Genomic DNA, 57,671 nt, shown 5'->3' with positions numbered 1-57,671 from the left:
ATTTTTGCCGAGGCTGGTCACGCTCCGCGTATGGCGCTTCGACTTGATGCCAGATTATTCGGTCTGGTACCGAACCAGGTCAAGAGTGCCATTTTGTCTCTGCCGACCATCAAGCAAATCACAGACGTGACGCTGAGAGATTTAGGGATCCCTTCGGATGTACTCAAATTCTTCACGTACCCGACTGAGTTCGATTGCCGTGAAACGCAGAAGGCGCTAAAAGGCTCTGGTATCGAGTGCCCTCGCCTGCCAACATATGCGCCCGCTATCTGGGACTACTGGGAACGTCATCTTGATCCTGAGATCTCGGGAGATCGCAGCCTAAGCGCACGCGTCAGCAACAAGATCATTATGATCACCGGTGCCAGCTCAGGGATCGGACAGGCAACAGCATTCAAACTGGCTGAAAATGGCGCTGAAATGATTCTGGTGGCCCGTGATGAAGAAAAGCTGGCCAATACCAAGCTTGAAGTCGAGAAACGTGGTGGCGTTGCGCACACCTTCCAGTGCGATCTTTCTGCTATCGATCAGGTTGAGCAGTTGGTAGCAGATGTACTCGAAGCACATGGCCGCGTCGATATCCTCATCAATAACGCCGGACGCTCTATTCGTCGCTCTATTGCTAACTCAATCGATCGCTTCCACGATTTCGAGCGAACCATGCAGCTGAACTACTTCGGTTCACTGAAACTGACCCTTGGTCTGCTACCAAGCATGGAAGCCCAGGGTGGCGGCCATGTTATCAATATCTCGTCTATCGGGGTGTTGACCAATGCGCCGCGCTTTTCTGCCTATGTGGCTTCAAAGGCAGCGCTGGACGCATTCACCCGCTGTGCGGCATCTGAGTACTCAGACCTGAACGTGAACTTCACCACCATCAACATGCCGCTGGTTGCAACACCTATGATTGCACCAACCAAAATCTATAAGTCCGTACCGACACTGACACCAGATGAAGCGGCCGATCTACTGGCTACTGCGATTATCGACAAGCCAAAACGTATTGCGACCAACCTCGGTATTTTTGGTTCGTTGCTTCACGCACTATTCCCGAAACTGGCTGAAATCATCATGAACAGCAGTTTCCGAATGTTCCCTGACTCCAAAGAAAGTGATCAAGGGAAAGAACAAAGAAGCGAAAAAGCCTCTTCGGCAGAGCTCATTGCATTCTCTGCCCTGCTGAAAGGCATTCATCTTTAATCAACCAAACACTCGTCTCAAGGGTGTGGCTAGGTAACAACTATTTAAGGACAAAATCATGGCTGATCTAAAAGAAAACTTTGAACAAGCACAACTAGACGTAAAAAAACTGACCAAGCGCCCATCTAATGAAGAGTTGCTCGCACTGTATTCTCTGTACAAGCAGGCAACGGATGGTGATGTACACGGTAAACGTCCTGGCATGTTTGATTTCAAAGGCGCTGCCAAGTACGAGGCGTGGGAAGGCCTGAAAGGCATGGATGCTGAAACAGCAATGCAGCAATATGTTGATAAGGTCACTGAGCTGACTGCAGCTTACGCATAATTCCTTCGGATAATGACAGTATAAAGGCCGCTTTTGCGGCCTTTTTTGATAAACGCAATTATTACTGCTTCACTGCAGGCTTGCGATACCAATGCTCGTAATCCCATTTTTGAGTCTTACGATCACGATTGATTATCCCTTTGTTATCCCGCCATACCGTCTCATCGATAAAATCCTTAACCAAGTAAGGAACTACATTGGACCTCTTTCAATTCAACCACAAAACCGCATCATTCTCTCGAACATTAAAAAAGCCATACAACATAGCGTTATATGGCCTTTATTTACGTGACTGCTTTCTATTCTAGTGAAGACTTGCTGCTTTCTTCTCTGAGTCTTCAAGGCTATCCTGATTTTTCGCTGTCGCCTGAGGATCAACCTCGACAGTAGCCGACAGCATCTCCGTCAGCTTCGCCAGTTGCTTCTCAAGCTCTTCGACTTTTTTCTGTTTCTCGGCAAAAAGGATCTCGAACTCTTCATCTTCAGGCGTTAATGAATAATTCGCCGCTTCTACTGCCGTCTCAACCGCAAGCGTTTCATCCTCGCGAAATTCAAGCTGCTCTGAAACTGCTGATACCGCAGTATTCATCACTTCTGCCTCAATATCTTCCAACGCTTCAACCATATAATCAGCTATCACCTCAAAACCAGGCAGTGACTGGTTACAAGCCACCAGCGAGAAGTACATGGTATCGGCATTACTAAAGAAAGTGATGTTAAGCGTCTGACCTGGCATCAAAAGCGATACCGGGTACTGCTCCTGTACTTTGGCGCCCATGAAATAGAGCTTCTCTTTCGCACCGGGAACGTTAGAGATAAGCAGGTTGCTCGCAGGTGGAATAAAATTATTCAAGCCAAACTTACCACTAAACAGCGAAACACCATTGACCAGCAAGGAATAGTTTACATAAGCATCCGGTGAGATATTCAAAGCTTCTTTCTTCAGATCTAGTGTCGCGTGCTGGATCGCTTCTAGCCTTTCCAAAGCACTCAGGTGGGGCTTGCCAAGCTCCACATGTCCAACCGACATTTTATTGCCCTTGACTTCGACACCACCGCTACCTTTACCACGCAGGTTTATAGGCATCATCGCTACCAACGGTTTTCTCAGCGGTATGGCACGATCAATAAGATAGCGGTTCAACGCGATATCACTCACGGTAAACAAGATGTCATTCATCGATGCACCGGTGATCCGGCTGATATGCTTTAGCTGGCCGATAGAAAAGTTGCCTAGGCTCACTGCCCGGCTTCGCTTCGGACTCAGGTTGAACGGGGTCTTGGGGGCGGTAAACGGCACTTTCAAATCACAGTCAGCAAGTTTCACCGCTTTTAACGCCAGTTTGCTACCCAGCCGGAACATAGACGGGATCAGTGATATCTGCTTCGATGCAGCCATTGCCGTCTTCATCACCATGTCAGTCAGATGCGTTTCTTCACGGCGCTGAGACCTGCTCTTGCGCAAGTCACATTGCCAAAACGGTTTATTCTCGAACGAATTATCAACATCGGCCGAACAACTATCGGTAAAGATACGGCTTGCACGCACACCATCAGCCATTGAGTGGTGGATCTTCATCACAAGGGCGACACGATTGTTTTCAAGTCCACCGACTACCCACAGTTCCCACATAGGGCGGCTGCGATCCAATACCTGACTGTGAAGACGGCCGACAACCTGCTGGAGCTGATGCTCCGTTCCCGGCGACGGCAGCATGGTGATCCGCAAATGATCGTCTAAATTAACATTGCGCATGACATCCCAACGAGGTTTTCCTGTCAGCGACCAATTTAACTTCCAGTTGAACGGAGGAACTGTCTCTGTCTGCTGCAAAAAGTGACTGTATAAGTCCTGAGCATATGTCGCCGCATGTTCTTCCGGCGGCTCTAGAATGACCAATCCGGTAACGTGCATTGGTGTTTTTGCCGTTTCAAAGGCAATGAAGCTGAAGTCAAGAAGAGACAAACTTGGCATATGATGTTCCTTATCTAACTTGCTTGGCGGCCAATTTGCCTCAAACAATAATCGGTGAATCAAAACACTCGCAGGTTGTTGCTATTTAACTTCTTTCGCTAGCTTTTCCACTGCAAGCTGCAGTCGATCAACTTTATCTTCAAAATCAGACAGTCGGTTGCGATCCAGGCCACAAGTTTTATTTAAGGCGGTATTAAAGTGTGATTCCGAGCGTTTCATAATGGCAGATTGCGTCACTTTAACGCGTTCAAGGGTTTCCGTTTCCACCTCCTGACCTTTTTCAACCAAGTCATTAAAACGCTTGGTCGCTAAGTGCTGAGCCATGCCGGCCTGCTCGATACCTTTACTGTATGCACCCAAACCTGCCAGTACGACATTTTTCAGGGACTTCTCACCCATATTGGCCACAGATTTAATATTCCCCATCATATTCATCGGATTAATCATAACTCTTTCCCTATTGATATCTCGTTGGGTATTTCAAGCGAATTTATAACCAAGCCAAATCGTAACAATCAGAATTAGATCATTCTTTCTAATCTGGAGGATGAACTGATAGCAAGATCACAGATTACTGCAAGCCAACAATTAACGCTTATATTTCAATGGGTTACAAAAACACAAACCGTTCACCTCAAAAATTAGAATCCTCCACCAAATTGTATTTTTTTTATCCTAAATATGCTCACTGTGACTAGGTTCAATTTATTGAAATAGAACAATCATCAAATTATAAAACTAGAGTGACGACTCTAGTTTTAACACGAACAATACAATTCGATAATAATAAGAAAATGCCTGTCTCCAATAAAAAAATCGAACAAGGAATGCAAAATGTCAGTATTAGAGTTAGTTGATACCCATGTTACCCATGTTACCCATGTTGCCACCAATGCGGCTTCACAGGCCAAACCAGCAGCACCGGAATTCGCCGATGCCGAAAAGCTTGTCGATCACATCATTGAGGTCGTCGGTAAGGAAATTGTTCTTGGCGCACCGTTGGCAATAGGTAAACCCATCGCCTTTATCAACGCGTTGTACCAACGTGCCAAGGCAGATCCAAGTATTACTCTGCGTATCGAAACCGGAATCACACTGGAAAAGCCTGTCGGTAAAAGTCAACTGGAGAAAAACTTTCTGGAACCCTTTGTCGAGCGCGAGTTCGAAGGTGTCCCTGATATCGACTACATCATGGATCTGAGAAAAGGAGCGGTTCCGTCCAATATCACCGTCAGTGAGTTTTTCTTTAAGGCCGGAAGCTTCCTCAATAGTCCGCAACAGCAAAACTATACCAGTACCAACTACACGCATGCCGTACGTGACTTGCTGGATAAAGGGGTCAATGTCGTTGGCCAGCTTGTCGCCAAACGCACGATAGATGGCGTTACCACCTATAGCTTGTGCAGTAACTCTGACTTGGCTCTCGACTTTGCTCCAGTTCTCAAAGAGATGCAAGACAGTGGTAAACCTGTTGCGATGATAGCGGAAGTCAATTCCAACATGCCTTTCATGCAAAACCATGCTGAAGTGGCCGATAATGTTTTTGATTTTGTCCTCGACCAGAACCTGAAGCCAGACAACAAGGACTACGCCTTATTCGCTGCGCCTCATGCCAGTATCTCTCCGGAAGACCACATGATTGGCTTCTACGCCAGTACGCTGGTTAAGGATGGCGGAACACTGCAGGTTGGGATCGGCTCACTCAGTAGTGCACTGATTTACAGTACCTTGCTTCGACACCAGAACAATGCTGTCTACAACCAAATCGTGGACGAGCTGCACGTTGCCGAGAAGTTCCCGGTCACCCGTCTCGTTGGCGATCGCGGTATTTTCGAAGAAGGTCTCTATGGCTGTAGTGAGCTGATGGTCGATGGTTTCATGAACCTCTACAAGGCAGGGATCCTTAAGCGAGAAGTGTTTGAAGATCTCACCGTTCAGACTTTGCTCAACAAGAAGAAAATCACGACAGACGTTAGCGTCTCTACCTTGCTGACTTTGCTTGAGCATGGCGCGATTCATCAGCAGTTGACGGCAAAAGATGTGGGCTACCTGAAACGCATCGGTGTCTTCCGCGGCTCCGTCGAGTTCTTCAATGGCCAGCTTCAGGCCCAGCACCAGACCATGAAGGCCAACCTGGGTGACGCCGAAGCACTGCAGTGGATCACCAAGTTCTGCTTAGGGGACAAACTCAGCGGTGGTGCCGTTATGCACGGTGCATTCTTTATCGGGCCGAAAGACTTTTATGAAGCACTCAATAACCTGAGTGATGAAGACCATAAGAAGTTCTGCATGACCAGCGTCAACTATGTCAATGATCTCTATGACCACTTCATTGGCAGCCAGCAACTGAAACAAGCACAACGCAAACATGCACGTTTCATTAACTCCGCAATGATGGTTACCCTGAACGGTTCGGCAATCTCCGATGCACTGGAAAACGGTCAGGTTGTCAGTGGTGTCGGTGGTCAGTACAACTTTGTAGCCCAATCCCACCAGCTACCTGATTCACGTTCTATAATGAAGCTTCGGAGCTGTAGCGTTCGAAATGGCAAGTTGAAGTCGAATATCATGTTTAACTATGGCCATACTACTATTCCACGTCAGTTGAGGGATATTGTCATTACTGAATATGGTATTGCAGACTTACGCGGTAAGCCGGATCACGTTGTATACACGGAGCTGATCAAAATCGCCGACTCTCGTTTCCAGCAACAATTGCTAGACCAGGCAAAAGCAGCTGGAAAAGTCGCCAAAGACTATACAATCCCCGTAGAGTTTGGCAACAACACGCCTGAGGCCATTCAAGGCATTTACCAAAAGTTTACCCAGCAAAATATATTTGGCCCATTCCCGTTTGGCTGTAGCTTTACGGCCGAAGAGCTTCAGTTGGGTAAAGCGTTAAAAGCCCTGAAAGCTAAAACGGCGACACCGAAAGGCAAAATCAAGTGCATACTGAACGCGATCACAACACCGAAGCCAGATAAGACCATACAGCCATTGTTGAAACGAATTGGTTTGGAAAACCCAACCAGTATCCAAGATAAGTTGACTCAGCGGTTGCTTATCGCGGAACTCAGAGGCCGGTAAACGGCCCGTCAATGTGAGCAAGCTGATAGAGGTAAACATGGCAAAAAAAAATAAGGAAATAGCACTGTGTCCCTACGCCGCTATTTGGGGTTGCCCCAAATGCCCGGTTAAGAGAGTTTGTCCGGGCAAAACCACAATAGGAGATCAGCCTCTTAGGGTTAAGCGCGATAACACCGAAAGCAAGTAGCACTGATGTATGCTCCTTAGTACCAACAAGAAAGAAAGCCCTTGTGCTTTCTTTCTTGCTTTTACCCAAACCACCTCACTGTTCACTATTCTGATAAATGCTTCGCACGTTTGTATACAAAACTAGAGATAAATGGTGGTAATAATTTCTCAATCTCATACTCTATGTAACTAATAATAGAATCGCTCTCTCAGCCGGTAACAATTATTGTTCTAACTGAATGAGCCATTAGGAGACATATAGTTAGCATGCCCGAGAAAAAACAATCAGAGCTGAAAAAAACAGCCGCGACTCAAACAGGTCAAACCCAGGATGATGTTGTTTACGGGCATATCTTTGATGCCATTCTTGAGCAACGCCTTCCACCCAATACCAAACTCAATGAAGAAGCCCTCGGCGAAATCTTTGGTGTCAGCCGCACCATTATCCGTCGCGCCTTACTCCGTTTATCGGTCGAGCAGATTGTCAATATTCGACCCAACCGCGGTGCTATCGTCGCGGCCCCCAGCGTCGAGGAAGCCAAACAGGTACTGAAAGCCCGAGAAGTACTGGAACTGGCAATCACAGAGCTGGCGGTTGATAATGCGACCAACGAACAAATTGCCTCTTTGCGCCAGCTTGTCGAAGAAGAGCACCAGGCTTTTGAACAAGGCGATATTGGTCGCGGGATCCGCCTGTCTGGTGAGTTCCATATCCAGCTTGGTGATATGGCGAACAACTCTCCTCTACTCTCTTTCCAGCGCAGCATTGTCTCTCAGACGTCACTGATTATTTCACTGTATGAAGTTGGCACACGCAGCCAATGCTCGTTTGACGAACACAATGACTTGCTAGATGCAATTGAGGCAGGCGACAAAGCCAAGGCAATAAGCCTGATGAAAACCCACCTTGAACATATCAAGTCAAAGCTAGCCCTCGACGAGGAAGCGATAACAAAAGATCTTCACGCGGTTTTCTCGGATGTGATCAAGAAAAAGTAAGCAAAAAAAGGAATAGTACGCTGACCGTACTATTCCAAAGGGCTCAGACACCGTGGATCCGCGCCTACCGTTTTGGTCGACAAGCTGATAACGGCTGACACTCGGACCTATCAGGCAAATAAAAAAACCGAAGCAAAACAAGTGTAAACACCACCAACAGAAAAACCGTGACTTAGTTGTGTCTCGACGTATTCGACCAATGACCCATAACACTCATCAAACTCCGGGAACACATAACAAAGGAGACTAAAGTTATGTGCCAGTAACCAGTGTTATTCATTGCCGAATGTCATGATCGGCCAGCTTCTCGATAGCCCGGATCATCGCGGAATGGTCCCACCCCTCTCCTCCGAGTTTCACGCACTCATCAAACAGCTTTTGCGCCATCACCGTACTTGGCAGACTCACCCCCAATGCCTCTGCTCCGGTAATCGCCAGATTGAGATCCTTTTGGTGAAGTCCAATCTTAAAGCCAGGATCAAACGTTCCTTTGATCATCCGCTCACCGTGCACTTCAAGAATCTTCGAGTTGGCAAACCCACCCATCAGGGCTTCCCTTACACGAGCCGGATCGGCTCCTGCCTTGGAAGCGAAAACCAGAGCTTCCGATACCGCTTCGATATTTAGGGCAACAATGATCTGGTTGGCGACCTTGCAAATTTGGCCGGCCCCATTGTCACCGACCAGGGTGATATTCTGCCCCATAATTTCAAACAAGGGTTTTGCTGCGTCAAAGGCCGATTCATCACCACCCACCATAATGGTCAAGACGCCATTTATCGCACCGACCTCGCCCCCCGACACCGGTGCATCAAGGTACTGAGCTCCCGTTTCTTTCACTCTGGCCGCAAACGACTTGGTTTCAATAGGCGAGATCGAGCTCATATCAATCACGGTCTTGCCTGCTTCAAGTGCCTCGATGACTCCATTATTGTCAAACAGAACGCTTTCAACCTGCGGTGTATTCGGGACCATCAGGATGATGTATTCTGCAGCTTCCGCCGCTTCTTTTGGGGTGGCGTAAGCAACGCCTCCACCGGCAATAAGCTCAGCCGGAGCCTGGCTGAAATGCTCGGAGAAGACCAGTTGGTGACCGGCCTGCTGTAAGTTCAGTGCCATAGGCTTACCCATGATCCCGGTACCAATAAACGCAATCGTACTCATCACTCTCTCCTTAGATTTGATTAAAGTCTTTTAGCCAGTGCAAGCCTGCTTCGGTGGTTGTCTTCGGCTTGTACTCACAGCCGACCCACCCCTGATAACCAAGCTCATCCAAATGCTTGAACATATACGCGTAGTTAATCTCACCGGTTCCCGGTTCATGGCGGCCTGGATTATCTGCCAACTGGACATGCTGAATATGCTCGAATTCTCGACTGACAGTGGTCGCGATATCTCCCTCCATAATCTGCATATGGTAAATGTCGTATTGCAGCTTGAGGTTGTTGCTGCCGACCTGTTCCAACACATCGAGTGCCTGGCTGGTGTTGTTCAAAAAGAAGCCCGGAATGTCACGGGTATTGATTGCCTCAATCACCAGGCTGATACCTTCGGCTGCCAGAGCCTCGGCTGCAAACTTGAGGTTGGCAACAAAGGTATCATTGGCAACCTCTTCACTCACACCAGCCGGAACAATGCCCGCAAGGCAATTGACTTGTGAACAGTTAAGCGCTTTTGCACAGCTAACGGCTTCCGGCACGCCGGCTCGAAATTCTTCTACACGGCCTGGGTCAACCGCAATTCCCCTGTCACCTTCTTCCCAGTTACCCGCCGGAAGGTTAAACAGTACTTGGGTCAGCCCAAACTGGGTCAGGCGCTGTTTAATCTCAATGGCATCAAAGTCATAGGGAAAGAGATATTCCACACCATGGAATCCGGCATTGGCTGCCGCTTCAAAACGGTCCAGGAAAGGCAGTTCGTTAAACAGCATGGATAGATTTGCAGCTAGTTTCGGCATCTTGGCCCCCTTTCAATATCGATAAACCGGTTACTGATTGAATGTAATGGCAGTCGGCGCGTCATCCACACCTTCTGCAAGTGCTTCAAACTCGTTGATGCTGTCAATTTCGACACCCATGGCAATATTGGTAACCCGCTCAAGAATCACTTCCACCACCACTGGCACCTGATGCTTCTCCATCAGAGTTTGTGCCGTAATAAAGGCCTCTGAGATCTTGCTAGGGTCGGTCACTCTGATCGCCTTGCAGCCTAATCCTTCAACTACGGCTACATGATCAACGCCATACCCCTCCAGCTCCGGCGCATTCTGATTGTCAAATGCCAGCTGAACACAGTAATCGATATCGAACTGGCGCTGGGCCTGGCGGATCAGACCAAGATAGGAGTTGTTAACCAATACATGGATGTAAGGAAGATTAAACTGGGCGCCTACGGCCAGTTCTTCAATCATGAATTGAAAGTCGTAATCACCGGAAATAGCCACTATCTTGCGCTCCGGATCGGCTGCTCTTACTCCCAAAGCGGCTGGAATTGTCCAACCCAGCGGTCCTGCCTGGCCACAATTGATCCAATGGCGCGGTTTATAGACATGCAGAAATTGTGCAGCAGCAATCTGTGACAGACCAATGGTGCTGACGTAGCAGGTTTCTTCACCAAACACCTTGTTCATCTCTTCATAAACCCGCATCGGCTTAACCGGAGTGGTATCAAAGTGTGTCTTTCGCAGCATAGTCGCCTTACGCTGCTGGCACTCCGCTACCCAGTCAGAGCGATCTTTAAGCAGTACCTTGTCTTTCATTTCCCGGGCGACTTCCACCAAGAGCTCAAGTGCAGCCTTGGCGTCAGAAACGATGCCCAAATCCGGACAAAATACACGCCCAATCTGAGTCGGCTCGATATCAATATGAACGAACTTCCGCCCTTTGGTGTATACATCTATCGAACCGGTATGGCGATTTGCCCAACGGTTGCCGATCCCGAACACAAAATCTGACTCTAGCATGGTGGCATTACCGTATTTGTGGGCAGTTTGTAGTCCCACCATTCCTGCCATCAATTCGTGATCGTCCGGCAACGCGCCCCACCCCATAAGCGTCGGAATAACCGGCACACCGGTAATTTCGGCAAATTGCTGCAGCAAGGCTGAAGCACCCGAGTTGATAACACCGCCACCAGTTACCAACAATGGTTTATCCGAGGCATTAAGCATGCTCACAGCTTTCTCGACCTGTGCCCGGGTTGCCTTTGGCTTATACGCCTCGAGAGGTTCATAGGTATCGATATCAAATTCGATTTCCGCCAGCTGTACATCCAGCGGCAGGTCAATCAGTACCGGACCGGGACGTCCGGATCGCATCAGATGAAATGCCTGCTGGAAAGCCCGCGGAACCTGTGCAGGCTCCAAGACTGTTGTTGCCCATTTCGTAACCGGCTCGGCAATCGTCTCGATATCCACGGCCTGGAAGTCTTCCTTGTGCAAACGTGCGCGTGGTGCCTGCCCGGTGATACACAAAATAGGAATAGAATCGGCCGAGGCGGAATACAAGCCGGTGATCATATCGGTACCAGCCGGACCTGAGGTGCCGATACATACCCCGATATTGCCGTCACGGGTACGGGTATAGCCTTCTGCCATATGTGATGCCCCTTCGACATGCCGGGCAAGAACATGGTTTACCCCGCCTGATTTTTTTAGGGCTGCATACATAGGATTGATCGCTGCGCCGGGAACGCCAAAGACCAGATCAACACCTTCTCGTTTTAACACTTCTACTGCTGCTTCTATTGCTTTCATTCTCGCCATGCCAGTCTCCAGTCATATTGTATACAATTTAAAGCTTTATTGTATTATTTCCACTCATCAGGAATTTAAGCAAGCGTGATTTTACATTTTTTAAACAAACAACCACTTCTAAACGCACAAACCTAGATATTATTCATATAAAAACAATCACTTAAGTCTTTGTAATAACCCACAGACCCTCAACCAGGCATTAACAATTGAGTAAATTAATTTTTGCCTTGTTTTACAAATTGAGATATAGATAGATACACTCACAAATAATTATGTATACAACAATGTGAAGTATTGTTTAAAGGAGACGACTATGAATCAGGAAAGCACTATGGAGCGACAATCATCATGTATCCAGATAACAGGAAATATCACAGCGAACGAGTTCAGCACCATTCTTAACCCGGACGCCCTGACTTTCCTGCAATCACTTGTCGAGACATTTGGTGACAGGCTCGATGCCTTGATGGCTTTGCGCGATGAAAAACAAGCAGGCTATGACAATGGGTTGCTACCTGACTTCAGAGAAGACACCCAAGCAATACGTAATGATAAAAGTTGGCGTGTTGCCCCTATTCCGGCCCCGCTGCAAGACAGACGGGTGGAAATAACCGGCCCGGTAGAGCGAAAGATGGTGATCAATGCGCTGAACTCTGGTGCCAAGGTCTTCATGTGCTGTTTTGAGGATGCTACCGCGCCGTCTTGGGGGAACATGATCCAGGGACAGATCAACCTACGGGATGCCAACCGTGGGACTATCAGCTATTACGATGAGAAGAAAGACAAAAGCTACAGCCTCAACAACAACCCGGCACTGCTAATTGCCAGACCGCGTGGCCTTCACCTGCCCGAACAGCACATAATATTAAATGGCAAAGCCATTCCAGGCTGTCTGATGGATTTCGCCCTGTACTTCTACCATAACTATCAGCCCCGTTCTGACAAAGGGCTTGGCGTCTATTACTACCTCCCTAAACTGGAAAGTATGGAGGAAGCACAATGGTGGAGTGATGTGTTTACCTTTACCGAAAACTACTTCAACCGAGATCGAGGAACCATTCGTGCAACCGTACTGATAGAAACATTACCGGCAGTGTTCCAGATGGATGAGATCCTCTATGCCATGCGCGACCATATTGTCGCCATGAACTGCGGACGCTGGGACTATATTTTCAGCTACATCAAAACGCTGAAAAACCATAAAGACAAGATCCTGCCTGACAGGCACGACGTGACTATGGACAAGACATTCCTAAATGCCTACAGCCAACTACTTATCAATACCTGCCACCAGCGAGGTGCCCTTGCGATGGGGGGGATGTCAGCCTTTATCCCGAGCAAAGATCCGACCGAAATGGCTCAGGTGCTAACCAAGGTTGTCGAGGACAAGCAACGTGAATCGACAAATGGCCATGACGGTACTTGGGTTGCCCATCCGGGATTAGTTCATACCGCCATGGAGATTTTCGACAACCACCTTGGCAATCGCCAAAATCAACTGGATTATTTCCCAACATCTGCAGCAGACATTACTGCCGCTGATCTGCTTACCCCTTGTGAAGGCAAACGTAACGAGGAAGGCGTACGCAAGAACATTCGCATCGCACTCTATTATATCGAGGCATGGATCCGCGGGGTTGGCTGTGTGCCTATTTATGGCCTGATGGAAGATGCCGCGACGGCCGAGATTTCCCGGGCAAGCATCTGGCAATGGATACACCACGGGATAACACTCGACGACGGTCAAGTATTTACAGCGGCTCTATTTCGAGAGTGGCTATCACAAGAGCTCGACACCATTAAATTCGAAATCGGTGAAGAAAGTTACTCCCAACGACGTTTTGAAGAAACGGCAACACTGTTTGATGACATCTCGACCGCGAGTCACTTTGCAAACTTTCTGACGCTACCAAGCTATTCCTTACTGGTAGAGTAAGTACTAACCACCAGCATTGTCTCGCCTAACACTGGCCGCGGTAACTGAATCATCGCGGCTATTGTCACCGATCAGACGCATCAGACAGCCATCACCTTACAGGCTCTATTTTTACATCATGATTGGAGGAACATACGATGAACTTGACACTCAATGAGGCGTTAACCATTACCAAAGGCGCATTCAGTGCCGGAACAACTAAAGGCTCAGCACCATTGACTATTGCTGTACTTGATAACGGCGGAAAGCTCATTTCCCTCCAGCGACAAGATGGCTCCAGTATGATGCGACCCGACATCGCCATTGCCAAAGCATGGGGAGCGCTCGCTTTAGGCTGCTCGTCAAGGAAACTGGCCGACGATGCCAAGCAACGTCCAGCCTTTATTTCCGCAGTCAACGTACTGGCAGAAGGCAATATGCTGCCCGTACCCGGTGGCGTCCTGATCCGCAATGATGACAAGCAACTCCTTGGGGCAGTCGGAATAAGCGGTGATCTGTCAGAGCTTGACGAAATGTGTGCAATTTCCGGCATCAAAGCCGCCAACCTTATTCCAGACGAGAGTTGAGCCCCCTTCTCTTCTACCTGGCTAACCGGATATCTGCTAAGCCCTTATTTCAACTGAAATAGCGGGCTTAAGCAGCCAAACAAACTCTGAATGAAAATCCTAACCTTCTGAATTAATTAAAAATAATAAAAAATATCACATTTCAAAAATACCAAACCATGCACGATGAACGAATAACTAAACATCACGCTATCTCTTTATCACCAGAGAGCCCCCATTTTAGTTGATGCCTCACTCTTTGGGTATTGCAAGATTATGCGCTTAAGAAACAATCGATTAGATGTGGCACATCTTTAGCAACCCTTACTATGCTTAATATAAAACAATTATTTTTTCTCACCTGAAAGTCTAGTTGTCAGAGGTTGAAAGGAGAGCTTATGGAAGTAATAAAAGCATTCATATTCGGCTTCATCTTATCCCTTTCTATCGGGCCCATCGCCCTACTGGTGCTCAATAACGGTATCCAGCACGGTTATACAGTTGCAGTGAGAAGCGCCATTGGTGCCGCGTTGGCAGATTACTGCTATGCCCTGATTAGTTTCATCGTTGGAACCTGGATCATCACCTCTTTTACCGATTATCACTACCAGATCATTTTGCTTTCTTCCTGGGGACTTATCTTTGTCGGCTTCTACATGATGTACGGCGCGCTGCAAAACACCCGACTACTGACTAATTTCAGCCAGCCAACCCGTAAGCTTGGCTTCCGTGCAGCTTTTTATTTAACTCTTGCCAACCCAATCGCAGTGATCGCCCTCTCTGCATTCATAGGCCATGCCACCGATCACGTTGATCTGCTATTTTCGCTTCAACTAGCAGGAGCTATTTTTACCGGCAGCTTAGTGATTCAGTGCATACTGGCCATTTCTGGCTCATTCTTCAAAGATCACTTTGACACACTCACCTTTCCATTTTATCTGCAGCTACTCGGTGGATTGATGATCTGTCTATTTGGTGTCTACAACTTTGTAGAGCTTGCAAAGTAATTTCCACCCCAGCACTGCAACAGCACACACACTTAACAATAAGAAACCACAAGCATAATATTGCATTACAACCGTGTTAATGAATGTAATATAACTACAAATTAAACGATTGCGTAATCGCTTACGATCCCTTTCCCTTATTTTAACGGTTCAACAGCCCATTCATGGTTGTTATAATTACAACATAATTTATACAAGACCATTCGGGGCAAGGAATCTCCCCCTTTATATCAATCTTCGGTTGATTACAGACTCATGATGAGGTGATTGGCAAAACTAGAGGGTAACTATTATGGAATTTAACACAGTTGAACTATTGGGCTATGCATCTTCATTGATGGTGGCAATCTCACTCATGATGAAAGACATTGTATGGCTACGTATTCTGAACTTCGTAGGCTGTGTACTTTTCACCACATACGGCTTCATGATTGACGCAATGCCAGTAGTTGTAACGAATGGTTTCATTGCTTGTGTTAATGTTTACTTCCTGGCGAAGATGCAGCAAGAACGAAGCAAACAAGCAGACCTCGCTTGCGAATCAGCATAGCAACAAACTGAATATCGAATTTAGAAAAAAGCCAACAGCATGCTGTTGGCTTTTTTGTTATGACTTTTTCAAGTGTTTTTTCTTCACACTTTCGGATATTTCCCGGACAAGCCGTTTTACCCTTTCATTGTTATACATACTTGCAGATCCAATGCAGAGAGTGAATAGATAATATGTCCCAATAGTACGAACGTTCTCTGAACACAGGCTGTCTACAATTGATACCGCACAACACTACAGTGTAACGCTGTAAGAGTGTTACTTGGCTAGTTAAATTATCTTCGATAAAAACTGCTGTAGTCTCGGATGCTTAGGTGAATCAAAGATGTGCTCCGGGGTATCACCGACTAGCAGCTCCCCATCTTCCATAAAGAGCACGCGATCGGCCACTTCACGAGCAAACCCCATTTCATGGGTAACGACTACCATCGTCATCCCTTCGGCGGCCAAGTCTTTCATCACATCCAGTACTTCACCGACCATTTCCGGGTCAAGTGCCGATGTCGGCTCATCAAAAAGCATCACATCTGGCTTCATTGCCAATGCTCTGGCAATAGCAACCCGCTGTTGCTGTCCACCCGACAAATGGCTCGGATAAACATCCATTTTTTCGACCAACCCCACCCGCTTCAAAAGCTGCTCAGCCTCAATTTCAACCTCGGCAGAGTCACGCCCCAACACCTTAACTGGCGCCAGCATCACATTGCCCTTTACTGTCTTATGGGGAAACAGATTAAAAGACTGAAACACCATCCCGACATTTTCACGCAGCGTATTGATATTGGTCGCTTTGGCATACATATCCAGACCATCAACCCAGATATCTCCAGAGGAAGCCACTTCAAGCTGATTCAGCGTACGAAGAAACGTAGACTTTCCGGATCCTGACGGTCCTATTATCACCACCACTTCACCACGTTTAATCGTGGCACTGACATCCTTCAGCGCATGACAGTTGTTCGGATAGATTTTGTTTACATTCGTTGCAACGATCATATCGTCGCCATCATAGTTCCTAGTCACTGGTCGCCAACCTCTTCTCTATACGCTGAACACCCCAAGATAAGGTAGTGGTTAACAGCAGGTATAACCCGGCTACAACAAACCATACTTCGAATGTGGCAAAACTGCCGCTGATCACTTCTCGTCCAGCTTTGGTGAGATCCGTAATGGAAATGACCGAGACTAGGGACGAATCCTTAATCAGCGTGATCAACTGTCCTGCCATTGGCGGTAGCGTGCGCTTAAACGCCTGAGGCAAAATGACATATACCATAGCCTTGGGGTAACTCATCCCAAGCGAACGTGCCGCCTCCATTTGTCCCGGAGGAATAGACTGGATGCCTGATCGAATGATTTCAGCGATATAGGCACCGGTGAAGATAGACAACGCAACAATACCTGCTGCAAACCGGTCTAAGTCAAAAATGGTTCCAAGGAAAAAATAGACGATAAAAATCTGTACCAGCAGCGGAGTGCCGCGGATCACCTCAACATACAGATAGGCAAAGTTTTTAGTCACCGGGTTGTGTGAAATCCGCATCAGCCCGGTAATTAAGCCAAGAATAATGGCAAAAAACAGTGAAATGACCGATATTTCAATGGTCACCCAAAGGCCAACCACCAAAGGACCCATGGTCCATTGCTCGCTACGAGCGATGAGATCCCCTTCAAAAATCAAGTCGCCGTCTTCTACCAGACGTTCGTCATAAGTGGTGATCAGTTGCGGTTCATCACCATAATCAAAATTAATTGTAATACTGTTATCGGCATTGATAACAGCCGTCCCGCTGCCACTCGCACGGATCTCTTGTGGGCTGGTATCAACAAGAAAAGGCGTGATCCGCTCCCACTGCCAGTTGTAATTTATTTTTTGCGATGACTGGTAAACGGCGAAAACTAAGACAGCCAGAATGGCCGCAAATACGCCGTGCCAAAGCCACCGGCTCGAGTTCCTAAGCATATACATCTTCCATTAGGAGCATTGAAACGTGTCTGAAAAGCCAAAATCGGTAGCCGGGCAGGCATACCCGGCTCCGAGAAAAGCATTACTGAACCTGGCTTAGCCACTTATCGTTCTTAAACCATTTGTCATAAATACGATCGTAGCTACCGTCGCCTTTGATCTGACGCAGGAAGTTATTCAGGAAGTTCAACATATCCATGTCGCCTTGTGCGATCGCCCATCCCAGAGGTTCAAAGGTAAAAGGCTTTTCAAGGTGAACAACCTTGCCAGCATTTTGCGATGCATAGATTGCATTGAACGGCATATCATAGATAAATGCATCTGCTTTACCGTTAGCCACTTCCAGCACGGCATCAGCCTGTGTTTCAAATACATTCAGCTTAGCCTTGCTGATCATACGCTTGATCGCTTGCTCGCCCGTGGTACCCAGCTTGGTTGCAATTGTGTATTTTTTGTCGTTCAAATCTCTATAGCTGGTCACTTTGCCTTCCAGCTCAGGGTTTAGCAAAATACTTTGGCCAACGACAATATACGGGTCTGCAAAATTCACACGCATGTTACGCTTGGCATTGATGGTCATACCGGCATTGATCAGGTGACACTTACCAGTAAGAAGGGTTGGGATAATACCGTCCCAGGCCGTATTGACAGGCACATATTTCACTCCCATCTGGCGTGCCATGATTTTACCGATATCAATGTCAAATCCGATATAGGAACCATTTTTACTTTTCATTTCAAACGGCATGTAACCAGCATCAAAACACACTCGAAGCTCGCCTGACTTGGCAATATCATCGAGAATCGGTCCTGCGGAGACCGTTGTTGAAGCTGTCATCAAAGCCATAGCTGCGACAAAACCACTGAATAACTTGCGCATAAACATCCTTGTATCCTTTATTATTGGTAAATTGGCTTGTATCAAGCTGATACAAGCTTGGTTATAGCAAATAAAATATCTCGGACTCAAACGCGAGCTGAAGAAAAAGAAATAAAAAGCACATATACCGGCATAAATATTCAGCCTATAACACTAGTACATGACAATACTGCAGACCCATCAACTAGTCATTGTATTAAGCCCTGTATTTGATCTGCCATATCAACAAAAAAACAAAATTTAACAAAAATATTCATTTTTTTGACATTTAGTTAATTGCACTGCTTTATGAGTAGAGTCTTTCTGATAGCTATTGAGCACCGGTCAACAATTGAACGATATACCTGTAGCGCAACATACCCCCTTATCATATCCATTTTAAATTCCCCTGTGATATAGTAGCGCCTAGATAGAAGAAGTTGTGGGGAGTACTAGGATGTACAGCATGGGTAGATTCAAAATCCAATTTGCGATAATCGCTGTTATTTCTGCAATATTTACCTATGTCATTTTGTATTACCCTTCTAATGAGCCCACTATCTATATCGACGTATTAATTGAAGGGGTTATGGCAATAAGTTGCTTGTTCCTTATGTTTTTTACTGAAACGTTAAAGGATTCCCGTGAGGTTTACCGGACCCTCATTATTTCGTCTTGCCTCCTCTTCAGCGGACACTACCTTGATGTGATTGATGAATTCACAATATCGTTAGCCTTATTAGACGCATTAGAAGCTACCTTCAAGCCCCTTGGTTTTTTGCTTTTCATTGCAGGCAGTTACCGCTGGGTAAGATTCCATGAGAATCAGAGCGAGCAACTTAAACATCTGGCTGAAGTTGATCCTCTTACAGGATTACTCAATCGCCGGGCATTTACTGAAAAGGCCCAGTCATTGCTTCTACAACCTTTTAATGAAAATCAACATGTTAGTGTTATTGTATTTGATATAGACCACTTCAAGGGAATCAATGACAGCCATGGGCATGGACTAGGTGATCGCGTGCTTACGGAAGTTGCCGCAATCGTTAAATCAACCCTCAAAAAAAATGACCATGTTGCGCGCCTGGGAGGCGAAGAGTTTGTCGTGCTGCTTAATGATACGGGCGTAGACAGAGCCAAGGAAATTGCAGAAGAAATTCGAACCAATATAGAGGCCATATCAATCCTTCACAGGCACCAACAAATACAGTGTACTGTCAGCCTGGGTATCGTCAGCGAGCACGCTGTAAATACCGATATTACAACTCTTATTGAACGTGCAGATATGTCACTATACCAAGCGAAATCAGATGGAAGAAATTGCTGGCGTGTCGCCGTTTAACTCTTATTTAGACAACTATATTTACTGAGTCTATGTTAGAAGCACATGTAAAGCCTGAGTGACTATACTTGAAGCGGCCTATTGAAACCTAACCGCGGATAGAATCAGCATGAAAAAGCAACTGAATGAGAAAATAAACAGCTCCCGCGAAAAAATCCGGGAGATAACCCAAACGATTGACGAAAAATCTGACGAACTGTCTGATGAAACCAAGCAGCTATGGAATCGCGCCAAGGAGCGGCTTTCTGAAGTAAACCAGAAACTAGGAGAAGCATCTGACCACCTTGCAGGGAAATCAGATGAAGCCACGCTGCAAGCCCATTTAGCCGCTATGGAAGCCCATGATAAATGGCAGCACATAAGCAGTTCTGTAGATAAGCTGGCACAAAAAACAAGTCGTCAGGCGAAGACAGAACTCGATCATGCTGCGCTGCAAAGCCACCTCGCCAAAATGGAGGCTGACGATTTTATGGAAGCGACCGGAAATAACATCGTCCACAACTTCAATACTGCGCGCAGCAAGATCGAGAACACCACCGTTACTTCCATAAAAGAAATGGAAGCCTATGTCAGCCGACTAGCCAAAAACATTCGCCGCAACCAATAGAGACGGTAGCCACTATTGTCGCGCGACAAGTTGGGATATAGCGCTTTGGGGTTTGCTTACCACACCTTCGAACTGATGCAGAACCTGCCAGTTTCTAAACTCAGTGGCCAACTCATTCTCCCTGAGCAAGAAATCAGGGTTATGGGGGCGGCCATAGGCTCTCTGCCCGACATTGAAGGTTTCGTAAACGATTAGCCCGGAAGGGACAATGCTATCTCTAATGGCGGCAAACAATGGGCGGTAGAGGTAACGAAAAACAATAATGGCACCAAACTGCTTGCCTTCAAGTGGGTGACCGGTCTCAAGATCAACAAGCCATGTCTTTGCATCTAGTTGCTCTTTGCTAATTATCTCATCAAGCCGGGCAAGCTTTTCCTGATCTTGATCTGCAAACACCACCGGTAGCCCTTTTCTTGCCAGATATAAGCCGTTACGACCACTACCACAGGCCAAGTCCAACACTGCACCGTACTGAGAGGCTAACTTCAACTCGCTGACAAACTTCTCTACTAATGCCGAATGATCCTGACGTGCATTGTCCATTGTCATCAATTCGCCCACTTCTAAAATTCTTATTACGTTCTATCATATTCATTTTATTAAGATGTGGGTAGCAGATAAAAAATATTCATATAAACAGAGATAAAAAAACATCATACCTGAGTATGATGATTGTATTTAAACGATTAACATTCCATGAGCCATTAAACTCTTTGCATACAATTTTGTAGGTGATTAACAAAGATCTCGCATAATAATTTCATATTCTTCCTTGGCTGCATCAATTAGCTGAGTCAAATCTCTGGCATCACTGGGTGTAAGATCAATATGCCATAGTGTATGTGATGGCTTGCAATGCTCTACACAATCCAGGCCCGTTATCTTTCCATGTGTCGAAAAGCACAAATCATCAAAGTCCGCTTCAAGCTTCTTATGTTCCTCCTCGATTTCAACTGATAATATCCCGGTCGGGCTGACGGCAAGATGCGCATGATGGTGCGTGCTCCCTGCAAGCGTGTATGAACGATGTTTGGCGTACATTTATCCTATCTCTGATCTCTATTAGCAAATACAGTTCAAGTATAGATTGCGAATAAATTTTTGGGGTGGCCATTTCTTTCTAAAGCCAACAGTGGATTAGGCTCTAGGGCTGGTCTGATGCGGAAAAATGCTGATTTTGGGGCCATAATTATAGTTCATTCGAAGCCGACTCAAGGCTTCAATTTTGTGATTGGAGCCTCGGCTCAATTAGGAGCTTCACTGATGAGGAAATTATCGATTATCTCAACTCTAACGTTGGTCACTGTTGCTGCATCGCCAGTTTACGCTGCGAGCACCGAGTGGTTTGTTGGTGCAGGTGTCGGTTATCAGGAAGACAGCATCAAGGGCAAATTTGATCAGAACGGAGAAGACAGTACATTCCAATTACGTGGTGGCGCCATTGTTAATGATCATCACCGCCTGATGGGTACCTATAGTTATATAGATAAGTCATCACAAGACCTGCTTTTAGCCTCGTATGACTACCTTCACCCGGTAACAAAACGTGTTGAACTATATGCTGGTGTCTCTGCAGGTCTAGCCGACAGCAAGATACAGCAATCCAGCTCAACAGATTTTGCCTGGGGCGGCCAGATAGGTGCAATCTACGAGCTCAATAAAAACTGGTCTACCGATATTACTTACCGGTACATCGATCAAAACTATGATCAAAATGACACGTCCATCGATTATTCACAACAAATCATGTTGTCAGTAGATTATAAGTTCTAATCGGTCCTCTAATAGCTAAGCGCCTGAAAGAGGATATTTATCCTCTTTCACATAATATAAACGCAAGCATTTCGACAAAATTACTGTCTTCCTTTCCCTTCTTTCCGAGAGTACCTTTACAGCCATTAAGCATTTATTATCACATAACCAACTAGCATAGGTATGCTATAGCTGCCATATGATAAACAATATTTTCATACAGTCCCATCCAGAACAACAGGCGATATTTCTTACATTTCCACGACGCCCTTCAAATAATAACCTTTAACATCGACAGTCACTTGAAGTTTATTTCATTGAGTGGGATTCTGAACATGATGGACAAGGTTAGAAGTGCACTGAGATCGAACTGAAATAATTAAGTAGGTAAACGTTATTCCAACTTTTGACAAAAGGTTTCTGATAGATTCCCACTATGGTGTGGTTATACACAGAAACTTCAAACCTTTATATGCCGATGATATCTATGCTCAATTCTTCGGCCACCACACTGGCGAGGAAATGCTGGCACTCGACAGTTTACTGCATCTTATTGCCCCCCATCAGCGACAAAACGCCATCCAGACCTACAATGCCATCATGTCTGGTGAAGAAAAGCCTAGCATCAAGACCTACCGAAATATCGACACCGAAGGTAACGAGTTCATTGTATTAACTGTCGATCACATTATTGACTGGCAGGGGGTGCCTGCTATCCAGACAACGGTCGTGGATCTGAGCAATCATGTCGATACGCTAAAAAAGCTTCATGCCAGTGAAAAGCGCTACCGTGAACTGGTTGATGGCTCCATTCAAGGAATACTGGTCCACCGTAATTTCGAACCACTGTTTTGCAACCAGGCTTACGCACAGGCATTGGGTTTTAGCAGTGAAGAGGCGCTAATCACCAATGGCTCTATCCTGCCCTTGTACGATCCTTCGTTTCATGAACAGGCGCACCGCAATAACCAGGCTCTCCTGTCCGGGCAAAAAAGCGCGATAAAAACCGAGGCGAAGTGCTATCGAGTTGACGGCTCAGTTGTCTGGCTAGGGCTGTTGTCCCGGCCTGTCACCTGGAACGGCGAGTGTGTTGTTCAGGTAACAACAATGGATATCACCAAGCAGCACCGGCTTCGCGAGCAACTCGAGCACCGAGCCAACTATGACGGTTTGACTGAGCTCATAAACCGCCGCGCTATGTCCGAATTACTTGAACATCAACTTCGTACCCACCAGGCTCTTTCACTACCCTTATGTTGCGTATTGATCGATATTGACGACTTCAAATCGATCAATGATCAACATGGGCACCATATCGGTGACGAAGTCCTGAAGCAGTTTGCCGCCACTTGTCGCAATAACATTCGTCAAAGCGATCACATTGGACGTTGGGGCGGTGAGGAGTTTGTATTGTTACTTCCAGACACAAGTATCGAACAGGCAGAGATTATCGCACAACGACTACGCAAAGACGTGTCCAGGCAGACGATCACAACCAACAACACACAACTTAGATTTACCATCAGTATGGGCGTTGCGACCCTCTCGCATGACGATCACAGTGTAATACATTTGCTCTCACGAGCGGACAAAGCCCTCTACCAAGCGAAACACAATGGTAAAAATCAAGCCGTTCTAGCGAATAGCACAGCGAGGGACTGTTAGTGCGGCCTCTCCTGTGCCCTTCCCCTCGCCCTCTTGCTAATTGACCGCTTCCTGTAACTTGCCTAACTGATACTTTTCGGCATCTTTACGAAGACGGCTCAACTTGGCCACTAATTCTCCCTTCTCCAATGTTTCATCTCCAAAGAAGAAAGCCTCATTTGCCTTCAGCTTTTCGAAATGACATTCGACTAACTCTAGTACCCAATCCGCTTTTTTAAGCGTATAGACACTGCATGACTGGCCATGAAGATCATCAAGCAGGTCAAGCAGGCTCGAACGATAGCTTTCAATAAGGTAGAGCTCATGAAGTGCATCGTCATTATCCAGCGCACGCTGCCAGCGCCGGGTTAATCCTTCAAGATGTTCAATCACAGCCTGGGCAGGCTCAAGCGCTGACAGCTGCTGCAACTTGTGCTGATAGGCAGACAGAGCGCATTGTTTTTCGACCCGGTATAACTCAAACTGTGCTTTCGCTGATAAATTCGTCGGGTTCTTCAAAAAGTAATCAAACAAAAAGCGCGTTTCAAACCGCTCGATACCATGGAAAAGCGGTGTTGCCCTGCCGTTGCTATTAAAGTGCTGCAGAGGATTGAACTGATACATATAGCCAAAATCAAATAACTTTACCTCCCCCTGAGGGCCTAGCAAGATGTTCCCCGGGCAAAAATCCCACTCAAAGAGCCCATTCAGTTCGAGACTAACGATGGCTGAGAATATCTGACTGAAGACATCAGCCGACAAGGTGTGTAACAGTTCGCCCTTTATCCACGGAGAGAGAATAATACCATCTTGATAAGATGCAAATTGAGTATCTACAATATGCTTAAAACTATCTGGGTCACGTTGCTTTAGCTGCGTAATATCTCGTCTTCGCTGAACCTCATTTAAAAATGAAGTCTGTCCGTCAATATTTTTGACTAAGCTCACTTCCCTCTTTTGCTTTAAAGTCCAGTCAGTACCGCCAATTCTAAGATGGTATACCACTGCAGTCAGACCCGAATTAAACGTGTCGACCACATAATCGGACTGAGGTGTCGTCGCTTTGAGCTGCTCTAAAGATACCGGTAGGTCATCCAAGGTACCGACTGTAATATTTTGTCCGCTGCTGACAAAATCGAGCTGCGCTTGTTGTCGTTGTTGTTCCATCATCTTTTCTCCATAAGCGGTCATACGACAAGCGACCAATATATAAACTGTGATGCCATACAAACAGTGATGGAAGTAATAGAACGGGAAATTTTCCCGCAGCTTAGTAATACAGCCATTAAATGTAATGAAAACTCAGTAAATATCATTAATACGCAAAGGAAATAATAGGCATATAGTTTCACTAACATCTAAAAAATCATACCAATAAAAGACTAAAAGCAAGGATTAAAAGTTCAGGTCAGACTGAAAATTTCAATTAGATTTCTCCGACAAGCCAAAGTTCAATAATACTTTTCAATACATTGTGCACAGCCCCATGACAGACCCTTACACATCGCATATTTAATATTTCTCTTAATTCGTCTTTAATTTCGTTCAGATTCACTTGCTGCCAAAGCAACATTTCTCACGTTTTATTCACTTTGCAGCCCTTAAAATCGTTCGGAATTGAGATTATTTTTCAGGGCTGCCTAACAATAATGAAGATATTATGAAACCAGGAGAAAAAGGGTTAACCCGCATTATTCATGCAACAGGTTATTCTCTGCAAGGCCTGAAAGCGGCATGGAAGTATGAAGCCGCATTTCGACAAGAGGTTATTTTATTGGCTGTGCTTTCGGCAGCCACATTTATATTACCCGTAGATAAATATGAACAACTCGCCCTTATAGGGAGCCTTGCCTTAGTGATTATTGTCGAGTTGATTAATTCCGCTATTGAAGCTGTCGTTGACAGAACAGGATCCGAATGGCATGAGCTAAGTGGACGAGCAAAAGATATTGCTTCTGCGGCTGTTCTTGTCACGCTCATATTAGCGGCTCTTATCTGGGCAGTAATTTTACTATAAATCCAAACTATGCGATTTGATAACGCCATGAATAAAATCAAAAATTTCTTATCTTATAAAGAAATAACCTTTGTTAGCTTACCAATATTTCTCGCACTTTACTTTTCACTCATAGTGAACTTTCCAATTTTATCTGAACTGAACACGATCTTAAGCAAGTTAGAGAGCGTAAAGGTTGGCTTCATTATTTCAATTCCGGTGTTCTTTTTTGCCGCCTTTAACTTTATATTCAATTTATTTAGCTGGCCTTACTTGTCGCGGCCCTTCTTTGCCCTTCTTCTTATTGTATCCAGCATGGTCAGTTACGCTATGTACAATTACGGCGTAATTTTTGACTACGGTATGATCGAAAATATTTTTGAAACAGATACCAGTGAAGCAACATCATACCTCAGTCATTACTCCATTTTCTGGACAATGGTAATGGGAGTTCTGCCTGCTCTATTTCTGTGGAAGGTTAAAATCAAGAATGATAAAGGTCCTGTTCGCTTCGTTGTAATGAAAGTTGCTTCAATGGCCACCTCACTACTTATCATTGCCATCATCGCTTTTTTCTTTTACAAAGACTATAGCTCAGTCGGGAGAAACAACAGCTACCTAAAGAAAATGATCATTCCGACTCATTATGTATACAGCGCCGCGAAATACATCAACAATACCTATTTCGCTGAGCCTATCGAATACAAACAAATTGGCCTAGATGCTAAACAAAGCGATACAGCTTTAACAGCAGCACAATCTAAACCTACGCTTTTTGTTTTTGTCCTTGGTGAAACGGCTCGGGCTCAAAACTATGAACTCAATGGTTATGAACGCCCAACCAACCTCTATACTCGTGATTTGGGCATGATCTCTTTCCGGGATGTCAGTTCATGCGGCACCGCTACAGCGGTTTCTGTCCCGTGTATGTATTCTGCCATGCCACAAAGCAGCTATGACAAACAACGGGCCAATAATCAGGATAACTTTCTGGATATCATGCAACGCGCAGGGATTTCGCTACTTTGGAAAGAAAATGACGGAGGCGACAAAGATGTAGCCAAGCGTATTCCGCTATTAGAGATACAGCGTAACGTCAAGAATGAGTTTTGCAACGGAAGTACCTGTTACGACATGGCACTACTGGAAAGCTTTGATAACGATATCTCAGCCATGAAAGGTAACCGTATGCTAACCCTGCATCTTATAGGTAGTCACGGACCAACCTATTATCAGCGCTACCCTGAGGATAAACGCTTCTTCATGCCAGACTGCCCGCGCAGCGATATTGAAAACTGTAGCCGAGAAGAGATTATAAATACTTACGATAATACTATTTTGTATACAGATTTCGTAATAAGCCAAACCATTGCCAAGCTAAAACAGCTGGAAGACAAATATAATACAGCGCTTTTCTATATCTCTGATCATGGCGAGTCCTTGGGTGAAAATGGCTTATATTTACACGGGACACCGTATAGCCTTGCACCAGATCATCAAACTCAAGTGCCGATGATGGCTTGGTTTTCAAGTGGCTTTTCAAAGAGTAAAAAGATTAATACAGACTGCCTTAAACAGGCAGCCGAGAAGAACAGCTACTCGCAAGATAATATTTTTCACTCGATGCTGGGCATCATGGATGTAGAAACGGAAGTGTATAATTCGGGAATGGACATATTTTACCAGTGCCGTAACTAGCCCTCTCTTCCGTGAAAAGGCGGCTTTGGTGACAGCAAGGTCGTCTTTTAATTAACGCTTCTGAACACCATGGAAAGCAAAGCGGTTAAATTCACTACCATCTTCAGTTACCGCTTTATATTTTACAGATCTAGAGCTATTCAAAGAAAGTGGAATAAATACACGACCACTATCATCAGTCTGATAAGTACCTTTCACTTGTGGTTGATTTTCAACGGAAACAACAGCATTTGCAGATGGCTTTCCATTATCTGTCACTTTTATCCAAGCACCATTTTGTGTATCAGAAATGCTTATATCAGCAAATGACATTGAAGAAAATGCAATCAATACAGACGATAGCGCAATATTTACCTTTTTCATCTTAAATTCTCCATCTTTATAATATTGTATCCACCAATAGTTTCTTTAAGTAAAACAAATTTACCTTGTAATACTTCAGAAACAATCGGCTTTGGACTTAGGTTACTCTCTGAAGCTAAACAGAAGTTGAACGTATAGAATTTTTGAAAAAATTCACATTGGTTATATTTAGACACCGCAACATCACCATCTATCAATTCGGGCACTGAATCTAATTACGGTCCCTATCAATAACTTAACGAAGCTTTATTAATTAATTCCCAACTTGCTCAAAAGCTTTTTCCAAGCTGAAATTGGTTTTTGTGGCGCGACATCTTCCTGGCTGGTCTTACGGTCAACCGCGCTCAGATTCTCGAGCTCAGTTTTTGCTTCTGAAATCGCTTTTTCTGCCATTTCAGGCCCCATGGCCAACGCTTCACCATACACCACCTCGACATCGGTAATGCCGATAAAGCCAAGTACTGTTTTCAAATATGGGATCATTACATCTGTTGGACCATCTTTATGCATGCCGCCCCGAGTAGTAACCACAATGGCTTTCTTGCCTGTGATTAAACCAACCGGCCCGGTTTCTGTATAACTAAACGTAACACCTGCGCGCGCAACCAAGTCGATCCAGTTCTTTAGTTGAGTAGGAATGTGAAAGTTATACATTGGCGCGGCAATAACAATCGTATCGTGTGCTTTCAACTCATTAATCAATTGATCAGATTTTGCCAATGTTTCCTTCTGGCGCTCTGATAACTCATCTCCACCGCGCAGGCCACCAGCAATTTCACCATCCAGAACAGGAAGAGGCTGAGCGGCTAAGTCGCGCTCTGTAATATCAGAGGCACTGCCTTCAAGAGAATTTACCAGATGATCAATCAGGCCATTTGACTGAGAGTAATCACCTAGAATGCTTGATTTAAGAACGAGAACTTTAGACATATTGCTATCCTTACTAGATTCGATGCTTGTTGCTGTTGGAATAACTATAGGGACAGCAGACAGATCAAGATAGCGTAAAAATTAGCTAGAGTTGTTCGAATTTTTCGAACGGCTAAAAACCTTATTTATTACCAATAAAAACAAACACTTAATTTCAATACTGTTGCTGATATCTAACTCATCATCACTTTTCATAGTGAGTGCAACAAAAAAACAGGCGGCTATAAAGCAAATATTTATTGCCCTGATATTATCGACTGTTTGTCACTACAGAGACAAGCAGAGCCGAAACCTTTCAATACTATCGATAGAACATATGCAAATGCAGTCCTATTCGATTGATATCGTTCACGATAAAAAAACCGCTTGGCTTTATAAATGTTTACAAGAGTATCCCGTTTTTGACATTTTAAACTTGCGCTGTTGTGAGCCAGAAAGTACAACGTAAAAAATTTCATTAACAACAACCCTTTACCACTAACTAAGAACCAAGTATTAAATTGGTTTCATATTTACTGTTCTATTAGGTGTAAATATAAATATGTAACTTAATCAAATAATATAAAACCAGTAGCTTATAACCTAATCGAGAGAGTCTGCTTGTCAATGAGTAATATAAATGAATCACATCTAGACAATGATCTAAATAACCTGCATAAACACAGCCGTTTTCTTCGAAAAATAGCCTGGTTCGTTGAACTTATTGTTGTGTTCATCGGCCTTTGCATCTCAATATCGCTGATATTGAATGGCGATAACCTAATCGGTACATTTACCCTCTCAGCGCCGTTCGTCATGATCTCACTGGTAGAACTGACCAAAATTCCATTTGTTATCGGGCTGTGGCATTCAAGAAAATCGTTTATTATGTATCTGATCATGCTCTGCTTCTTATGCCTAATCACCTTCGAAACCCTTCTAAATGGCTTTGAAAGAGCATTCTCTTCAATTAATAACCAAATCAATTTGAATGAGATTGAGATCAGTAAAATTGAAAACCAAATCAAGAACAACGACGAAAACATCCTAATTGCATTACAAGACTATGAAGTAAAAACGCAGGAAATCTCTACTGACAAAGAGGCGGTTGATAAGAACTACCGGCAGCAACATGCTAACTTAGTGGCACAAAATGCGCGGCTATCTAAAAATGTTCCGGATCTCAGAAGGTCTTTGAATACGGCACGCAGTGAGCTCACTAAGCTGAAGTTGGAAAAATCAGAGTTACTAAGAGAACTCTCTCTTAAGAAAGAAGAAAGATTCAAATCTAGTCTTGAGCGATCACAAGGCTCTGTTGATATGGTACAAAAGGAGCGTACCCGCCTACTCGAGCAGATAAGCTCACTCACTATCGAGAAACAGCAAGCGCTGGACGACGCGAACTTCTTTACTTCTGATTCAGTCAGGAGAGATTATGATGAAAAGATACGCTATGTCGAAGAGCAGCTAAGCAACATAAACGACAAGACTATCACCGGAAAACAAAATAAGACCGACTTTGAGTCTGTCGAGTTCCTCGATGGTTATTATTCTGATTTACTGTCGCTCAAAGATGACATCATCAAGCAAAAAGAAGATGAAATAAGCTCACTTACACGTAGCTATAATCAAGCCGTAAGCGCCAGCAACAAGAACCTTGCCATTAGGGAAGCCCGATTACTAAAAGAGAAGAAGTCCGCACTTCAGAACTTAGACAACAAACTTGATGAGATCGACATTGCCTTTTCCAGCGAAAAGCAATACATCAACGAAATCAGGCAAGCCAATAACAAGCTTCGCTACGATATTCGCGTTATAGAAATCGAAACCAATACTCTTGCACTTTCTAACCAAGTGTATCGAATGGCATCGTATATCGATAATGTCAGCCACTATAAAGACGTCAAGAAAGAGACACTAACGCTGGTCGGTTTATTCTGGTTTGGCACTCTCGCGCTTATTGGCTCTATTACCGGTATCGCCCTGACACTATCTGGCTTGCATTTGCATAGTCTTGCCACCAAACGTGATAAGAAACAATCAGTCGAATTAACGCAAGCTACTGCCTAATACTCTAATCTGTTGCAAAGCTAAGCCACAGAGAAGAGCCCTAATCAGGTGCTGATTAGGGCTCTTAAATTTGAACTACTCATTGTTACAGCACACGTTTGTCTTATTACAAATTCACGGCCTGATTTATTACTTCCGTGCTACAACAACAGTTCCGGCCACGGCGCTTTGCTTCATACAAGGCATCATCGGCAGCCTCCAGCAATTTTCGTGATGAAAATGCCAAATCAGGAACTACAGTAGAGACGCCGACGCTGATAGTCAGATGCTGGTGTGACAACGAAGAGCTATGCGGAATATTCAGCTCATCGATACTTTCCCTGATCCGCTCTGCCGCCAACATGACGCCTTCACGGTCAGTTTCTGGAAGTATAATGGCAAATTCTTCACCGCCGATGCGGGCTATTTTATCCATCTCACGCAATGGAACACTTGCCAGCGTACGAGCGACCTCCCTGAGACAGTCGTCTCCTGCCTGATGCCCGTAGGTGTCGTTATAGGCCTTGAAATGATCAATATCCAAAATGATAAAAGAAAGCGGCTGCTGTGAACGTATTCCCCGCTTCCACTCCTCATTAAGCACTTCATCGAAACGCCTACGGTTAAACAATCCAGTCAAACCATCAGTGGTAGAAAGCAACAGAAGCTGCTCGTTTGTTTCTTCAAGTTGCTGCTGAAGCTCTTCAAGCTCAACAAGCTTGCGGTCAAACTCCTGAGTTTTTTCGCGCAACGCTTCTTTCTGTTCATAGAGTTCGATAAAGACACCTACTTTACTCTGAAACATCACAGGAATAAGGGGCTTAAGCAAATAATCAACAGCGCCTGACTCATAACCTCTGAAGATATGCGAAGGGGCCTTCGAGGCTGCGGTAACAAAAATAATCGGGATATGTTTATTTTTTTTATTTCCCCGCATTAGTTCGGCAACTTCATAACCATCCATTCCCGGCATCTGTACATCAAGCAATATCAATGCAAAGTCATGATCCAACGTATGCGCCAAGGCTTCTTCGCCTGAGTTGGCTTTTATCAGCTCAACATTAAAAGGCTCAAGTAAGCCTTCCAGAGCCAGCAGGTTTTCTGGTCTATCATCAACAATCAGTATCTTGGGAATAGCCATAATCAGTCAGTGGTACAAAGTGAATTTAAAAAACAGCCTATCTCGTTCAAGGGAAGGATGTAATCAACGTCTGCGGCCTCAATAGCCGCCCTTGGCATAGCTTCAGCCTCTGCGGTCTCAGGAGACTGAACCACAGCCAACCCTCCAAACTGCTTAATTCGTGCCATTCCGGCAGCACCATCTGAGTTTGCGCCGGTTAATACCACCCCGACTAACTCGTCTAAATAAGCATCAGCTGCTGTTTCAAACAATACGTCAATGGAAGGGCGGGAAAAATTCACCCGTTCCTCTGTCGAAAGCGCTATTGCCTGGTTGTATTCAACCAGCAAATGATAATTGGGAGGAGCGAAGTAAATCACCCCTCCCTCTATCTGCTCTTTATCTTCCGCTTCTTTAACTTCCAGCAAACATCGTTGGCTGAAGTGAATGGGTAGATAATTTTCTGATGTCGGGCTGACGTGCTGAACAACCAAGACAGGAAGCGAAAATGTGCGGTCAAGAGCTGGCAATATTTTATCTAGCGCAGCCAAGCCTCCGGCTGAAACGCCAATGACTACTGCTCGATAATGCCTGCTCGTGCTCATTTCAACATTCCCTAAAATGTGCGTTTTTTCCGGTATATTTTTTCGCGCTCACATACCACTTCAAATTTATCAACGACATCAGAAAACCTGATACTTTCCTTGGAACCCAGACAGAGGAAACCGCCTGGACACAAACTATCGCAAAACAACTGTAACACCCTGTTCTGCAACTCCCTATTGAAATATATCAATACGTTACGGCAAAAGATAATGTTCATCTCACCGAACACACCGTCTGTTACCAGGTTATGAGGCGAAAAGAGAACTTTATCCTTAAGCGAGCTGTTTATTGCCACGTTATCATAGTCGGCGGTGTAATAGTCCGAAAAAGAGCCTGTTCCACCCGCTTTCTGATAATTGGCGGTATACTCGCGAACGAGATCCATCGGATAAATCCCCTGCTTCGCCTTTTCAAGGATCCGCTCGTTGAAGTCAGTCGCATAGATCTGAACGCGATCCTTAACCCCTTCTTCCTCAAGCAAGATCCCCATTGAATACACCTCTTGCCCCGACGAACAACCGGCATGCCACACTTTGATAAATGGGTAGGTTTTCAGGTGAGGGATCACGGTATCGCGAACTTTTTGGTAGAACCAGGGGTCTCTGAACATCTCAGTGACATTGATAGACAGATCGAGCAGTACCTTGTTAAAAAACGGCTCTTCACGGATCACCCTGTGCTGCATTTCAGAGAAACTTCTCAGCCCCTCATGAGCTCGCCTGTTCTCCAGCCTCCGCTTAGTATGTGCAAAGGCATAATTTCGGAAATCATAGCCATATTTACGAAATATGGCCTCTAGCAGCAGCTGGATCTCCAGCTGCTCGTCTGAAATTGTTATTGTGTTAGACATTAGTACAACCAAACCCTCAACATAGATAGCAGCTTGTCGGTATCCACTGGCTTAGCAAGGTAATCACTTGCCCCCGCCTCGATACATTTACTGCGGTCCCCCTTCATTGCCTTGGCTGTCAGCGCAATAATCGGCAACTTAGCAAACTCGCGCTGTTTGCGTATTTCTCGCATCGCTTCATAGCCATCCATCTTCGGCATCATAATGTCCATCAATATACCGTCGATATCGTTTTCTTCTTTGAGCTTATCGAGGCATTCTAGTCCGTTTCGAGCTATCAGCACTTCCATACCTTTCTCTTCCAGCACGCTGGATAACGCAAAGACATTACGCATATCATCATCCACCAGCAACATGGTCTTGCCGTTAAGCACTGCTTCCTTGTCATGGATCATCTTCAGCATGTCTCGCTGCTCATCAGGCAGGTTGGCTTCGACACGATGCAAGAACAGCGCCGACTCATCAAGCAAACGCTCTGGTGATTTTACCCCTTTGATGATGATACTTTCGGCGTAGTAGTTGAGCTCTTTTTCCTCATCACGGGTCAAGTCACGGCCGGTATAGATAATAATCGGGACACGGGCTGCCGTTTCGCTTTTACGAATGCACTCTAGCAAATCAAAGCCAGACATATCCCCCAACCCGAGATCCAGCACCATGCAGTCATACATACCATTTTCCAACTCCTGCAAGGCTTCTGCTCCCGATCCGACAGCAGTGATGCTGACATCTCCGTCGCCAATCAACTCTCTGATACTTTCTCGCTGGACATCGTCATCTTCGACGATAAGCAAACGACTGACCGGCTTGGAGATAATATCTTCAATTTTTCCGAATGCTTTATCCATCTTGTTGATGTCGACAGGCTTGGTCAGATACCCAATAGCCCCCATTCGCATCGCATCCAAGGTGCTGTCATTGGCCGACATAAAGTGAACAGGAATGTGGCGCAGATCGGAGTTGTCCTTCAAACGCTCCATGACTGTCCAGCCATCAATGCCCGGCAGTCCGATATCGAGAATAATAGCGCTAGGTTTGTAGAAATCGGCATAATGAAGGCCAGATTCACCATCTTCGGCAACGATACATTTAAAGCCCCGCTCCCTGCCGAAATCGCGCATCACTTTGGCAAAAGCGCAATCATCTTCGATAATGAGCAAACTCTTCGAATCTGCAGTGATCTCTTTACGGTCGTCATCGACAAACTCATTCTCCAGCGAGTGCAATTGCAGCACTTCTGTACCATGTATTGGTGGAAGAGGTTGTGGCTGTGGTCTGTGTTCCACAACTTGCGGTTCAGCCGTCTCTGGTTCCTTGACCAGGTGAATAACCGACGCCATTTCAGTGCTCACTTCCGGTTCCGGGAGCTCATCTATCTGCGTCATTTGCTCTGCCTTGGCAAGTGGCAGCACGATAGAGAAGATACTCCCTTTGCCTTCTTCACTTTCAAGATAAATTCTACCACCCAGCAGATGGGTCAGTTCTTTAGTGATAGATAACCCTAGCCCTGTACCGCCGTAATTTCGGCTGGTACTGCCATCGGCCTGCTGGAATGCCTGGAAGATGGCTAGCTGTTTCTCCTTGGCAATACCGATCCCGTCATCTTTGACCGAAAACTGGATCAGAGACTCAGGTGTCATATTGAGCGGTTTGCAGACTTGCGCTGAAGGCCGTGATATTGCCAGCTGTACCGCTCCTTCATGGGTAAATTTAAAGGCATTGGTCAGCAGGTTACGTAAAATCTGCTGCAGGCGCTGAGAATCGGTTCGCAACGATTTAGGTACGTCATCAGCAATATTCAGCTCAAACGCTACGCCCTTTTCATCGGCGATATCTTTGTAGATACGATTAAGATCGTTGATCAGGCCATCAATTCCCACGTCCTCAATAAAGAGATCGATCTTACCTGCCTCTATCTTGGACAGATCCAAAATCTCGTTAATCAAAGACAGAAGATCCGAGCCTGATGAATTGATCGCATTGGCTGATTCGATTTGCTTATCGGTCAGGTTACCCTCTTTGTTATTGGCAAAGAGCTGGGAAAGAATGAGGATACTGTTCAGTGGCGTTCTCAGTTCGTGAGACATATTGGCCAGAAACTCTGACTTATATTTACTCGCCACTTCCAGCTCGCGGGCTTTCTCTTTGACAACTTCCTGCGCCTGCACCAACTTTTCGTTCTTGGTGAGCATCTCGCCTTTTTGCTCTTCCAACGCCTTGGTACGCTCTTCCAGTTCCTCGTTGGTCACCCGCAGCTCTTCCTGCTGGGCCTGCAACTCAGCTTCTGACTCTTTGAGTACTTTAGCCTGTTCTTCAAGCTCCTCGTTGCTTACACGCAGTTCTTCCTGCTGGGTTTGCAGCACTTCTTCGGACTTCTTGAGCGCATAGGTTTGTTCTTCCAGCTCTTCATTGGTTACCCGCAATTCTTCTTGCTGGCGCTGGGCTTTTTCCAGTAGATCACGGATCACCTGGCGGTTGCTGGCGGCATTGAACATGATGCCGGTATTAAGGATCACTTGCTCAACAAACTGCCGATGCAGTTGAGTAAAATGCTCAGTGGAACCGAGCAACACTGCGCCAAGTAACTTGTCGTCCAGGCTAATAGGGATTGCCATGAAGTTGTTCGGCACCACTTCACCGGCCCCGAAATTGATAGCAGGTACGTTATCAGCCACATTGGTAAAAGTAATCACTTCCTTTTCCAGTGCAGCCTGACCGATCATACCTTCACCCAGCTTAATGTGATTAAAGTTACCGCGGCGATCAGTAAATGCGTAGCTGGCCTGAAGCTCAAGGGTATCTTCACTCGCCAAATACAAAGCACCTAGCTGGGCACCCATATGCTTGCTAAAAAAGGTAATGAATCGAGTCGCAAGATCCGTTGTTTCCAGATCACCACGCAACTGATCATCAAGGGACTCTTTCCCTGACTTAAGCCAATGCTGCTCCTGAAGATTACTCGCCATATTATTCAGCGCTTTGGCCAAATCACCCAGTTCATCTTTTTGCGGCAGCGTCAGGCTCGTAGTTAACTCCCCTTTGGCAATAGCCTGAGCAAACTGCATTCCTTCAATCAAAGGCTGTGTAACAGCACGGGAGATAAAAAAGGCAGCAATAACGATTACTGTAAGCAACAACCCGCCCACGACAAGCATTATCTGATAAATCCTAAAGGTAGGTTGCGTCACCTCATTCTCATCCATCTTTGAGATCAGGTACCAATCTACACCTGGGGCATTGACCTTGTTATAGCTCACTAATACAGGCACACCAGCACTGTCAACATAGGTATCAAATCCACCGTTAAAACCGTTTTCCACGGCCTCATGCCAATAGTCAAGAGGTGGATCGACTGAGTAGCCTACGACATGACGACCGTTGCCCATGGTTTCCATGTTGCTGCGAAATTCGTAGCTGCCATCTTTCTTGCTAACACCAATTAAATAAGATTCGCCGGTCTGCCCCATTCCAATACGAGAATCAACAATACGGGTGATAAGCTCTGCCGACAGCTGTAGCACCAGAACACCTGTCACTTTCCCGTTTTGATCAGATAGCGGCTGGGCAATAAAGGAGGTTTCAGTACCGTTTAGCGGTTCGTAAGGCGAAAAGTCAATAAAGGCAACCTTTCCGGTATCAGTCACTTTGCGCCAGGCTTCGGCCAATCCACTACGGCGGTAGATGCCATTGGTTAGGTTTGTACCCTGGATTCCGGTATCGGAAAGGGAGAACATGACATGGCCGTGTTCGGCACCAAGAATATAGAGATCGCTGTAATCGTAAGCTTCAACATAGTCTTCAAAATGGGGGATATAGCTTTCGGTTAGCAGGGCATATTCACGAGTCCGGACATCGAACGAGCCTGTCGACTGGGTATCAACATCTTGCTGATACTGGTTTAACCTTTGTACCAGTTCAGTCACACGTTCAGAATCTGCAAGGACACTAATATCAGCCAAACGTTCATTGAAGAAATCTTCAATATTGCCTTTTCTAATGGATTGAATAGTGGTCAATCCATCGAAGGATTTATGAATCAAAGCATCAGCAGCCAGTTTGCTACTGAAGTAAACCGCTATCACCATAGGGATAACACCAGTTACTACCAGTAACCCCACCAGCTTGGGGCGAATGCGAAAATCAGCAAAGCGAATCATTGTTACTCCATGAGAGCATTAAAAACAATCGGCTATACAATTAGATACAACTTCACTGTCATTCAATATATCGAGGGGTTTTAGCCTTGACCGAACATGTCAACTTATTGTCGCTCTATTCTGGTCAAGCATCGATCATTGAACTAATGTAATTTGAATTCAGTAGAAATGTGATTCAGGCACCCTGCTGCTCCATCGAAAAATCAACTAAACATCAGGCTTTATCATTCCCTACATCAATCGCATAGCCAAGGTGAATGAATGTACCACAAACCGTACGGAAATTCTAAGCAAGCGACTGTAATCACATAGAATTAGGTATGTATTGATAAGATAACAAGTTTATTTATCTTTCATACCTATTCATCAAATAAAGCTAAAAAATAGAATCAAGTAGCAAATTTGCTTCCGTTTGGACAATACCTTCAATAGAGCGGATACGTCCTAGCAAGGCGCCCAGAAGCGTCAGATTTTTGGCTTGTATCTCAGCGATAAGATCCCAATGACCGTTGGTATGGTAAAGTGACAAAATCTCAGGAAAATGATGAAGTTGCTCCAGTACTTTATTTTCATCCTTGGCCACCACACTGATACTCATGATCACCTTGACCACACTCTCATCCGCATCGGCTTTCAGCTTCACGGTATAGCCTAGAATAATGCCTTCTTTTTCAAGTTTGCTGATCCGGTTCTGAACCGTTGCCCGAGAAACCCGCAGCTCCTTGGCAAGGTTAACTATCGGCATACGGGCATTTTTCCTAAGCAGTGACAACAGCTGCCTGTCTGTATCGTCCAATTTACTCATTCGTGCTTTCCCTTTCTCCACCAAGTGACAAATCGCCACCTTTACCCATCATTATGTCAATATTAGTTGATATTTTGTACACATAGCTGACTTTTTGTTGGCTCAATTGAGCAGTAAAATGCACTCGATCAAATCAATATGAATAAAGTTTATTATTGGAGTAAGGGATGACGTTATTTCTAGATGTAGCAACGTTAGGCTCACTGGTAGATGAGCACGGTACTGAAGGCTTCATGGCCGGACTTCTGGATTATATGAAGAGTGATTTTTGCCGATGGGAAGAGTTTGACAAGTCATCACGAACGGCAGCCCATAGTGATATCGGTGTGATTGAATTGATGCCGGTTGCCGATAACATCAACTATGGATTTAAGTTTGTAAACGGACATCCTTCAAACCCGTCAGTGGGCATGTCTACGGTAATGGCCTTTGGTGCCCTTGCCGATGTATCGACTGGTTTTCCACGACTGCTCTCGGAACTAACGTTGTCCACGGCTTTACGTACCGCGGTGACATCAGTGATGGCAGCCCAGGCTCTGGCCAACCCACACGCCGAATCGATGGGTATGATTGGTTGCGGCGCCCAGAGTGAATTTCAGGCTATCGCATTTCACACTATTCTCGGGATCAAGGAACTACGTATTTTCGATATCGATCCCGAGGCAATGGAGAAGGTTGTTGAACACCTGAAAGACTATCCTGATCTGACGGTTATTAAGGCATCTTCCGCCAAGGCCTGTGTCAAGGGGGCTGACATTGTGACAACCGTTACAGCAGACAAAGCGTATGCAACCATTCTGACACCGGATATGATTGAACCTGGCATGCATATCAACGGCGTCGGTGGTGACTGCCCGGGAAAAACAGAGCTTCATTTAGATGTACTCCTGGCCGGTAAGATTTTTGTCGAGCACGAGCCACAAACCCGCGTGGAAGGCGATATTCAACAGCTACCTGCTGAACACAAGGTTAATCCACTATGGAAGGTTATTGCCGGTTTAGAACACGGACGTGACAGTGCAGAGCAGATCACTATCTTTGATTCTGTCGGTTTTGCCCTAGAAGACTTCTCTGCCCTTCGCTATATCTACGACCAGGCGGTAGAGGTTGGCGTTGGTGAGAAAATTGAGCTGATCCCTCAGCTAGCTAATCCAAAAGACTTGTTCGGGTTAACCAAAGCTCAGAGAGCAGCGATCAAAGAAGTCGCATAAATCACGACCATGCCCCAAAAGGCACTACATTGTCAGGAGAGGCCCCCTCTCCTGACTTCCTGTCACCAGCTAATAAGCAATGATAGCCTTGTAAGCACAGATATCGAAAAGTATAATTACTATCAGTAAGTTACCATGACTTGCTTCACTCTCATCAATGTCACCAGGGAAAGAACGTTCTTCATCTATCTTGATGGTGCCAGGTTTTGGTGAATGATTTATAGCGATAGATTTTCAGCAGTATTAAGGTACGCAATGTCAAAACGTATGGGTAAAGAGGCAAGAAGAGAGCAGCTTTTATCAATAGCAGTATCGATTATAGAAAGCCGCGGTGCAGATGCATTAACACTCGCCTCGGTTGCGGAAGAGGCCGGAGTCACCAAACCGATTGCCTACAACCACTTTGAAACTAAAGAAAACCTGCTAAAACAAATCTATCAAGACATTGATAACCGCTTAATTGAATCAATCCAAACCGCGAAAGAATCAAGCAACCAGTCAATTGACGATATTGTTGCTATTCTTTGTGAATCCTACTTTGATTGTATGCAAGTCAACTCTAAGATTTACGGCCTTACTATTGCTGCACTAAAGTGTTACCCAAGCAATGTTGACCTTTCGCAAAACATACAAAATTTCTTTGTAAGAGCCTACTCGGAACTTTTTCAACTGCCAGTCACAGGTGATAACTATCAAAACCGTTTGAAGTTGATCTCTGTTTACGGACTCATTGAATCAGTAGGTGAAGCTGCAATTACTGGCCAAATCCCACAAGAGGCTGCATTAAGCTACTTAAAAGAAGAAGTTCACCACATTCTGACTAAGTAAACCACTGCAAGCTATCAACGAACGCTCTTGATTGCACCTTCAAGCTCATCAAGAGCCTACTATAAGTACGTCTGGCTTAAACCTACTTTGCCAAACTACGTTTTTGAAAAATAAAATTACACTCACTTCTCTTCTTATATAAGCATCATCATGACGTTGATCAAAGATTAATTAATAATCATCTCAACAAGCATAACTCAACCTATTCATATCGCCAAAATAGTATACCAATCACACCTTTCACAAGTTACCAGTAGTAACATCACTCGCAATAATTAAGTTACCACTAGTAATATGACTATATTCCCTGTCTTAAACCCCTATATGCCGATATTAATCCGCAGATAAGACATTGAATATTAGCCATCTTTTTAGGCATAAAGAGGTATTTAACAGTATAAAATTTTACGAGTACATTTCGAAAATTAATTCTCATAATTAAAAGATAAGAGTGAAGGTTCAACATGGAACAATCTTCTATATGGTTAAGCATATTGTCGTATCAATCCGCAATTTCATGGTTATTGATCGGTAGCATTGTGGGCGTCGCCTTGCTAATGGGCCTGTTTGTGTTTATCAACGGAACATCAAAACTTGAGAGTGGCTTTACTGGCAGGCTAATCCAGCGCTGGTCAATTCGAAGCGTTATAGTCCACTGGTTAGGTGCAATCCCTTGTTTAGTATTGATTTTCACAGGTGTAGTAATTGGAGCTGGAAAAGTCATTTTCGAGCCTGGAAGCACTCACTGGGCAGCCGCTGTCAAACTATCTTCAACATTACATGAGTTAGCTGTTTTCCCTTTTATATTCGGTGCGCTCCTCATGGTTATTATGTGGTGGAAGAAGCAGCTATTTAAAAAATATGATATTGACTGGTTTATTAAAGCAGGAGGCTATATAAATTTTGGTAAAAAACAGCACCCTGAGGCAGATTTTGCTAATGGCGGCGAAAAACTCTGGTTCTGGGTATTTACCATTAATTTTATTATCCTCTCTGCAACAGGATTAATGCTCTTTTTCTCAGAGATAGCCCCCGCTCCTGAAAATGCCCCTATGGTCATTTCACTTCATATTATTTCCGCGATGATTATCGGCGCATTTGCCATTGTTCATATATTCATGGCAACCGTTATTTCCGAGGGTGGTTTGAGCAACATGATCACTGGTAAATGTGATGAAAACTGGGCAAAGCAGCATCACAATCGCTGGTACAAAGCAATAAATAAAAATAGCAATGAGGTGGAAAAAAATGGATAGACGTAAAGCGATTAAGTTACTCGCTGGCGGTACCACGGTTTCATTGGTTTCAGCCTCCCCCGTCATTGCATCAATAGCCTCCAGCGACTCTGACAACAAGAACAAAAAGCTGGCAATGGTCATCGACCTGCGCCGCTGTAACGGCTGTAAAGCCTGTGTCACAGCCTGTAGCCAAGAAAATGGCACGGAACCTGATGAACACCGGACCCAGGTACATCAAAGCAGCACTCAAATTAACGGCAAAGAATATACCCTCAACCTTCCACTGCTTTGTAATCAGTGTGACAACCCAGTTTGTACCAAGGTATGCCCGACCGGAGCCACGTTCAAGCGCAAAGAAGACGGAATCGTCGTCGTCGACTCCACGGGCTGCATCGACTGCAATTTCTGCGTCTACACCTGCCCGTATGATGGTGTTCGCTTTACCAATAGCAAAACAAAAACCGTAGATAAATGTAATTTCTGCATTCAGCGAACTTCAAAAGGCTTTCTTCCCGCCTGTGTTGAAACCTGTACCGGCGGCGCCCGTGTGTTTGGTGACTTGAATAATCCCGACAGTAATGTCACCAGGTTGCTCAAACAACACGAAGCATTGGTGCTGCAATCAGACAAGAATACCCAGCCTAACGTTTTCTATATTGGCTTAACGGCAGCAGAAAGTGATCACCCGTATAGCTTAAACTCGAATCTAACATGGCAGCGCTAATTATGGACCGAAGACAATTTTTAAAAGCAGGAGCTGCTACAGCTATCACTGGCGGACTGGCAGGCAAAGCAACCGCTGCGACAGGTAGTCACGAGCATGACATCAGCCGCTACGCTCCATTAAGCCCCGAGCCTGAATTCATAGTAGGACCTGATAACGAGCTGACCAACAATCCGGACCAACGCTTTGCGTTTACCAAATGTTTTGGTTGCTATAACGTCTGCGGTGTTCGCATTCGTATCGACAACAAAACCGATAAGATTCTCCGTGTATGCGGTAACCCTTACGCCTTATCCACTCAGTCGGGCAGCCCCATTGCCATGGAAGTCTCGCCTCAGGATGCGATGCAGAAATTAATTGGCGAAAAGGGTAACGAACACCGAGCCACACTTTGTGGCAGAGGTAATGCGGTTCCTGATGCTATCACCGACCCACGACGCGTGACTCAGTGTTTGAAACGTGTTGGGAAACGAGGCGAAAACCGCTGGCAATCAATTTCCTACGAGCAACTTGTAAAAGAGGTCGTTGAAGGTGGTGATCTCTTTGGTGAAGGCCATGTCGAAGGCCTGGCAAAGATCCACGATGATAAAACCATTGCCAACCCAGAGTATCCGGACTTTGGTCCGAAGAAAAATCAGCTACTGATGACAGGTTGTTCAGAAGACCCAGCCCGGTGGGACTTTTACACACGTTTCTCAGAAGCGTCCTGGGGGACACCAAATATTGGTAACAAAGACTCATACTGCGGCCACCAGCAAGTCGCCGGATGCGCATTGGGCGTTGAATACGGAGCCAACAGTGGAGCCCTTCCGACAACCGATTTTGAACATTGCGAGTTCGCAATATTTATCGGCACCAACCCCGGGCTCAGCGGTATAAGTCTGAACTCCGCCTCCAAGCGATTGGCTGATGCGCGAACACAAAACCCTAACTTCCGTTATGTGGTCGTCGATCCTATCCTTCGCTCACTCACCACATCATCAATGCCAGATAACTGTGAATGGGTCCCTATCCGTTCGGGTGGCGATACTGCACTGATGCATGCCATGATGCAGCACATCATCAACAATGAGCGCTACAACAAAGCCTATCTGGCTTCCTGTAGCCAGGAAGGCGCGTACAAAGCTGGTGAAATCAACTATACCAATGCCCCCTACCTGGTCGTCACCGACAAGAAACATCCCCTTTACCGTAAATTCCTCACAGCCGAAGCCTGCGGCAAAGGCAATGCGGATACCAAAATGGTGATAGACGCTGCAAGTCAGCAGCTAACTACATCTGACAGTACAAAACCTTGCAACATTAAGTTCAGTGGCACAATAGCGACAGAGGACGGCCAGACCGTTGAAGTAGAAACGGCCTTCTCACTACTGGCAAAACGTGTCAATGAACATTCTATGGCTGAATACGCCAATGAGTGCCAGATCCCAGTAGACAAAATCAAAGAGCTTGCCAACGAGTTCAGCTCACACGGCCGTCGTGTCTCTATTGAAACCAATACCGGCTGTAACGCCAGTGACGGTGGCCAGTTCGGGTTCGCCATGATCATGCTCGCCACACTTGTCGGGGCCCATAACGCCAAAGGCGGGATGCTACACACTGGCAGTATGGGCTTTGAGAACACCTCCCCGCTCTACGACATGATGGCCTTCGAACACGCACACGTCAGCGGCTTTAATGTTGAACGTTCGGGCGATTACCGACAAAGCAATGAATACAAGGAAAAGGTCAGCAAGGGAGTCAATCCATTCCCATCGGATCACCCCTGGAACGAAACGTTCGTTCAGGATAATGCCGGAGAATTGCTCGTCGCACATGCCAATGCGAATCCATTCCAGTTCAAGGCCTGGATCGCATGGGCCAATAACCCTCTCTATGCTTGCTCCGGCCTAAAGGACCAGGTTGAAGAGTCCATCAAAGATCCTAAACAACTAGGCCTGATCATCGCATCAGACCCGTATATCAATGAAACCAATATCTACGCCGATTATTTTGTTCCGGATTTGGCCCAGTACGAGCAGTGGGGCGCTTCTCGCCAATGGGGAAGTGAATTAATGGGTGATGTTGTCTCCTTCCCGGTTATCACGCCGAGAACACCACTCAATGCTGAAGGCAACCGAGTCTGTATGGAGCAATTCCTGATTGATATTGCCAAGCACCTCAATTTACACGGATTTGGTGAGAACGCATTCAAGGATGCAAAAGGGAACACAAAAGCGATCCATACCCCTGAAGACTACTATATCCCAGTACTCGCCAACCTGGCACACAGCGATGAGGTATTACCTGCCCCAACAAAAGATGACATCAAGTTCACCAGTGTCGATCGCATTTTCCCGCTACTCACAGAGCGATTAAGTGCAGAGGAAATCGGGCCGACCATGTTCCTGTTTACCCGGGGGGGCCGCTATTACCCGGTAGACAACCGATACGAAGGCGAATTCTTTAACGAGATGATGCGGTGGGATGCACAGTTCCAGATTTACAACGAAGGGCTTGCACATATCACCAACTTCCACTCCGGCGAGTACCTTGACGGTTTACCGGTCTATGACAAGCAAAGGTTCTGGGATGGCACCGCCATTCGAGAGCTTTGGAACGAGAAAGACTACCCGTACTATTTCTCGACGTTCAAACCTCAGCTTCGCAGCCCATACTCGGTCACGCTCAAGGGCATTACAGCCCTGGGCGAGTCAAACTTTATTCAAATGAATGAATCTGATGCGAAAAAACACGGGCTCAAATCCGGTGACAAGGCAAGATTAACGTCCCCTAAAGGCACTTTCATTGAAGGCATCGTTCAGGCTGACAATACCGTTGCGAAAGGCTGTATAGCGGTACCGCTTGGATATGGTCATACCGCCTTTGGTGCAAGTGACATTACCATAGACGGCACCACCCTACCTGGGCTTCCAGAAAGAAAAGGAGGCATGGCTGTTAATGCCTTTAACGCCGTAGACCCTACCCGCCAAGGAGCCAGCCTTTATCGTGATGTAACCTTTGGTTCAACAGCCCGCCACGGGATCCCTGTTGCGATTGAGAAATGCTAATGGCCTATTGGTATTAGTTGATTAATATAAAAGCCTATAAAAAACCGCTCGATTGAGTTCGAGCGATTTTATCAATAATGTAGACTAATATCTCTCAGGCGACCCACAATCGAGACATCAGAGCCATCCGTGTTAATAGGTGGTTCTATTACGTTTTCTACTGAGGAAGTAACTGACTCAGTGCTTTCTTACCGCAATCTTCCTCAATTATTGGGTTTGGGGCACCAGATAAGCCAATGGCTCCAACGACGCTCCCATCGTATAACAGTGGCAAACCTCCTGTTAAAAGAAGAATGTCATCTTCCATCTTTCCAAGTTGACTATACCCCGTTGATTCAACGGCTAATGTTAGCTGAGAGGTTGGTACTTTAAGTGTTGCAGACGTATATGCTTTTCTGTAACTGGTATGGACCGTATTGCTTCCAGTGCTCTCTCCTCGATAGAAGTAAACTAACCTTCCTTGGTCATTCACTACAGAAACAGAAATAGGAACATTGATTTTATTACATTCAGCTATCGCTGCTTTCGCAATTGACTCCGCTGTAGATGTTGGAAGAAAATATTTTGTTGGCAACTCTGCTGCATTTACTGGTAGTGTTAACATGAAATAGAGTATTGCCAAGTAAATTAGTTTTCTGGACATGTTTGCCTCCTTGTCGTTTGGGAGGTTTTTTATACCGTTTATAACTCTGCTTACTCTACAATCTTGATTGTTTTTGGTTGAATAATTTTCTATGTCTATTCATTTTCATGACCTTAGTAGTACACTGAAAGAAAAGCTGCATTCGCTTAAGCACACGAGAAATTACCAAGAAGGCCAGTATATTCACTATGCTGGCGATGCCGCCAATCGAATTTACTTAGTTGAAAATGGCAACATTCGAATTAGTAAAGTGAGTGATAAAGGCAAGGAGCTAACCATACGAGATCTAAAAGCCGGCGAATGGTTTGGCTTTATTGGTTGTTTTGGCCTAGGAGTTAGACCCAACGATGCTGTAGCCACAGAGGGCTCAAGAATCAGCCATATTTCATTAGAAGAATTTGTAAACTTAGCTGATTTGCATCCTGATTTATGGAAGTCGATAACTAAGCAGCTGGCATCTTATGTCGAATACTACAACAACATAATTGAAGGAGTATTATTTAATTCTTTAGTTGAACGTACATGGTCTATGCTCAGGCAGCTTTGTATTTGGCAGCAAACACAAAATTTAAATATCAGCCAAAAGGAGTTAGCTTCTCTATTAGGAGTTACTAAAGAAGCTACAGGATTACAGCTTAAGAAGTTAGAATCAGATGGACTGATATCTCTTGGTTACAAAAGCATATTGGTATTAGATAAATTGTTAGATAAGTGATCTTGATATGTCATCGCATATTCTAGCTTCCTTCTGTCGACGACTATCCACCATTAACACCTAAATACAACATGGCTACAGAACAAAGGCTAAGACCAAACAAGGAAGAGTTTAGCCCAGATACAACCTGAAAAACGCCGATAGCTAAAGGACTAACTGTCAGATCATATCTGGACTAATATTGCTAAAATTTAAGCCCTACTGTGTACTACCCTGTTACTCTATATCTTAAATATACTTATAGCATCACGTAGCCGAGTCGCCATAGCATCTAGGTCACTTGCTGTATGCACGTTAACCTGTACATCATCAGCTGTACTCGCCGCTAAATCATTTACATTCACAACACTTTTATTTATTTCGTCCGCAACTTGGGATTGCTCTTCTGCAGCAGTTGCTATTTGACTATTCATATCCTGTATAAGCTGTATATCATTTTCAATATCAGCCAATGAACTACTTGCCTCATCTGATTTAGTTAATGTCTGCTCAGCACTGGATGCATTTTCTTTCATCAAGCTAACTGACCGGAATGCCTGCTCTTGAAGATTTTCTATCATCGACTGTATTTCATTAGTACTTGCTTGCGTTTTTGTCGCCAACGTTCTAACTTCATCCGCTACAACAGCAAACCCTCGGCCATGTTCACCTGCGCGTGCCGCTTCAATGGCTGCATTTAGTGCAAGTAAATTAGTCTGTTCAGCAATCCCTCGAATTACATCTAATATCCCACCAACATTTTCTGTCTCACGGTGAACATTTGTAATCACTTGCTGCACGTGGGCAATATCACTAACAAGCTGTGTAATCTCTTCATTCATTTGGGCGACAACGGCTAACCCTTGTTTTGAACTTTGACTTGCATCATTTGAAGAGCGCGATGCTTCAACCGCATTTTGAGCAACTTCTGAAACAGTCGCAGTCATTTCATTCATCGCTGTGGCAACCTGTTCCAACTGGTTCATTTGAGATTTAGACGAACTATCCACTTTTCCTGACGTCCTCCCCAGCAGAGCTGAAACTTGAAGGAGCTCTTGAGAAGATTGATTAATATCGCCAATAATACTCTTGAGGTTATTGGCCATTGTAAGTGTAGAACGATATACACCGGCATTTTTTACATTAATTTCAGGGATATTGGTTAAGTCACCATTAGCAATTTTCATTACTAAAGCTTCAATTTCTTTCGGTTCACCACCAATAGGCACATACATTAATTTAGTGACAAGGTAGTAAGCACTGACAATCCCCAAAACAATAAAAATCAAACCAGAAATCACGTTAGCCTGAACCGCAGAATAGGAGGTCGAATTTATATCATCCCATGTTGCCCAAGCCCAAACGGTCCACTGCAACGAGTCAATTCTTGATGAGACAACAAAAAAATCACCTTTCTCAGGTACTGTATACGAATGTTCACTACTGCTTGAACTCCTGTATTGTTCATAGCTAGGTCGCATCTTGTACAAATTTTCACCAACAAATTCAGGATAACTGGCAGCCATCAAATATCCATCCTCTCTTGCAACAAAAAGGTTAGGTGTCGAGGAGAGTTCATTTACATAATCAGTGATATCACTCATTTTAATACTCATACCGATAACCGCAATAACCTGACCTCCTAGTTTCAGTGGCTTAACCAAGGCCATAGTTAGATCGCCCGTTGTCGCCATAAATGGATTGGTTACTGTCCTGTCAGCACCTGACATTCCCTGAATAAACCACTCACGCTGTTTCTGTTTAGCATTAAAATTAGGTATTTCACCTTTATTAGATGCATCATACGTTTTGCCATCAGGCATACCAATAAAGAAATTAAGAACTTTCATTTGCTGCATGTTACCGACGAGAAGATCAATTACTCTGTCGTTTATCACAACCTTACCTTGTTCCACCTCTAGCGCTGAAGACAAACTATCCAATGCAACAAAATAGCTCTCAACTTTACCCTCTACAGCTTTTGCGACGAGATAAGATTTACTAGACAAACTGTTACGGTAGTCACGAGTTGATGAATTATGGATCTGAGAATACCCCAATACAGATAATACGGTAATGATTGCTGCAATCAATATTCCTATGGACAGCATGAGTTTATACCTAGCACTCATAGTCCTCTCCCTTATATTTTTAATGTTGAAATTGTTGTTAATTTGTAACCAAGGTATATCTTTTTCTCAAAACTAGTTTAATGTTTGATAATTTATAAATTAAGTTAACTCCTTTTAAGGAGAGTCATTTGGCTAGCACTGATATTTAAGTAGGGTAACCAGTGCCACAAGTGTCTTGATAGTTTTGGAAGTCAGAGTTTCACCCATATTTATTAGCGTAAAAACGGAAAAATTCATCCCGGATACCAGATAATATTTCTCGCACTAACCGACCATAGTTTAAATTATCTTTCTTATTCATACTCATTGATTCCAGCATTCAATAACAGTAAATTCATACAGCAATTACTCTCAACATAATCAAAGGGAAAATGCACCATCGGCAACCTACCGCGTTAACAGGCTCGTAACACGCACCCTTTGAACTTAATGTGCATCAGGCAATAATAGGCGGAATTATATCACCAAAACAACAAAATGAAAGGATACGAAAGTCACAAGCCTTTGAATAACTTCAACTTGAAAGACAAAGAAGGAAATGTCACAATGTAAAGAATACAGCAGGAAACATCCAATATAGAAGCATCTAATGATTAGACGTTACGCAAAATTCACACAAAAGCACCCATTACAACACCTAGTTGTAATGATGATTTTACTATTTATAATAGTATTCAGCGCATATCAGTTATTAGAGCACAACAATCTAGTATATTCACTAGGAATGGTAGTACCTGTACCATTTTTAATTTTATTTTCGAAGTCTTATGAGTACAGTAAAAATTATCTTCAAAAATAAAACTTATTACTAAAGATAAAACAATATGAGCTATTTAAAATATCTTTATAGCCATTTAACGCACCTGAAATAACATTATTTCCATTCCCAAAAGACTTGTACGATGTAATCGACATTTTCTACATCAATAAGCCCAGCGTTACCTTCCTGTTACCCGACCTTTCTTAACATAGCCTTGTCTATTGGGTACAAATAAAAGGAAAGGCTTATGTTCCGTTCTCATCGCAAACTTCTCAATATTGCTATCTTGTGTGCTACAGCGGCTTTAGTGGCTTGTTCCACCGACTCGACGACACCCTCAACAAATTCCACTGCGAACTCAACGAAAACGACGAATGTAAGAGTCCCTGCAGAATGGGAGCCGCAAGCTGCCGTTTGGATGCAGTACCCAGATCATTGGGAAGCCAATATGCGCCCGGCGTTTGCACGGATCGTTTCTGTCATCCAGAAATATCAGCCAGTGCATATGCTTACCCGTACACAAGAAGAAAATGACCAAGCCCAGCAGCTAATGACCAGCCTCGGCGTTGCAGAAACAAACCTTGAATGGCATGTCGTTCCCATCGACAATGCCTGGATGCGTGACAATGGACCAATTTATGTCACTGACGGCACTAGCACCTGGATCCAGAACTGGGGATTTAACGCCTGGGGCGGCAACTTTGGCGGCGACGTCGGTTATACCAAAGATAACCTCATTCCCGACTATGTCGCCGAGCAGCTCAATGTCAAATCTGAACAATACCTTGATTACATATTGGAAAAAGGTAATGTCGAGGTTAACGGAAATGGTATTTTGGTGATCAACTGGGACTGTCAGGATAATCGCAACCCAGGTATGACTCAGCAAGAGCATGAAGCTATTCTGAAGGAAAAACTGGGGGTGCATACGATCATCTGGGCTTTCGGGCACTACCCCGGTGAAGGGACCACTGGCCACATTGACGGCACAGCAAGGTTTGTCAATAACAACACCCTTGTCGTAACCGTTCTTGATGACAGCAGAACTGATGATCTGTTGGTTAACGATGCAGAGGCTGCCGGGCTTAATGTTCTGCGCTATGATGGCAACCCTAACTGGTTAGTCGGTAACGGGTTTGTTGCCGCCATGGCCGATGAGCAAACACAGTACAATGCCAGCCTTAAAACCCAGCTTGAATCTTTCTATCCGGGGCGGGATGTTTTCCTCATCGAGACCTCCGATATTGCCAACGCCGGGGGCGGTATTCACTGTGTGACCAACGACCAACCTGTCATCTAATCAAACGGAGCCGCAACAATGCAGATATTACTTGTCGAAGATGATATGGACTTGGCAGAATTGATAATCGAGTATCTTGAAGCTGAAGCCATCGAATGTGATATCGCATATAACGGCTCCATGGCACTCAACCTTATTGAAGAGAATACTTATCAAGTCATTGTCTCTGATGTAATGATGCCAAAAATGGACGGCTTTACGCTGTTGGATAAACTGCGCAACAAGAACATTCAGATACCTTGCCTGATGCTTACCGCGCGCAATAAGCTCGAAGACAAGCTCACAGGCTTCGAAAAAGGGGCCGATGATTATCTCGTCAAACCTTTCGAATTGGCTGAGCTCACTGCGCGCATCAAAGTTTTGGCACAGCGTACTCAACCGCTAGGCCATAAAATAGAAATTGCCGATTTAGTTCTCGATTTGAAGGAACGCCAAGCTTACCGGGCTGGACAACTATTAGCACTAAGCGCTGCTGAATGGCAACTGCTTGAAATGCTTGCCAAGCATAGCCCGGCCGTTGTATCTAAAGTCGACATTGAGAACCATATCTGGGGTAGCGACGCACCTTCCAAAGACGCTCTCAAAATGCTGATTTACAGATTACGCAAAGTAGTCGACTTACCTGAGGTCAGCCCGTTAATCACTACCGTTCGGGGACGTGGTGTGCTGATAGCGTCACCAGAGGATCAAGCTCAATGTTAAGCCGTAGTATTAGCCGATATATCTCACTGCAGATTGCCTTGCTAATCTCAGTCATATTGCTCGTGTTTTATTACATGATCACTGTGGTGTATGACTGGGGACTCGATGATTCCGTTCACTACTTCATGACATTAGAGGCACAAAGCTACATTGAACACGGCAATCCTGCTGCCAACAATGCATCTATCGTGGTATACCCTACATTTGAGTCACTCCCCCAACCTGTCCAACACGTATTTGGAAATCATGTCTGGGAGGAGGAAGAGCTGTACTTTCAATCTCAAGACGATCAGTTCTTCTATTTAATGCCTTACTACAACTCCAATGCTGACCAGCTACTATTTGTTCTTCACACCAATTACGAATTATCCAATAATGAAATGGTTGGGCTTTCCGTTGGTGAAATCGCCTCACTATTAGCTTTAACCATAGTCATACTCACCATCGGAGTCATACGCAACTTAGGTTGGTCATTGATAAAACCGCTCAATGCATTACACGAATGGAACCGCCAGGTATCAGCAACAAAACAGACCTTAACCAGCGCAGATCCCATGCCTGATTTTCGCTTTAATGAGCTGAATGAAACGGCAGAACAAATACGTCACTCAATAGTAGAAATCAATCAGCGTAACGATAAAGAAAAACAGTTTCTACGGGTTCTAAGCCACGAGCTAAGAACGCCTCTGGCAATTACCAAAGCCTCACTAGAGTTAATCAACAAAACCAAACCACAGTTAGATCCAAAGCTCGCCAATAAACTCAACAAGATTGAACGAGCCAATACCAATATGTGTGCCACCAGCGAAGTCCTGCTGTGGTTATGGTCTGATGATTTAACCCAATTTAACACTCAACAGGTCAATCTGAATGAAATCATCAAGCAAGAATTAGAATGCAATCAATATTTGGCAGCGAACAAAAGTGTGAATATCAGCCTGTTTGAACACGAGGCGTTTATTGAAGCAAACCCTGTATTGGTGCAATTGCTGGTAAGAAATCTGGTAAGAAATGCCCTGCAATACAGTGCTGACGGCAATATCAATATTGATTTCAAACCTGGTTCCGGTTTAACACTCATTAATCCAATCGCCAGCCAAGACAGTTCTATTAATGAACCCGATGACTATGGCTACGGTATCGGACTGTATCTGGTGACAACTCTGTGCGAGAAGATGAACTGGAAATGCGTAATTCAGCAAGATATGGAACAGTTTCAGGTGTATATCAAGAAACTAAGGTAACTGTCAGATCAGATCTGAATTAGTACACCTAATCCATTGTGCAGTAAACACTAAAACTGATTCAAACTGAAAATCCCACGCGTTACGAATCACTCTTAAGCTGCTTGTTATGCTGCGATCTCACAGACTTTGATGTACTTTGTCTCTGAAGGTAAATCTATAAGTCCAACCTGCAAAAACTCTGGTTTCAACTTTACATCCGACAATTCACTTAAAGGGAACCACTTAAACTCAAGATCTGCGTCTGACTCGATACCACTGAAGACCCCGTTCATTGGAAATTGATGAGGTTCCTCAAGTTGGACGAAAAAGTAATTAGCAATTTCATGAAACTTTTTATTTGAATACTCAAAGAAGTTTTCAACGTACCAGAGATGACGTTTTACAACTGCTGTAACCCCCAACTCTTCAAACAACTCTCTATTTAATGTGGTATCTGAGTTTTCAAAGAACTCCACTCTTCCACCGGGAAGTGCCCAAAAAGAATCTCCAACAGTTCTATGAAGCAATACATGGTTATCATGAATTATTACTGCAGCGCTTCGGAAGTTAAAACAAACATTCCCTTGATCAAACTTCAACATATTAACTCCTAGCAGCATACCGCCACATTAAGGTGTGAACAACGCAATGGCGAAGCTTCTGCAAAAGACCTGACAAGAGAACAGGGTTCAGAAAATATATAGCTAATCAGCATTAACTGAATGCAAATAAGCTTTAGCACTAACAAACATAGGGGCATTTTCGTGTTAGATTAATCTATCAGATCAAGCCACATTCTGGTATGGAAACTGACAGATAGCATGCTGACTAATCCAATTCAAACGAAAAACCCAGCCCTTCAGCTGGGTTTGCTCTCTTCTTTTACTCTTAACCTATCTGTTCTCTTACTTTAAATTGCAGCATCAACGCCCTTAACTCTTCGGCCAATTCAGCCAATTGCTGACCCGAGTTTGCCGTCTGCTCTGCACCGCCAAGCACTTCTCTGCCTGACTGGCTAATACTGACAATACTCTGGTTAATCTCTTCAGAAGCGACCGACTGCTGCTCACAAATGGTGGCAACTTCTATATTTTTACTATTAATTTCATCGACAGACTGATTGAGCATTTGTAAAGATTCACTGGCAATGACAGCTTTATCCGAACTCTCTTCTACCATCTGACGGCTAAGCTCCATAACCTCTACCGCTGATGTAGCCTTATTTTGTAACTGCTCTATTAGTTTGTGAATTTGAGAAGTCGCGTCCTGCGTACGCATTGCCAGAGAACGAACTTCATCTGCAACAACAGCAAAACCTCTTCCCTGCTCTCCAGCCCTGGCAGCCTCAATGGCAGCATTCAGTGCCAGAAGGTTGGTCTGATCCGCTATTTCAGTGATACTGTTAACGAAATCTCCAATATTGTTACTCTCCAGCTTTAGCTCATCAAGCTTGCCAGATGCATTCTGAACCTGGCTAACCAATCCGATCACAGCCTGTTGATTCTCAGCTACTATCTGACTTCCTTTCTGCACTTCTTCACTGGCAGTCTGTGTCAGCTGAGATGTATTTAACGCGTTGTCAGCAACCTGCTGAACAGTTGTTGACATCTCAGTCATTGCTGACACGACATGTTCAGTGTTTAGTTGTTGGGCATTCATTGCCTGAGTAGTCTGCTCAGTGGCGGCGGCCATATCTGCAGCTGAAGTTGCAATAAGATCAGAAGACTGAAGAATTCGGAAAATGGTCATCTCCATTTTTCTGGCCATATGATTCATAGCTTTTAATAACTGACCAGTTTCATCGCTGTGATCAGCATTAATCATAACTCGAAGATCACCATCTGCCATTTTATCTGATGCGTCGACAGCTTGTTTCAAAGGACGAGTAATTGTGATGGTAAAGCCGTACCCGCAGGCTGCCCCAAAAAGAAGAGCAACCACACCAATTGCGATCATACCGATGATCGCTGCATGTTCATGTTCTTCAACAATATGCAACGCATCTTCAGTCATCGCTTCTACATCAACAAGGAACAGCTCCAGATTATGGTTAAGTTTCTTCTGAATCGACTCAAGTGCAGCAAGCCGATTTGTTGCCTCAACCAGGTTGCCTCGCTCAACCTGCTTAATTAAATCATCAACATGCTGTTCGTATTGCAAATGTTGGGAGCGTAACTGAGATAAACTAGCGCTTAGCGACTTTTCTTTATCCTTTAAGCGTTCTGATGTAGCGTGCAGCATGGCCTGTGCCAACAGCTTTTCCGCCTCATTTATCTTGTTATTGATCGTAGCGTTCATGGCTGCGAAGCTTTGCCTGAAATGTGTCAGATTACTCTCTGCGTCAGCATCCTTTAGCCCCGCATTCCTTAGCGTCCGCTCGACCAACACGGCAGATTCAAACTGCTGAATTGAAATAACGGTAGCAATATCCGTAAGGGGAATATCCTCAGAAGTAATGCCTTTCAGCTCATCTCCAATTTGCGACAGCTTGAGATATCCATAGCCCGCTATACACATCATAAGCACAAGTAGGATGCTAACCAGAATCAGCATCTTGGTCGCAATTTTCCAATTTTTTATAAATTGCATACTAGCCTCAGTGAATAATTATCACTTTTTATTATGTTATTCGGGTTCATATTTAGCCCTTGTAAGCCCCTCATACGGTTAAAGGTGCTATTTATTGGCTCAACCCATGTCGTATCTGCACAGAAAAACCCTCATTATTCAATGAGGGATGGGAAGCACATAACCTATTGATTAAAATAGTTTTTCCTTTTCAACCACAGATTATTCAGTGTTCATAAGATTTACAATGAAAAAACCACCCACCATAAGCACGTTATTGCATATCATGCGGTTAGCTTATTCTTAATCGTAAGCTTAATCTCTTAACCATCTGATAATAAAAGATATATTCTCGATGTTATGTGATAGCTATGCATCCCCACTCATTTGTGCACATAATATATTCTTTCTTTGTAATAATTTGAAACAATTTGTTGCCTTTTGAGGCAAAAAATACTGAAACCCAGTAATTTAAACTCTGGCTATGCTGGATTGACTAGTACGCGCGACGCTTTAGAGCAGGGGACAGGAAATAGAAAGAAAATGGGAGAGCTTTGAGGGTAAATTTATCTGAATTTCTGGCAGAAAAAACCAGCTCTAGGCAGGTTTCAATGCGATGGTTAAACCATCGGTGATACAGACTGAACCGTATCCAATATGGAGGCGCGTCCCGGAGTCGAACCGAGGTCCACGGATTTGCAATCCACTGCATAGCCACTCTGCCAACGCGCCATCTTTTACATTGTTAAGGCTTGTCGCCTTAGAAACGAGGCGTACTTTACGCCATTATTATATTGAGTCAACAACCAGATTTGTATTTTTAACTCATATGCTTAAGAAATAGTCTCGCCAAAATAATTGATACCTATTCACTAGATTAGCAACCAAAGCTCACTAAAATCGTGAATGCTTTTCCAGATAACTAAAACTCTAATTACCAATTATTCACCGTTTGCCACTACCATTGAACTGGTTAATGACTAATACTCTTGGGTTATTCAGTTAATCACTTTGTTAGATCTTTAAACCTTTTTTTCTGCTCGTACATATATTTATCTGCACTAGCAAACAGCTGCTGAATACTAATATCTTGACCATGATAAAGAGAGTAACCGATACTTAAAGAAGGTTGAATCTTATTGTCATACCAAATAAGAGGATCTGACTCAACGGATTGGTATATATGCTTAACAATCTTTCTAACCTGCTCTTGTTTAGTTACCCCTCGCAGGACTACCATGAACTCATCACCGCCAAACCGAGAAACTGTATCGGATGCACGCACTGTATCCACCAGCCGATTTGCGACATACTTTAATAATTCATCACCAGCCTCATGACCTAAATTATCATTCACTAACTTAAACCCATTTAAGTCAATGTACAGTAAAGCGAAAGGCTGCTTATTATCCGCAGGTGCCATCAATCGCTCCAGCAGTGTGATAATAAATCGACGGTTTGGTATTCGCGTCAACTCATCATGCAACGAATCCTTATGCGCACTCTTATAGTTTCGATACAAAAGAGCGACTGAAAAATAGCAAATAAGAGCTACGAAACCACCGAGGGATCTGACGACAGCTTCTGTGAATTGAATATGTTCAATATTTCTAAGTTGAAAATTTGCGGCTAAAAGCAACTTACCACTTGGCAAATTGATCGGGAACTCCATATCAGAATCGTCAAATATGCTTGCTTTTCCATAAAAAACGTCTCCGATAGAGCCATCTAGCCTCTGTTTTCGAAGCGAAATTTCCGCGCCTTCAAAGGTTGATAGTCCAGAGTCATCCAGTATTTTTTCATAGTTCATCACCACACTCACACTCCCCCAATAATTACCTTTCGTGGGATAATCAGAGAAAATAGGATAACGAGCTATTATGGCGGTACCTCCTTGTACTAGCTCGACAGGGCCTGCAACGTAGACACTCTGTAACTCTTTAGCAAACATCACCGTTTTAAATTGCTCAGGACGCGTTCTGAAGTCGAAACCAATGGCTGCCTCATTCCCTTCTAATGGGTAAACATGCGTGATGATATTGTCGGGAGCAAGACCGACATTACGAACATAATGAGCTTTTCCAAGAAGTTTTCCAGCAATAATCGTCCAATTCTCTTTCACAAAATTAGGATCAATAGAGACTACAGTTGCAAGGCTATCGGCTAAGTAAGTATCTTTATATATGCTTGCTTCAATACTGGAGCGGACTAAAGCAAGGTTATGGTGTATGCTTTCTTTCTCATTACTAGGGCGTGTTGATCTTTGCTGTACATTTCGCGTTCAACAATACATCGGTAGCCACATTAACATGAATGCCAGCGATAA

Annotated in this window: 47 protein-coding genes and 1 tRNA gene (1 of these 48 running past the window's edge); 24 read left to right on the top strand and 24 right to left on the bottom strand. The window is 44.6% G+C overall.

The genetic code is table 11. From position 1 onward, the window contains the following. Nucleotides 1-1,200 carry the 3' portion of an SDR family oxidoreductase gene (locus BIT28_RS01950; RefSeq protein ID WP_075761957.1) on the top strand. Its footprint begins 792 nt before the window's first position, so 1,200 of the gene's 1,992 nt are visible here — the last part of the coding sequence; its start codon lies beyond the left edge, outside the window; the stop codon is at nt 1,198-1,200. A gap of 58 nt (nt 1,201-1,258) precedes the next feature. After that, on the top strand, nt 1,259-1,525 hold the full coding sequence (locus BIT28_RS01945) for an acyl-CoA-binding protein (RefSeq protein ID WP_075761956.1): 267 nt from the start codon (nt 1,259-1,261) through the stop codon (nt 1,523-1,525). Nucleotides 1,526-1,829: 304 nt separating this feature from the next. Here the strand turns inward: BIT28_RS01945 and BIT28_RS01940 are convergent, their stop codons facing one another. Together BIT28_RS01940 and BIT28_RS01935 are read right to left on the bottom strand one after the other, a co-directional pair. After that, entirely contained in the window at nt 1,830-3,500 is a 1,671-nt protein-coding gene (locus BIT28_RS01940) for a wax ester/triacylglycerol synthase family O-acyltransferase (RefSeq protein ID WP_075761955.1), read from the bottom strand. A gap of 81 nt (nt 3,501-3,581) precedes the next feature. After that, entirely contained in the window at nt 3,582-3,947 is a 366-nt protein-coding gene (locus BIT28_RS01935) for a phasin-related domain-containing protein (protein WP_075761954.1), read from the bottom strand. Nucleotides 3,948-4,334: 387 nt separating this feature from the next. Between BIT28_RS01935 and BIT28_RS01930 the strand changes: the two genes are divergently transcribed. Beyond that, nucleotides 4,335-6,587, top strand: coding sequence for an acetyl-CoA hydrolase/transferase C-terminal domain-containing protein (locus BIT28_RS01930; protein ID WP_075761953.1), 2,253 nt, complete (start codon nt 4,335-4,337; stop codon nt 6,585-6,587). A gap of 435 nt (nt 6,588-7,022) precedes the next feature. After that, the gene (locus BIT28_RS01925) at nt 7,023-7,754 is read left to right on the top strand and encodes a GntR family transcriptional regulator (protein ID WP_075761952.1); all 732 of its coding nucleotides are present in this window, start codon (nt 7,023-7,025) and stop codon (nt 7,752-7,754) included. Between the two features lie 276 nt (nt 7,755-8,030). On the opposite strand, the gene BIT28_RS01920 is transcribed toward BIT28_RS01925, so the two are convergent. Genes BIT28_RS01920 through gcl form a run of 3 tightly spaced genes read right to left on the bottom strand, consistent with a single transcriptional unit; the run spans nt 8,031 to nt 11,517 of the window. Continuing rightward, on the bottom strand, nt 8,031-8,918 hold the full coding sequence (locus tag BIT28_RS01920; RefSeq protein ID WP_075761951.1) for a 2-hydroxy-3-oxopropionate reductase: 888 nt from the start codon (nt 8,916-8,918) through the stop codon (nt 8,031-8,033). A 10-nt stretch (nt 8,919-8,928) separates the two neighbouring features. After that, entirely contained in the window at nt 8,929-9,711 is a 783-nt protein-coding gene (gene hyi / locus BIT28_RS01915) for a hydroxypyruvate isomerase (RefSeq protein WP_075761950.1), read from the bottom strand. A 30-nt stretch (nt 9,712-9,741) separates the two neighbouring features. Continuing rightward, entirely contained in the window at nt 9,742-11,517 is a 1,776-nt protein-coding gene (gene gcl / locus BIT28_RS01910; protein WP_075761949.1) for a glyoxylate carboligase, read from the bottom strand. 304 nt (nt 11,518-11,821) lie between these two features. Between gcl and aceB the strand changes: the two genes are divergently transcribed. The 4 genes from aceB (at nt 11,822) to BIT28_RS01890 (ending at nt 15,546) form a co-directional block, all read left to right on the top strand. Then, the gene (aceB, locus tag BIT28_RS01905; RefSeq protein WP_075761948.1) at nt 11,822-13,444 is read left to right on the top strand and encodes a malate synthase A; all 1,623 of its coding nucleotides are present in this window, start codon (nt 11,822-11,824) and stop codon (nt 13,442-13,444) included. A 137-nt stretch (nt 13,445-13,581) separates the two neighbouring features. Continuing rightward, nucleotides 13,582-14,010, top strand: a complete 429-nt coding sequence (locus BIT28_RS01900; RefSeq protein ID WP_075761947.1) for a GlcG/HbpS family heme-binding protein — start codon at nt 13,582-13,584, stop codon at nt 14,008-14,010. 377 nt (nt 14,011-14,387) lie between these two features. Beyond that, the gene (locus tag BIT28_RS01895; protein WP_075761946.1) at nt 14,388-14,996 is read left to right on the top strand and encodes a LysE family translocator; all 609 of its coding nucleotides are present in this window, start codon (nt 14,388-14,390) and stop codon (nt 14,994-14,996) included. 292 nt (nt 14,997-15,288) lie between these two features. Continuing rightward, the gene (locus tag BIT28_RS01890) at nt 15,289-15,546 is read left to right on the top strand and encodes a YgjV family protein (protein ID WP_075761945.1); all 258 of its coding nucleotides are present in this window, start codon (nt 15,289-15,291) and stop codon (nt 15,544-15,546) included. A 270-nt stretch (nt 15,547-15,816) separates the two neighbouring features. Here the strand turns inward: BIT28_RS01890 and BIT28_RS01885 are convergent, their stop codons facing one another. From BIT28_RS01885 to BIT28_RS01875, 3 genes are all read right to left on the bottom strand, one after another. Beyond that, the gene (locus BIT28_RS01885; RefSeq protein WP_075761944.1) at nt 15,817-16,542 is read right to left on the bottom strand and encodes an amino acid ABC transporter ATP-binding protein; all 726 of its coding nucleotides are present in this window, start codon (nt 16,540-16,542) and stop codon (nt 15,817-15,819) included. A 19-nt stretch (nt 16,543-16,561) separates the two neighbouring features. Then, nucleotides 16,562-17,509, bottom strand: coding sequence for an amino acid ABC transporter permease (locus BIT28_RS01880; RefSeq protein WP_075761943.1), 948 nt, complete (start codon nt 17,507-17,509; stop codon nt 16,562-16,564). An 85-nt stretch (nt 17,510-17,594) separates the two neighbouring features. Then, a complete protein-coding gene (locus BIT28_RS01875; RefSeq protein ID WP_075761972.1) occupies nt 17,595-18,392 on the bottom strand; it encodes a transporter substrate-binding domain-containing protein in 798 nt (265 codons plus the stop codon). 445 nt (nt 18,393-18,837) lie between these two features. On the opposite strand from BIT28_RS01875, the gene BIT28_RS01870 reads away from it, so the two are divergent. After that, entirely contained in the window at nt 18,838-19,713 is an 876-nt protein-coding gene (locus tag BIT28_RS01870; protein WP_075761942.1) for a GGDEF domain-containing protein, read from the top strand. A 109-nt stretch (nt 19,714-19,822) separates the two neighbouring features. Further along, complete coding sequence (locus BIT28_RS01865) at nt 19,823-20,320, top strand: hypothetical protein (protein WP_075761941.1); 498 nt, start codon at nt 19,823-19,825, stop codon at nt 20,318-20,320. A gap of 12 nt (nt 20,321-20,332) precedes the next feature. Here BIT28_RS01865 and BIT28_RS01860 read toward each other — a convergent pair whose 3' ends face one another. Then, nucleotides 20,333-20,869, bottom strand: a complete 537-nt coding sequence (locus BIT28_RS01860) for a methyltransferase domain-containing protein (RefSeq protein ID WP_083651701.1) — start codon at nt 20,867-20,869, stop codon at nt 20,333-20,335. 186 nt (nt 20,870-21,055) lie between these two features. After that, nucleotides 21,056-21,361 carry a hypothetical protein gene (locus BIT28_RS01855; protein ID WP_075761940.1) on the bottom strand — a complete coding sequence of 102 codons (306 nt, stop codon included), beginning with the start codon at nt 21,359-21,361 and terminating at the stop codon, nt 21,056-21,058. Nucleotides 21,362-21,583: 222 nt separating this feature from the next. Between BIT28_RS01855 and BIT28_RS01850 the strand changes: the two genes are divergently transcribed. Both BIT28_RS01850 and BIT28_RS01845 read left to right on the top strand, forming a co-directional pair. After that, the gene (locus tag BIT28_RS01850; RefSeq protein WP_075761939.1) at nt 21,584-22,093 is read left to right on the top strand and encodes a porin family protein; all 510 of its coding nucleotides are present in this window, start codon (nt 21,584-21,586) and stop codon (nt 22,091-22,093) included. A 420-nt stretch (nt 22,094-22,513) separates the two neighbouring features. Next, complete coding sequence (locus tag BIT28_RS01845; RefSeq protein WP_083651697.1) at nt 22,514-23,737, top strand: sensor domain-containing diguanylate cyclase; 1,224 nt, start codon at nt 22,514-22,516, stop codon at nt 23,735-23,737. 36 nt (nt 23,738-23,773) lie between these two features. Here the strand turns inward: BIT28_RS01845 and BIT28_RS01840 are convergent, their stop codons facing one another. Then, a complete protein-coding gene (locus tag BIT28_RS01840; protein ID WP_075761937.1) occupies nt 23,774-24,886 on the bottom strand; it encodes a protein kinase family protein in 1,113 nt (370 codons plus the stop codon). A 490-nt stretch (nt 24,887-25,376) separates the two neighbouring features. On the opposite strand from BIT28_RS01840, the gene BIT28_RS01835 reads away from it, so the two are divergent. After that, a complete protein-coding gene (locus tag BIT28_RS01835; RefSeq protein ID WP_075761936.1) occupies nt 25,377-25,733 on the top strand; it encodes a diacylglycerol kinase in 357 nt (118 codons plus the stop codon). A gap of 27 nt (nt 25,734-25,760) precedes the next feature. Then, entirely contained in the window at nt 25,761-27,410 is a 1,650-nt protein-coding gene (locus tag BIT28_RS01830; RefSeq protein WP_075761970.1) for a phosphoethanolamine transferase, read from the top strand. A 51-nt stretch (nt 27,411-27,461) separates the two neighbouring features. On the opposite strand, the gene BIT28_RS01825 is transcribed toward BIT28_RS01830, so the two are convergent. Together BIT28_RS01825 and BIT28_RS01820 are read right to left on the bottom strand one after the other, a co-directional pair. Then, nucleotides 27,462-27,773 carry a hypothetical protein gene (locus BIT28_RS01825; RefSeq protein WP_075761935.1) on the bottom strand — a complete coding sequence of 104 codons (312 nt, stop codon included), beginning with the start codon at nt 27,771-27,773 and terminating at the stop codon, nt 27,462-27,464. A 249-nt stretch (nt 27,774-28,022) separates the two neighbouring features. Then, nucleotides 28,023-28,703: an FMN-dependent NADH-azoreductase gene (locus tag BIT28_RS01820; RefSeq protein ID WP_083651695.1), complete on the bottom strand. Its 681-nt coding sequence runs from the start codon at nt 28,701-28,703 to the stop codon at nt 28,023-28,025. A gap of 606 nt (nt 28,704-29,309) precedes the next feature. On the opposite strand from BIT28_RS01820, the gene BIT28_RS01815 reads away from it, so the two are divergent. Continuing rightward, a complete protein-coding gene (locus BIT28_RS01815; RefSeq protein ID WP_075761934.1) occupies nt 29,310-30,752 on the top strand; it encodes a coiled-coil domain-containing protein in 1,443 nt (480 codons plus the stop codon). A 106-nt stretch (nt 30,753-30,858) separates the two neighbouring features. On the opposite strand, the gene BIT28_RS01810 is transcribed toward BIT28_RS01815, so the two are convergent. The 5 genes from BIT28_RS01810 to BIT28_RS01790 form a co-directional block, all read right to left on the bottom strand. Continuing rightward, the gene (locus BIT28_RS01810; protein WP_075761933.1) at nt 30,859-31,872 is read right to left on the bottom strand and encodes a GGDEF domain-containing response regulator; all 1,014 of its coding nucleotides are present in this window, start codon (nt 31,870-31,872) and stop codon (nt 30,859-30,861) included. A 2-nt stretch (nt 31,873-31,874) separates the two neighbouring features. Continuing rightward, nucleotides 31,875-32,456 (bottom strand): chemotaxis protein CheB, encoded by a 582-nt coding sequence (locus BIT28_RS01805; RefSeq protein ID WP_075761932.1) that lies wholly within the window; start codon nt 32,454-32,456, stop codon nt 31,875-31,877. A gap of 11 nt (nt 32,457-32,467) precedes the next feature. Continuing rightward, nucleotides 32,468-33,307 carry a CheR family methyltransferase gene (locus BIT28_RS01800; protein ID WP_075761931.1) on the bottom strand — a complete coding sequence of 280 codons (840 nt, stop codon included), beginning with the start codon at nt 33,305-33,307 and terminating at the stop codon, nt 32,468-32,470. Beyond that, nucleotides 33,307-37,464 carry a response regulator gene (locus BIT28_RS01795; RefSeq protein WP_075761930.1) on the bottom strand — a complete coding sequence of 1,386 codons (4,158 nt, stop codon included), beginning with the start codon at nt 37,462-37,464 and terminating at the stop codon, nt 33,307-33,309. Before BIT28_RS01795 ends, BIT28_RS01800 begins: the two co-directional genes overlap by 1 nt. Nucleotides 37,465-37,840: 376 nt before the next feature. After that, a complete protein-coding gene (locus BIT28_RS01790; protein ID WP_075761929.1) occupies nt 37,841-38,269 on the bottom strand; it encodes an Lrp/AsnC family transcriptional regulator in 429 nt (142 codons plus the stop codon). 167 nt (nt 38,270-38,436) lie between these two features. On the opposite strand from BIT28_RS01790, the gene BIT28_RS01785 reads away from it, so the two are divergent. The 5 genes from BIT28_RS01785 to BIT28_RS01765 all read left to right on the top strand — a co-directional run bounded on the left by BIT28_RS01785 (nt 38,437) and on the right by BIT28_RS01765 (nt 45,320). Next, complete coding sequence (locus BIT28_RS01785; RefSeq protein ID WP_075761928.1) at nt 38,437-39,480, top strand: ornithine cyclodeaminase; 1,044 nt, start codon at nt 38,437-38,439, stop codon at nt 39,478-39,480. A gap of 255 nt (nt 39,481-39,735) precedes the next feature. Beyond that, nucleotides 39,736-40,308 (top strand): TetR/AcrR family transcriptional regulator, encoded by a 573-nt coding sequence (locus tag BIT28_RS01780; RefSeq protein WP_075761927.1) that lies wholly within the window; start codon nt 39,736-39,738, stop codon nt 40,306-40,308. A 464-nt stretch (nt 40,309-40,772) separates the two neighbouring features. Then, on the top strand, nt 40,773-41,564 hold the full coding sequence (locus tag BIT28_RS01775; RefSeq protein WP_075761926.1) for a formate dehydrogenase subunit gamma: 792 nt from the start codon (nt 40,773-40,775) through the stop codon (nt 41,562-41,564). Continuing rightward, complete coding sequence (locus tag BIT28_RS01770) at nt 41,557-42,270, top strand: 4Fe-4S dicluster domain-containing protein (RefSeq protein ID WP_075761925.1); 714 nt, start codon at nt 41,557-41,559, stop codon at nt 42,268-42,270. Before BIT28_RS01775 ends, BIT28_RS01770 begins: the two co-directional genes overlap by 8 nt. Before the next feature lie 2 nt (nt 42,271-42,272). Continuing rightward, nucleotides 42,273-45,320: a molybdopterin dinucleotide binding domain-containing protein gene (locus BIT28_RS01765; protein ID WP_245823634.1), complete on the top strand. Its 3,048-nt coding sequence runs from the start codon at nt 42,273-42,275 to the stop codon at nt 45,318-45,320. 157 nt (nt 45,321-45,477) lie between these two features. On the opposite strand, the gene BIT28_RS01760 is transcribed toward BIT28_RS01765, so the two are convergent. Beyond that, complete coding sequence (locus BIT28_RS01760) at nt 45,478-45,963, bottom strand: GlcG/HbpS family heme-binding protein (protein WP_075761923.1); 486 nt, start codon at nt 45,961-45,963, stop codon at nt 45,478-45,480. A gap of 91 nt (nt 45,964-46,054) precedes the next feature. On the opposite strand from BIT28_RS01760, the gene BIT28_RS01755 reads away from it, so the two are divergent. After that, nucleotides 46,055-46,678 carry a Crp/Fnr family transcriptional regulator gene (locus BIT28_RS01755; protein WP_075761922.1) on the top strand — a complete coding sequence of 208 codons (624 nt, stop codon included), beginning with the start codon at nt 46,055-46,057 and terminating at the stop codon, nt 46,676-46,678. Between the two features lie 221 nt (nt 46,679-46,899). On the opposite strand, the gene BIT28_RS01750 is transcribed toward BIT28_RS01755, so the two are convergent. Beyond that, nucleotides 46,900-48,789 (bottom strand): methyl-accepting chemotaxis protein, encoded by a 1,890-nt coding sequence (locus tag BIT28_RS01750; protein ID WP_075761921.1) that lies wholly within the window; start codon nt 48,787-48,789, stop codon nt 46,900-46,902. Nucleotides 48,790-49,796: 1,007 nt separating this feature from the next. On the opposite strand from BIT28_RS01750, the gene BIT28_RS01740 reads away from it, so the two are divergent. The 3 genes from BIT28_RS01740 to BIT28_RS01730 are packed head-to-tail and all read left to right on the top strand — an operon-like array spanning nt 49,797 to nt 52,795. Continuing rightward, a complete protein-coding gene (locus BIT28_RS01740) occupies nt 49,797-50,849 on the top strand; it encodes an agmatine deiminase family protein (RefSeq protein WP_075761919.1) in 1,053 nt (350 codons plus the stop codon). Between the two features lie 18 nt (nt 50,850-50,867). Further along, complete coding sequence (locus BIT28_RS01735) at nt 50,868-51,551, top strand: response regulator transcription factor (protein WP_075761918.1); 684 nt, start codon at nt 50,868-50,870, stop codon at nt 51,549-51,551. After that, nucleotides 51,545-52,795, top strand: coding sequence for a sensor histidine kinase (locus BIT28_RS01730; protein WP_075761917.1), 1,251 nt, complete (start codon nt 51,545-51,547; stop codon nt 52,793-52,795). The genes BIT28_RS01735 and BIT28_RS01730 overlap by 7 nt, the downstream gene beginning before the upstream one ends. A 107-nt stretch (nt 52,796-52,902) precedes the next feature. Here the strand turns inward: BIT28_RS01730 and BIT28_RS01725 are convergent, their stop codons facing one another. From BIT28_RS01725 to BIT28_RS01710, 4 genes are all read right to left on the bottom strand, one after another. Next, nucleotides 52,903-53,379: an NUDIX hydrolase gene (locus BIT28_RS01725; protein ID WP_075761916.1), complete on the bottom strand. Its 477-nt coding sequence runs from the start codon at nt 53,377-53,379 to the stop codon at nt 52,903-52,905. Between the two features lie 286 nt (nt 53,380-53,665). Next, nucleotides 53,666-55,366: a methyl-accepting chemotaxis protein gene (locus tag BIT28_RS01720; RefSeq protein ID WP_075761915.1), complete on the bottom strand. Its 1,701-nt coding sequence runs from the start codon at nt 55,364-55,366 to the stop codon at nt 53,666-53,668. A 637-nt stretch (nt 55,367-56,003) separates the two neighbouring features. Further along, nucleotides 56,004-56,077 (bottom strand) — tRNA-Cys (locus BIT28_RS01715). A 274-nt stretch (nt 56,078-56,351) separates the two neighbouring features. Next, nucleotides 56,352-57,467 (bottom strand): diguanylate cyclase domain-containing protein, encoded by a 1,116-nt coding sequence (locus tag BIT28_RS01710; protein WP_083651694.1) that lies wholly within the window; start codon nt 57,465-57,467, stop codon nt 56,352-56,354. Between the last annotated feature and the right edge of the window lie 204 nt (nt 57,468-57,671).

Origin of the sequence: Photobacterium proteolyticum (assembly GCF_001939735.1) — a bacterium.
Classification (GTDB): domain Bacteria; phylum Pseudomonadota; class Gammaproteobacteria; order Enterobacterales; family Vibrionaceae; genus Photobacterium; species Photobacterium proteolyticum.
The sequence above is the reverse complement of the archived record's forward strand: the minus strand, read 5'-3'. Positions and strand labels throughout refer to the sequence as shown.

Coding starts and splice junctions, on each gene's coding strand:
- BIT28_RS01945 (WP_075761956.1), top strand. CDS start 1,259: ATGGCTGATCTAAAAGAAAACTTTGAACAAGCACAACTAGACGTAAAA.
- BIT28_RS01940 (WP_075761955.1), bottom strand. CDS start 3,500: ATGCCAAGTTTGTCTCTTCTTGACTTCAGCTTCATTGCCTTTGAAACG.
- BIT28_RS01935 (WP_075761954.1), bottom strand. CDS start 3,947: ATGATTAATCCGATGAATATGATGGGGAATATTAAATCTGTGGCCAAT.
- BIT28_RS01930 (WP_075761953.1), top strand. CDS start 4,335: ATGTCAGTATTAGAGTTAGTTGATACCCATGTTACCCATGTTACCCAT.
- BIT28_RS01925 (WP_075761952.1), top strand. CDS start 7,023: ATGCCCGAGAAAAAACAATCAGAGCTGAAAAAAACAGCCGCGACTCAA.
- BIT28_RS01920 (WP_075761951.1), bottom strand. CDS start 8,918: ATGAGTACGATTGCGTTTATTGGTACCGGGATCATGGGTAAGCCTATG.
- hyi (WP_075761950.1), bottom strand. CDS start 9,711: ATGCCGAAACTAGCTGCAAATCTATCCATGCTGTTTAACGAACTGCCT.
- gcl (WP_075761949.1), bottom strand. CDS start 11,517: ATGGCGAGAATGAAAGCAATAGAAGCAGCAGTAGAAGTGTTAAAACGA.
- aceB (WP_075761948.1), top strand. CDS start 11,822: ATGAATCAGGAAAGCACTATGGAGCGACAATCATCATGTATCCAGATA.
- BIT28_RS01900 (WP_075761947.1), top strand. CDS start 13,582: ATGAACTTGACACTCAATGAGGCGTTAACCATTACCAAAGGCGCATTC.
- BIT28_RS01895 (WP_075761946.1), top strand. CDS start 14,388: ATGGAAGTAATAAAAGCATTCATATTCGGCTTCATCTTATCCCTTTCT.
- BIT28_RS01890 (WP_075761945.1), top strand. CDS start 15,289: ATGGAATTTAACACAGTTGAACTATTGGGCTATGCATCTTCATTGATG.
- BIT28_RS01885 (WP_075761944.1), bottom strand. CDS start 16,542: ATGATCGTTGCAACGAATGTAAACAAAATCTATCCGAACAACTGTCAT.
- BIT28_RS01880 (WP_075761943.1), bottom strand. CDS start 17,509: ATGCTTAGGAACTCGAGCCGGTGGCTTTGGCACGGCGTATTTGCGGCC.
- BIT28_RS01875 (WP_075761972.1), bottom strand. CDS start 18,392: ATGCGCAAGTTATTCAGTGGTTTTGTCGCAGCTATGGCTTTGATGACA.
- BIT28_RS01870 (WP_075761942.1), top strand. CDS start 18,838: ATGGGTAGATTCAAAATCCAATTTGCGATAATCGCTGTTATTTCTGCA.
- BIT28_RS01865 (WP_075761941.1), top strand. CDS start 19,823: ATGAAAAAGCAACTGAATGAGAAAATAAACAGCTCCCGCGAAAAAATC.
- BIT28_RS01860 (WP_083651701.1), bottom strand. CDS start 20,869: ATGACAATGGACAATGCACGTCAGGATCATTCGGCATTAGTAGAGAAG.
- BIT28_RS01855 (WP_075761940.1), bottom strand. CDS start 21,361: ATGTACGCCAAACATCGTTCATACACGCTTGCAGGGAGCACGCACCAT.
- BIT28_RS01850 (WP_075761939.1), top strand. CDS start 21,584: ATGAGGAAATTATCGATTATCTCAACTCTAACGTTGGTCACTGTTGCT.
- BIT28_RS01840 (WP_075761937.1), bottom strand. CDS start 24,886: ATGATGGAACAACAACGACAACAAGCGCAGCTCGATTTTGTCAGCAGC.
- BIT28_RS01835 (WP_075761936.1), top strand. CDS start 25,377: ATGAAACCAGGAGAAAAAGGGTTAACCCGCATTATTCATGCAACAGGT.
- BIT28_RS01830 (WP_075761970.1), top strand. CDS start 25,761: ATGAATAAAATCAAAAATTTCTTATCTTATAAAGAAATAACCTTTGTT.
- BIT28_RS01825 (WP_075761935.1), bottom strand. CDS start 27,773: ATGAAAAAGGTAAATATTGCGCTATCGTCTGTATTGATTGCATTTTCT.
- BIT28_RS01820 (WP_083651695.1), bottom strand. CDS start 28,703: ATGTCTAAAGTTCTCGTTCTTAAATCAAGCATTCTAGGTGATTACTCT.
- BIT28_RS01815 (WP_075761934.1), top strand. CDS start 29,310: ATGAGTAATATAAATGAATCACATCTAGACAATGATCTAAATAACCTG.
- BIT28_RS01810 (WP_075761933.1), bottom strand. CDS start 31,872: ATGGCTATTCCCAAGATACTGATTGTTGATGATAGACCAGAAAACCTG.
- BIT28_RS01805 (WP_075761932.1), bottom strand. CDS start 32,456: ATGAGCACGAGCAGGCATTATCGAGCAGTAGTCATTGGCGTTTCAGCC.
- BIT28_RS01800 (WP_075761931.1), bottom strand. CDS start 33,307: ATGTCTAACACAATAACAATTTCAGACGAGCAGCTGGAGATCCAGCTG.
- BIT28_RS01795 (WP_075761930.1), bottom strand. CDS start 37,464: ATGATTCGCTTTGCTGATTTTCGCATTCGCCCCAAGCTGGTGGGGTTA.
- BIT28_RS01790 (WP_075761929.1), bottom strand. CDS start 38,269: ATGAGTAAATTGGACGATACAGACAGGCAGCTGTTGTCACTGCTTAGG.
- BIT28_RS01785 (WP_075761928.1), top strand. CDS start 38,437: ATGACGTTATTTCTAGATGTAGCAACGTTAGGCTCACTGGTAGATGAG.
- BIT28_RS01780 (WP_075761927.1), top strand. CDS start 39,736: ATGTCAAAACGTATGGGTAAAGAGGCAAGAAGAGAGCAGCTTTTATCA.
- BIT28_RS01775 (WP_075761926.1), top strand. CDS start 40,773: ATGGAACAATCTTCTATATGGTTAAGCATATTGTCGTATCAATCCGCA.
- BIT28_RS01770 (WP_075761925.1), top strand. CDS start 41,557: ATGGATAGACGTAAAGCGATTAAGTTACTCGCTGGCGGTACCACGGTT.
- BIT28_RS01765 (WP_245823634.1), top strand. CDS start 42,273: ATGGACCGAAGACAATTTTTAAAAGCAGGAGCTGCTACAGCTATCACT.
- BIT28_RS01760 (WP_075761923.1), bottom strand. CDS start 45,963: ATGTCCAGAAAACTAATTTACTTGGCAATACTCTATTTCATGTTAACA.
- BIT28_RS01755 (WP_075761922.1), top strand. CDS start 46,055: ATGTCTATTCATTTTCATGACCTTAGTAGTACACTGAAAGAAAAGCTG.
- BIT28_RS01750 (WP_075761921.1), bottom strand. CDS start 48,789: ATGAGTGCTAGGTATAAACTCATGCTGTCCATAGGAATATTGATTGCA.
- BIT28_RS01740 (WP_075761919.1), top strand. CDS start 49,797: ATGTTCCGTTCTCATCGCAAACTTCTCAATATTGCTATCTTGTGTGCT.
- BIT28_RS01735 (WP_075761918.1), top strand. CDS start 50,868: ATGCAGATATTACTTGTCGAAGATGATATGGACTTGGCAGAATTGATA.
- BIT28_RS01730 (WP_075761917.1), top strand. CDS start 51,545: ATGTTAAGCCGTAGTATTAGCCGATATATCTCACTGCAGATTGCCTTG.
- BIT28_RS01725 (WP_075761916.1), bottom strand. CDS start 53,379: ATGTTGAAGTTTGATCAAGGGAATGTTTGTTTTAACTTCCGAAGCGCT.
- BIT28_RS01720 (WP_075761915.1), bottom strand. CDS start 55,366: ATGCAATTTATAAAAAATTGGAAAATTGCGACCAAGATGCTGATTCTG.